Here is a 57,671-nt window from a genome sequence, read left to right on the forward strand (position 1 = left end):
ATTGCGACGCCGGGGATGCCCGAGCGTAAGGGTGTGGCGCGTCGTCAGGCCCGGGTGCGCGAGATCCTGCACACCCTGCCCCCGGCCGCGCAGGCCGCGATCCTCGACGATCTCGACGGCACTGCGACCGCGGCGATCACGCTGTGATGCGGGCGGTCAGGCCCTATCTGGTGGCGAATCCACCTCGTGCCGACCGTACCCGAAACCGTCCGATGACTCGGAGTGCGGTGATGAACAGAGCTGACGAGAACGAATTTGCTTGGGCTCTCATGGGATCGGCGAAGCCGTTCCTCGCGGACACGGTGAATTCATGGCTGTGCGTCAAGATCGGCGCGGGCGAGCAGAACGTCGCCATCAGAGAACTTCTCGAACGATTCGTGGGCAACGGCGCGACGCTGCCTCCCGCCCTCGTGGCGTCGTTGTGGGCGTGGATAAATGGATTCGTCGGCAGTGATGAGGAGACCGCACTGCGCGATCTTGCCGTGCGAATACGAGTGGCGCAGACAAGTCATTCGAGTCCGCCTGTGCACCAGGACGATCCGGAAGTGGCGCAGTTGGTTCCGCGACGAAGCGAGCGAGCTGAGCGAAAGCACGTGCAGTTCGCAGCGGCTGTCGACGAGCGCCGCTGAGGAACCTCCGAGCGGGTGGCCGGGCCGTTGTCAAGGGTCGGTGAGGTCGGCTTCGAGCAGGTCCCGGTCGGGTTGGCAAGGTGAAAAGGTCCACATCGAAAGTCGGCCCTAGCTGCGGAAATTCGGTACTACCGTGGAATGCATGACGATGGAGACGATGGACTGGGACGGCGCCTACCGCGAGGATGGTTTCTTCGATGGCCCGCCGCCGTGGAACATCGGCGAGCCCCAACCTGTGATCGCCGACCTGATCCGCGCGGGTGCATTCCGTGGCGACGTGCTCGACGCGGGCTGCGGCCACGGTGAGGTGTCCCTCGCCCTGGCGGAGGCCGGCCATACGGTGGTCGGTCTGGAGCTGTCCGGTACCGCCGTCGCATGGGCACAGCGCACGGCCGCTGAACGCGGTCTGACGAACGCGACCTTCGTGCAGACCGACATCACCGCATTCACCGGTTACGACGAGCGCTTTCTCAGCGTGGTGGACTGCACCCTGTTCCACGCGCTGCCGGTGGACAGGCGCGATGCCTACCTGAAAGCAGTCCATCGTTCCGCCGCCGGAGGCGCCGACTATTACATCCTGGTCTTCGCCAAGGGCGCCTACCCCGCAGAGATGGCGTCCAAGCCCAACGAGGTCGATGCCTACGAACTACATGCCGCGGTCGGACGCTATTTCGACATCGACTTCATCCGCCCGGCACCGATCCTGGCCAAAGTCGGTTCCTTGCCCGGACTTCCAGATCTCACACTGCCCTTCGACCGAGACTCGCTCGGGCGGCTGCAGTTTCCCGGATACCTGCTGCACGCCCACAAGGCTGAGTCGGCGACCGCCTGAACCGACGCGACAGCAGGTTGCCCGGCGCTCACGATCCGGCGGCCGTCAACCATTCGCTGTAGAAGAGCGCGATTCCGAGACCACAGGAGATGGCCGTGATCAGCCAGAATCGAATGGTCAGTGTGCTTTCCGGCCAGTCCATCAGCTCGAAGTGGTGGTGCAGGGGAGTGAGGCGAAAGACCCGGCGGCCGGTGGTGCGGAATGCGATGACCTGGATGACGACAGATGTCACCTCAGCCACGAACAGCGCGCCGAGGATGATGGCCAAGACCTCGGTGCGACTGGTGATCGACAGACCAGCGATGATGCCGCCCAGCGCCAGCGATCCGGTGTCGCCCATGATGATCCGAGCGGGTGCGGAGTTCCACCACAGGAATCCGATGCAGGCGCCGGCAGTTGCGGCGGCCAGCAGGGCCAGATCGTGGGGATCCCGGACCTGGTAGCAACCGGGCCCGGGATTGATGGTGCAGGCGTTTCGGAACTGCCAGAAGGTGATGAGGACGTAGGCGGCGCTCACCATTGCCATGGCACCTGCGGCGAGCCCGTCCAGGCCGTCGGTCAGGTTGACGGCGTTCGACCACGCGGAGACGACGATGATGCAGAACAGCACGAACACCGTGGGCGCCAAGGTGAGCGCGGCGATATCGCGGACGTAGGACAGCGCCGTGCTGCCCGGGGTGAGACCGTCGGCATTGTGGAACTGCAGCGCGAGCACACCGAAAAGGACTGCCGCAACCAGTTGGCCTGCGGACTTGGCCCTCTTGTTCAAGCCGAGATTGCGCGAGCGCCGTAACTTGACGTAGTCGTCGGTGAAGCCCACCGCACCGAGTGCGGTGGCGAGCCCGAGGACGAGCAGCCCGGATGCCGACGGGCCGGAACCGCCGAGACCGAGCCCCACGAGGTTGGTGCCCAGGTAGCTTGCCCACATCGCGGTGAGGATCGCCAGACCGCCCATGGTCGGCGTGCCTCGCTTGCGTTGGTGACTCCGGGGTGCGTCATCGCGGATCTCCTGACCGAAGCCCATGACGGTGAACGCACGGATCAACACGGGCGTGAGCAGAAGAGCGACGGCCAGCGCCATGCCGGCGGCGATGAGTATCAGAGCCATGAATGACGTACCCCCATGGGGTCAGTATGACTTCGACCGGTCGGGGGAGGTGAACGGCGCGAGCAGGAACTCGTCGACGAATCGGGCGAAGGTGTCGTCGACGAAGGCGGGGTCGGGTGCGGTGAAATACTCGATGATGAAGCCTTGGAACGCGGCCAGTGCTATGCGCGAACGGGTTTCGGCGACATGGTCGGGCATTCCGAGCGCTTGCAGGCGCGCCTTGGAATTGCGGGTGAGCAAGGACAGGGTGTCCCAGGTGTACTCACGATAGGGGCTGTCGAGTCCGCAGGAGGCGCCGAACACCTGCAGCACGACGCGCAGGCTGTTGCGCCGTTCTCCCTGCGTGCATTCGTACCAGTCGTCGAAGCACCATGCGCGATGAGCGGCAATCGAATCCGGGAGGTCCAGCTGCTCGGTCTCCGGTATTGCCGCGCGCTGTTGACGGGTCAGGACTTCCAGGATGAGTTGCTCTTTGCCGCCGAAGTAGTAGACCAGCATGCGGGCACTCGTGCCCATCTGGGCGGCAAGCTCGCGCAGCGATGTGTCGACCACCCCGGTGCGCGCCAAAATGGCCCCCGCAGTGGCCAATAGCTCTTCGCGCTTCGCGTGGTCGAACGGTCGCGGCACGCTTGACTGTAACAGTTGCTTCGGATACTGATGATGCGGTGGGGGAGAACACGGGGGCGGGGGATGCTCGGTGAGCCTGGTGCGCGACGACGCCGACTCGAAGGCGACCAGTGAGCCCGCTGAGCTGCGCATAGGAGAACCAGGTCGGCCGATGCGACTGACCAGGCTGGTCGCGGTCGTCGCGGGCCTGGTGGGATTCGTGGCGAGTCTGTTGGTTCCGGTGCTGCCGGTGGTGCAGACCACGGCGACGCTGCAGTGGCCCCAAGCCGGTCGGCTGGGCAGCGTGACCGCACCGCTGATCACGTTGACACCGGTCTCCTTGACGGCATCGGTGCCCTGCAACGTCATTCGGGACCTGCCCACCTCGGGCGGGCTGGTGTTGGGGACCGCCCCGGCGGCAGGCAAGCAGGCGATGCTCAACGGCCTGTTCGTCACGGCGACTCACCAGCGCGTCGATGTGATCGCTCGCAACGTGGTGATCCTCAGCGTGCCGCGCACCCTCATGGCCGGCTCGCAATGTCAACGGCTGGACGTGTCCTCCTCGGTGGAGGGCACGTTCGCTTCGGTTCGCGGAGTGTCCGATCCCGATACCGGTGCGGCACTGCGAGGTGGGTTCAGCGATCCGAACCTGCGACCCCAGATCGTCGGGGTATTCACCGACCTCACGGGACCCGCGCCGCCCGGACTGACGTTCGCGGCGACCATCGACACCCGCTACACCAGTTCCCCGTCACCGATGAAGACGGCGGCGATACTTGCCGGGATCTTCGGCGCGGTTGCCGGACTGCTGGCGCTGTGGCGACTGGATCGCCTCGATGCGCGCCGCAGTCGCCGGCTCGTCCCGACCCGCTGGCGCAACGTCACCGTGGTGGATGCGACGGTGATCGTCGCGTCGGTCTTCTGGTTCATCGCGGGTGCCGGATCTTCGGATGACGGCTACCAATTCGGGATGGCCAACACCTCCAGCCACGCCGGCTACATGGCCAACTACTTCCGCTGGTTCGGCAGTCCTGAGGACCCCTTCGGCTGGTATTACGACCTGATCGCCCTCATGACCCACGTGAGCCACGCCAGCCTGTGGCTGCGGCTGCCGGACCTGATCTGCGCGCTGCTGTGCTGGCTGCTGCTCTCCCGAGAGGTGCTGCCCCGGCTGGGCCCGGCCGTCGCGGCAAGCAACGCCGCGGTGTGGGCGGCGGCGTTGGTGTTCCTCGCCGCGTGGATGCCCTTCAACAACGGCCTGCGTCCGGAGGGACAGATCGCCACCGGCGCCCTGGTCACCTATGTGCTCGTCGAACGGGCCATCATCACCCGTCGCCCCACGTTGGTCGGACTGGCGATCGTCGTGGCGGCGTTCACTCTCGGTATCCAACCCACCGGGATCATCGCCGTGGCCGTGCTGCTGGCCGGTGGGCGTCCCATCGTGCGCATCATCGTCACCCGCGCCAAGAGGGTCGGAATCTGGCCGATCCTGCTGCCGCTGGCCGCAACCGGAGTCGTGGTGCTGACGGTGATCTTTGCCGACCAGACCCTGGCCACCGTGCGCGAAGCCACCGCGGTGCGCACGGCGATCGGCCCGGCTCAGCCCTGGTACACCGAGAACCTGCGTTACTACTACTTGTTCTTGCCGACCACCGATGGCGCGTTGTCGCGGCGGTTCGGGATCTTGATCACCATGACATGTCTGTTCGCGTCGATGCTGCTGTTGTTGCGCCGCAAGCGGATTCCCGGCATTGCGGTGGGCCCGGTGTGGCGACTGATGGGCGTCATCTTCGCCACGTTGTTCCTGCTCACCTTTGCCCCGACAAAGTGGATTCACCACTTCGGGCTGTTCGCCGCCGTCGGCGCGGCGATGGCGGCCGTGGCGACTGTGCTGTTCGGGCCGGCGGTGCTGCGGTCGGCGCGTAACCGAGTGGCGTTCCTTGCGGCCGTATTCCTGGTTCTTGCCCTGTGTTTCGCGTCGACCAACGGGTTTTGGTATGTCTCCAGCTATGGGGTGCCGTTCAACGACAGCAGTCCGCACTGGGGTCCTGTCACCGTGAGTGCGGTGTTCTTCGTACTGAGTGTGGCGGCCGCCGGTTACGCGGGGCGGCTGCACCTGGCCGGCGCCGCGAGTCGGCCCGAGGCGCGTCCGGTCGGCCTCCTGACGCGAGCGCCCGTGCCGGTGGCGGCGGGCGCCATGGTGGTGGTGTGCGCCGGATCGATGCTGGCCGGGGCCATCAAGGAGTACCCCAGCTACTCCAACGGATGGGCCAACCTTCGTGAGCTGGCCGGTGGGTGCGGCCTGGCCGATGACGTCCTCGTCGAACCCGAGGCCAACGACGGATTCCTGGCTCCACTGCCGGGCCGCTACGGCCCGCTGGGCCCGTTGGGCGGGGCCACCCCGGTCGGTTTCGATCCCAACGGGCTGCCGGAGCACACACTGGCCGAAGCGATCTGGCAGAGCCAAGCCAAATCCGGCACCGACTACGACTGGGAAGCCCCCACGGCATCGGATGCGGCCGGGATCAACGGATCCGGCGCGGTGTTGCCCTACGGCCTGGACCCCGCCAAGGTGCCGGTGGCCGGGAGCTTCACCGCCGGACCTCAACAGGTCAGCACGTTGACCTCGGCGTGGTATCGCCTCCCGGCCGCCGACGCGCAACATCCGCTCGTGGTGATCACCGCCGCCGGCACCATCACCGGTGACAGCGTCCTGTCCGGCCGCACCACAGCGCAGACCGTCGTCCTGGAGTACGGCACGGAGACCCCCGAAGGCACACTCGTGCCACGCGGGCGAGTCACCCCGTACGACATCGGTCCGCAGCCGGCATGGCGCAATCTGCGCTTCCCGCGCGCGGATATCGCCGCCGATGCGAGCTATATCCGTGTTGTCGCCGAAGACACTTCGCTCAATCCAGGTGACTGGGTCGCGGTCACCCCGCCGCGAGTGCCCGAGTTGCGGTCGGTGCAGGAGTACCTGGGCTCCACGCAGCCGATCCTGCTGGACTGGGCGGTGGGACTGGTGTTCCCCTGTCAGCAGCCCATGCTGCACGCCAATGGTGTCACCCAAGTCCCCACCTACCGGATCTCCCCGGACTATCCCGCCAAGATCGAAATGCCGGACACCTGGCAGTCCGGCGACAACGGCGGACCGTTGGGTATTACCGACTTACTGCTGAGGGCCCACGTCATGCCCACCTACCTGTCCCGGGACTGGGGCCGCGACTGGGGCTCGTTGCGCCGCTTCTATCCCGTCGTGGAAGCCCCCGAAGCGCACCTGAACCTCGCGACCGCCACCCGTAGCGGCCTCTGGAGTCCCGGGCCGGTGCGCATCGGCCCGTGAGTGCGCGATCGACCGTCCACATCGGCGTGCGCGAGCTCCAAGATTATTCCAAGGACCGCAACGACGATTACCGCCATGACAACAACACCTCAGCCCCAGCAAGACCCCACCTACGCACCCCAGCCGGCCTACGCCGGAGTGGACCCGCTGACCGGTCGACCCCTGTCCGACAAGAGCAAGGTGACCGCGGGTCTGTTGGGAATTCTCCTCGGCAGCTTCGGGCTCGGCCGCTTCTACCTCGGGTACACCAAGCTGGCCGTCGCGCAGATCGCGGTCACCTGGCTGACGCTGGGTATCGGCGGCATCTGGCCCTTCATCGATGGCATCCTGATTCTCCTCGGCAAGGTGCCCGACGTGGAGGGCCGCCCGCTGCGTAGTTGAGCGGTTGCTACGTCGCAGGCGTCACGTCCCTGCCGGAACCCTTGACCGAAGCTTTCGCGCGCTTCTCGGCGCGCACCTGCTTGCCGCCGCGGACGAACCCGGCGGGGGAGACCGACGCCGCCATCAACGCGTCCTCGCCGTTGACGAACGGGTGGAACGTGACGCCTGCGCCACCGCGCCCCTTCACCGGTATATCGGCGACTTCGGTGACTTTCCAACCCTTTTCGGAGATCGAAAGAATGGCCTCACCGTTCTCACAGGTGAGCGGCAGTGCGGCAATGACCTCGTCGCCGGGGTCACCGGCCGTCAGCTTCACCCCGGCCACACCATTGCCCGCCGCACCCTGCGGGTTCACGGCGGCGGGGTCGATGCGCAACACCTTTCCGCGCCGGGTCACCAGCGCCAGGTGATGCCCCGGTGTCAGCACACCTGAGCGCACCAGCCCGGTGATGTCCGGCGCGACGGGGATGTCGCGGATCTTGTAGGGCAGGCCGTTGCCGGTGGTGAACTTGACGCGCCCGTCGGTCCACACCGCCCACCCCAGACCTGAGGTGAGGAGGTCGCCATGGCTGTCGGAGAACACCCCGCGGTCATCAAGACGCCAGGAGGCATTGACCTTCCGCTCGCGCGCGCCGTCGTCATCGGAGCCCGCCACCGTCGGTGTGGCCTCGAAGTCCAGCACCGTGCGACGGTCGAACTCGGCCCCCTTGAACAGTTTCGCGGTCTCCACCAGTTCCTTGTCGATGACCGCGCGTCGGGCATCGGGGTTCGACACCAGTTCGGTCAGTTCGAGGAACTCGGCATCCAGCTTTTCGGCTTCGGCTTGCAGTTCGATGACGTCGAGTCGGGTCAACCGGCGAAGCTGCAGTCCCAGAACATAATCGGCCTGCTCGGCATCGATGGAGAAGCGCTCCTGCAAGCCCTGGCGAGCATCGTCGACGGTATCGGAACTGCGGATGACCGCCACCGCGGCATCGATATCGAGGTGGATGAGCATCAGGCCGGCCACGAGGTGACGACGGGCGGTGACCTTCTCCAGGCGATACTCGCTGCGGCGCACCACCACCGAGTCGCGCAGGTGTAGGAATGCCGAGATCAGTTCACGTACCGACCACCAGCGCGGTACCCGGTCCTCGTCGAGAGCGACGAGGCTGGCGGCGAAGGTGGACTCCAACGGTGTCAGTGCGAGCAACTGCTCACGGATCTGCTCGGCATCGTGACCACGTTTGGCGGTGACCACGATCCGCAGCCCGTTACGCCGGTCGGTCAGATCGGACATATCGGCCACACCGGCGAGTTCCCCGGACTCGACCAAGGCCCGGATCCGTTCCTGGACAGTGGAACTGGCGACACCGGGCGGAAGCTCGGTGATGATGACGTTCTTGCCCTCCACGGATACGGTGCCGCGCACGGTGAACGCGCCGCGTCCGGTGGTGAGGTATTCGCGCAACCCGGCGGTGCCGACCACGGTGGCGCCACAGCCCCAGTCGGGACCGGGAATGAGCTTGACCAACCTGTCGTCGGTCATCTTCGGCGTCGCCAGCAGCGCCCGGCAGGCGGCCATGATCTCGCGGGGGTTGTGCGCCGGCACCTTGGTGGCCCAGCCCTCGGCGATACCGACGGCGCCGTTGCACAGCAGCACCGGCCAGCGCGCCGGCAGCACCGTCGGCTCGATCCACTCTCCGTCGAACGTCGAGACCATCGGTACGGCGTGATCGTCGAGTTCGGCGGTCAGTGCCGCACCGGGCGCCGACAGCCGCATCTCGGTATAGCGGTCAGCCGCGGGAATGTCACCCTGAATACGCGGGAATGCGCCCTGCCCGTCAATGACTTTCACCCGTTGGAACTCGGCGGCCATCAGCGCCGCGGCGCCGTACATCGACGCGCCGCCGTGCGGGTGCAGATTGCCGGTGACGGCCGAGCAGACCTTGGACGATTTCTGCGGCTTGTTACCGGGCAGCAGCTTCGAATCGTGCATCTGATAGAGCAGGCGCCGTTGGCCGGGCTTGAGCCCGTCGAACGCGGACGGGATGGCGCGGTCGCTGACGCTGTAGAGCGCGAAGGTCAGCTGGTAGTGATTCCAATAGTCATCTGCGCTCTGGTCGAGCACCAGATCGGGGTTCTGCTCGGGAACGTCCAGGGTGGCGGTCACAATAAGTTCTCCTACGTCAGGTCAAGAGCAGAGGTGTCGACGCGGGAGGCGATATCGGCCATCCACGTACGCCTGCCTTCCGGCGGCCCGCCGAACAGAGTGTGGTGCAGCTTGGATTCGCCGTCATCGAGATGCACTCGAATGACGGTGCGCCGCTGCGGATCCAGCACGGTGTTCCAGAAGTCATCGGCATCCATCTCACCGAGACCCTTGTTTCGTTGCACTTCGACCTTGCGTTTGGAGGTGGCTTTCAGTTGGGCCACCGCGGCATCACGCTCGGATTCGTCCTGGCAGTAGATCCGTTGCGTGCCGTCCTTGACGACGAACAGCGGCGGCAGCGTCACGTAGACCATGCCCGCTTCGACGAGCGGGCGGTAGAAGTCCAGGAACATCGAGATGAGGCTGGAGTTGATATTGCCGCCGTCGGGGTCGGCGTCGGAGGCGAACAGGATGCGGTCGTAGCGGCACAGTTCCGGATCGCAGTGGTCACGCACGCCGCAGCCCAGGATGCGTTCGATGGAATCGAACTCGTCTTTGACCCGTGCCTTGCTCAGTGTGAACCCATAGACGTTGGGCGGCTTGCCTTTCAGGGGAAAGGCCGCCTGGAAGGTGGCGTCGCGCGCCGCCTTGATGGTGCCCAGGGCCGAATCGCCCTCGCACAAGAACAACTCGGCACCGGATCCGCGGCCGGTCTCCCTGCTGGGCAGCAGCTTCGGCGGCAGCGACAGGTTGGTGCCCAGTCCCTTGGCCTTCGATGCCGCGCGGGACCGGGCTTTGGCGCCTTCGGCGCTGCGCCGCGCCCGCGCCGACTCCAGCGCCAGTTTCGTCCACAACGACACGGTGTCGCTGTTGGCGGGGTTGGCCGCCCATACGGTGACGCTGCGCGCCACATCCGGGGCCATCGCCAGGTTCAGCGACCGCGAGGACACCGCCGTCTTGGCTTGGGAGTCCCATGCCACATCGGGGGCGCGGGTATCGACGGCCAGCGCGGTGACCGCCGCGAAATCCTGCGGCTCCGGACCGTCCTCGCCTTTGGCCAGGCCGAGGTCGCGGATCCGGGAAGCGCGATCGGCCAGGGCTTCGGACAGCCCCTTCACGGCGGCCGTCAGGTGGGACCCCCCACCCGGGGTGCGCACGGTATTGCAGAACGCGGCGACGGTGGCAGGTTCGGCCGGGCCCGCGGTCAGCGACCAGCGAAACGGGGTCGGTCCGCGGCCGGTGGTGTACTCACCGCGGCCCTCCACCACGGCGCGCACGCCGGGTACGGGAGTGCCGGCGGCGGTGCACATGAGGTCCAGCAGGGTGTCGGTGCCCCACGGGCCGGTGAAGGGCTCGATCAACTCGGGCCGGATCTCTCCGCCCGGCCACCCCTCGTCGACGACGGTGAGATGCACACCTGGCGACATCCGCGCCGCGGCGTGCGCCCGCAACAGCACCTCACCGACATCCACGCTGGAATCGGGCACCACGGCCGAGTCGAACAGGATGCGCACGGTGGTGCCGTGGGCATCCGGCTTGCGGTTACCCACGCCGCGCAGTTTCTGCGTGTCGGAGCGGGTGAACGGGGCGTTCGGGTCGAAGTCTTTACCTTCGAAGGTGCCGGGGTAGCCGCCGCCGAAACTCTGCAGGTAGGTCTTCCCGGCCCGGCGCACCGTCACGTCGGTGCGTGCGGAGATGAACACCGCCGCCGCGGCGCCGATCCCGTTGAGTCCGGCGCCGGTGCTGGTGGCATCGGAATGGGCGGAGAACTTGCCGCCGGCCCGCGCGGTGCCCAGGGTCTTGACGATGCCGTTCTTCCCGGTGACGGGGTCGGAGTCGACGGGCAGGCCACGGCCGTCATCGGCGACACTGACCGATCCGTCGGCGTGCAGGGTGATGGTGACGGTCGAGCCGCCGTGGCTGGGGTCTGCGACCTCTTCGACCGCGTTGTCCACCAGCTCGCGCAGGGCCGTGTTGAGAACATCCAGGCCGAGGTTCACCGCCGGCCGCAGGCGGGTGTGTTGGACATCGTCGAGCTCGGTGATGTCTGCGGCGTTGTAACTCACTGCTATCCCTTCCACCAGGGCCGATGCCGCGGCGCGGCCGGATCCCGTCGGTGCGTCACTGCCCAGCGAGCCTGCCCTCGCCGTGTCAGCCGCCCCCCGATCGGCGGGCGGCTTAAGCATTCTGCCTCGGGGAGGTGACACCACACCTCATCGCCAGGCCGAAGCAGTCTAAGAATTCGGTGATCGCGCACACATCGGCCGGCCGACTTGATGGCACCGCGGCCACGCCGGCCATGGCGACATCCTCTGTGAACAGATCGATCACACCGCATCGACCGGACTGGTCAGCAGACCACCAACCCTCTCGGTTGACAGTGGCAAATAACGCCCTCTCGGCCTTTGCCAGGTCGAGGCATTCTCGAGCAAAGCCACGGTGTTCGCCGGGGTGGGAAAGGGTTCGCCGATTGCCGCGGAAAGCTCACCCCGGTGCGCGCACCTTAGAAAATGGTGAGAAGATCCCTGCGTGACAGAAGATGCGGCGGTGAGCCAGGCGCGACAGCTACTGGCTGCTCTCTACGACCAAGTCGCCGACATCTCGCACAAACTGGAAATCGTCGATGCACGAAACCGCCGGGCACGTGCGCGTGGCAACGCGCGGGTCGATCCCCGCGCCGGCGATCTGCGGCGCGAGCTGTACGAGGCGCACCGGCTGATCGACGGGTTGCACCGGCGATTCCCCGAAACCTCGCCCCATAACCGCCCTTTCGCAGGCCGGCACGCCCGGCCCGGTCAACCCAGATTGGCCGCCAGGACCGAGAGCAGTTCGTAACCGACATGCGCTGCGGCGATGCCGGTGATCTCGGCATGGTCGTAGGCGGGTGCAACCTCGACGATGTCGGCCCCGACCACCTCCAGCCCGACCAGCCCACGCAACGTGTTCAGTAGTTCACGCGACGTCATGCCGCCAGCCTCGGGAGTACCCGTACCCGGCGCGTGCGCGGGGTCGAGCACGTCGATGTCGACCGAGACGTAGACCGGGCCGCCGGAGAGGCGCTTGCGCATCCGCTCGACGATCGATGCCACGCCGTCGAATTCGTAATCGTCGGAGCGGATCACCTGGAATCCGAGCACCGCGTCGTCCTCGAGGTCGTGCTTGCTGTAGAGCGGACCGCGAATGCCGATGTGCTGGGACCGTTCCATGTCGATCAGACCCTCCTCGCTGGCCCGGCGGAACGGCGTGCCGTGGGTGAACGGTGCCCCGAAGTAGGTGTCCCAGGTGTCCAGGTGGGCGTCGAAATGCAGCACGCCGATGGGGCCGTGGTCGCGGGCCAGGGACCGCAGGATGGGCAGGGCGATGGTGTGGTCGCCGCCGATGGTCAGCACCTTCGAGCCGTCCTTGCGCAGGTCGGTCACGGCGGCGTCGATGGTCTCGATCGCCTCGGCGATATCGAACGGATTCACCGCGATATCCCCGCAGTCGGCGACCTGCTGAACCGCGAACGGCTCGATCCCGACCGCGGGGTTGTACGGCCGCAACAGTTTCGACGAGGCGCGGACATGACCGGGTCCGAAGCGGGCCCCGGGCCGGTAGGACACCCCGCTGTCGAACGGGATACCCACGATGCTCACGTCGGCGCTGCCGACCTGGTCGATGCGCGGCAGTCGCGCAAAGGTGCCGGGTTCGGTGTAGCGGGGCTGGCGCGTGGCATCCACCGGACCGATCGGATCGGTCATTTCTCCTCCGTTTCAACGGTATTGGCGATCGCCACCGCATCGGCGGGATCGGCCAGGGATGGATCCTCGGCGATGAGGGCGAGCTCATGGGACAGGTTCAGCGACCGGGTCAGCGCGATGTACACCAGACCGGACACCGCCAGCCCGACGATGAAGGCGATATCGACATCGCCCATCGCGGCGGCGACCGGGCCGGTGTAGAACGGCAGTACCACGAACGGGATCTCTGCGGCGATGCCCGCGGCGAAGGCCACCAGCCCGCGCCAGGACCATGCGCCGTACACCCCCGCCGGGGTGAACAGGTCCGCGATGACGTAGTGCCCGCGGCGGACGAAGAAGAAGTCGGTGAGGTTCACCGCGGTCCACGGCACCAGCAGGTACAGCATGATCAGCAACGTGGTGTTCAGCGCCGCTGTCGCGTTGGACAACAGCAGGCTCATGGCCAGCCAGGCAACCGCGAGCACCACGATGGTGATCACCCGCAACTTCCGCGTGGGGCGTACCGAACGCACCGAATCCAACCCGGTGACCACCGTCAGCATCCCGCTGTAGGCGTTGAGGCCCATGGTCGCCACCAGCACGAGTGTCGCGACGACGGCCAGTACGCTGCCCAGCATCGGCACCGTGGCGTTGCCGGCGGTGTTGATTCCGGCCAGCGCGTCGGAGGCGCCCAAGTAGGTGGCCATCCAGGCGCCCAGCGGGATCAACCACACCGGGGATGCGGTGGCTCCCACGAACACCGACGCGATGATCGCCGACGGCCGGGTGCCCCGCGGTAGGTATCGGCTGTAGTCGGATACATAGGGTGCATAGGTGATGTTGTAGGACGCGGCCACCCCGAACTGGGCCAGGAACGCGACCCAAGTGAAAGAGCCTGTAGTCGAATCGGTTCCGTGTACCCCGCCGGACAGCACACCGTAGGTGAGCGCCAGCCACAACGGCAGGGATATCCAGAACAGCACGCGGAAAGCTCTGTGCAGCAAGTCATGTCCGAAGATGGCCAGACCGGCGGCCACCACGGTGATCACCACCGCCACCACGACCGAATTCCAGCCGAAGATCTCCTGGAGGCCGGATTTGAGGATGACGACATCGACGACGTTGAATCCGACGAAGGTGAACAACGTGCCGATCAGCGGCACCAGCACCCCGCGGAAGCCGAACTGTGCCCGCGACTGGATCATCTGGGGCAGCCCGAGCACGGGCCCCTGGGTGGCGTGGAAGGCCATGAACAGGGTGCCGAACGCGATGCCCGCGATTCCGGCGACCACCGTCCACCACAGCGAGAGGCCGAGGCTGGGGCCGACGAACCCGAGCGCGAGGGTGAACGGCTGAAAGTTGCCGACGAACCAGAACGGCCCCTGGTGGCCGACCTTGCCGTGCCGTTCGTCATCGGGCACGTAGTCGATGGAGCGGGTCTCGATCAACGTCGCCGTCCGGTCGGCGCTGGGCATGGCCATGTCTATCTCCCTGTGTGGCGGTGGTCATACTTTGGCCAAATCTGCTGTTGGACGCCATAGCGGTTTTGTTCAGTCTGACCATTACGATTGGACGATATGTACAAGACACCGGAGGGGCGATGATCACCGTCCGCGATGTCGCGACCGCTGCGTCACTGCAGCTGACAGTGGTGGCCGGCGCGGCGGGGCTGGAACGCGAGATCACCACCGCGCATGTCTCCGAACTCACCTCGCCCGGGGACTGGCTGCGCGGAGGCGAACTCCTGATGACCGTCGGCCTGCTGCTACCGATGAACGCCGCGGCGTGCCGCGCCTACGTCGCCGAATGCGCCGCGGCCGGTGTGGCCGCACTCGCGCTGGGGGTCGGCCACGGACTGCCCTACCGGGAATGTCCGGAACCGCTGCGGGCAGCCGCGGAGCAGGAGGGGATCGCCATGCTCGTGGTGCCCGACCAGACCCCGTTCATCGCCGTTACCAAATGGGTCTTCGAGACCATCGCACGGCAGGAACGTCGTGGACTTCAACAGGCCATGGAGAACAATCGGCGGCTCACCGCAGTGGCGACGAGCTCCGCACCGCTGCCGGCGCTGCTCGCGGCGTGGGCTTCGACGAGCGCCACCCCATGTGTGGTGTGTGACGGTGCCGGCGGTCTGGTAGCCGCCAGCCCGGGGACCCCGCAGGAGATCGTCGAACAGGCGCGCCGGGCCTGCGCCCAGATGGAGGGACGCAATTGGGCGGTGCTCAATGGGTTGGAGGTGCACACCATCGGCGCGCAGATACCCCTGGCGTTCGTGGCGTTCGGCGCCGATATGGACGCCACCGCCCGCGCCTCGTCGACCGTGCTGGTCTCGCTCATCGCCGTGGACCGCGAGCGGCGCGAACTCTCCGATGAGCCCGAGCGTCGGCGCAGGGAACAGGTATTCGGACAGCTTCTGCGCACCGGTATCAAACGCGAACGCGCCCAACAACTTGCGTCGAGCGTCGGCTTGACCGCCGAGCACTGCCACGTCGCAGTGGTGGACGAGGCGGGGGAGGAGCTCGCGTTCCGGCTGCGTTCCACCCTGGACGGAGCCTTGGTCCGGGTCCAGGGCCGCACAGTGGAGATCGCGCACTGGAATCTGAACGCACTCACCGAGACCCTGCAGTCGCATGCCGGCGGACTGCCCACCGGCATCGGCGCGGCGACCAGCCCTGAAACGCTGGGGGTTTCGGCCATGCAGGCGCGGTCCCTGGTCGCTGTCAGCCGACGACTCGGCCGCACCGTCAGCGCAGTCGAAGGCGAGACCGTGTCCTTGCTGCTGTCGCTGGGGGCGCCGGAGGCGGTCCGTGGATTCGCCGACGCGGTGCTGGCGCCACTGGAGGCGCTCGAACCGGGGGAACGGGCCGAGATGTTGCGGACGCTCGATCAATGGCTGCGGGTCAACGGTGCCTGGGATCCGGCAGCTGCCCGGTTGTCGGTGCACCGCAACACGGTTCGCAATCGCATCGACCGAATCGCGCAGCTCACCGGGCGCCGGCTCGATGACGGCGATGACCGGATGGAGCTGTGGCTGGCGCTCAAGGCCCGCACGGCGCTGCCGTGACTAGACTTCGCTGATGACCCGGATCGCGTGCGCACAGATCGCACCCCAGCTCGGAGCCCCCGACGCCAACAGCGGTGTGATCGTCGAGCAGATCCGAGCTGCGGTCATCGCCGGCGCCGATGTCCTCGTCCTTCCGGAGCTCGCCACCTCTGGGTACATGTTCGACGACGCTGACGAGGCCCGGGCGCACGCCCTGCCGGCCACCGCCACGTCGTTCGCGAGCTGGATCGCCGCGGCCGGTGACGCGATCGTCGTCGGCGGCTTCCCGGAGATCGGCTCAGACGGGCTGTTGTACAACAGCGCGGTCATGCTCGACGCCACCGGCGTGCTGGGGTTCTACCGCAAGTCACATCTGTGGGACCGGGAGAAACTGATCTTCACCCCGGGTGCCGCGGTCCCGCAGGTGCTGGCCACTCGGCACGGCGCCATCGCCGTGATGATCTGCTACGACCTGGAATTCCCCGAGCTGACCCGGCCGGTGGCCTTGGCCGGGGCCGAACTGATTGCCGCACCGGTCAACTGGCCGTTGTTTCCGCGACCCGAGGGTGAGCATCCGGGTGAGGTGATCAACGCCATGGCCACCGCGCGGGCCAGTAAGGTGGCCGTCGCCTGCTGTGACCGCACCGGCGTGGAACGTGGCCAGCCGTGGACCGAAGGCAGTGTGGTGGTCTCACCCGACGGGTGGGTACTCGACAGCGTGGGGTCCGGCGCGGGTATCGCCATCGCCGACGTCGATCTTTCGGTCACCCACGACAAATCGTTGACCGATCACGTCGATCTGTTCGGCGACCGGCGCCCCGAACTGTACTGAACCCGTCAGCGGGTGGACTTCACGATCTGCGCGAAGTTGAACTGCCAGCGCTCCACGATGTGGAACCCCATCCGTTCGGGCACCTGGTACGCCGGCGCCCGGCGCAACCGCGGGCCGGGATCCAGGCCCGCGCCGCTCTGGTGGTCCGGCACGGACCCGTCCCGTTGCGACACCGTCCACAGCACGGTGCACTTGCGGACCTGGTCGGCCACCCCCCAAATGCCCAGATGTGCGTCCCAGAGCCGGTTTCGGTCCGCGGCGCGCGTGCCACGGCCCGGGTCCACCAACGTGGCGTAGGCCGCAGGCCGGGCCGCGGTCAGGGGCCGGATCGGGCCTGGCAGCCAGGTGGTGGTGTTGTCCATGATCAGGCAGTCACCGGGTGCGGCGTGCGCGGTGACGATGTCGGCGACCTGGCTGAAATCCATCCCCTCCTTCGCGTACGGGCCGCGCTGGCCGACCAGGAAGTTCGGGGTGGCGGCGACGGCGAGCACTGCTACCGCGGCGGTGGCCCGCTCGCGGGTCCGCACGAGGGCCACGATGCACACACCGAGCAGCAGTGCCATGGCCGGGGCGGTGTAGGTCAGGTAGCGCGGGTAGTAGATCGGTTCGGCCACAGCGGAATACGCCAGCATGACGGCGGTCGGCAGTATCACCCACGCCAGCGCGAGCCGGATCAGGGCCTGTGCGCCGGGGTCGGTCGGCCGCAGTCGCCGGAACACCAGCGGGAGAGCCAGAATCGCTGCGGCGCACATGGCGAACGCCAGACTCTGATCGAAGTACTGCTTCTTGAGAATTTCGACGAATGTGCCGGCCGACAGCGGAGAGATCCAATGCACCTGCGCGATCTGGGTGCGGCAGAAGAACAAGAACGGCGCGACCGCGGTGACCGCTGCGCCGGTCGCGACCGCCCAGGCGACGGCCGGCCGGCGGGCTCTCAGCGTCGCCACATGGGCCGCGTGCACCAGCACCAGCAGCACCATGAAGACATTGAGCACGGTGGCCAGTGCCAGGCCGACGCCGTACCACGCCCATAAACCGGGACGCCGCCGGCGGGTGGATATGACCAGCAGCACCGTCAGCCACACGGCGACCGCGGCGGTCAGCGCGTAGGACCGCGCCTCGATCCCGGCCCAGGTCATCCTCGGCAGGATCGCGAACACCACACCCGCGGTGACCGCCGCGGTACGTCCGACGAATTGCCGGGCCAGCGCCACCACCCCGGCGGCGGCGATGCCGACGGCCAGGCAGCTGGAGAATCGGGTCCAGAACTCGGTGGCGGGGAACACCATGAACCACCCGTGCATCAGCAGGTAGTACGCGCCGTGCACCGCATCGATATTGCCCAGCAGACCCCACAGCTGGCCGACGGTGCGGGTCCCCGCGGAGATGGTGGCCGCCTCGTCGAACCACAGCGAGGGGCGGGCCGCGCCGGCCGCGCTCACGAATACGGCGAAGACCCCGACCAGGACACCGTCGAGTCCGCCGGTGCGCAACCGGGCAGCCGGATCACGCCGGCCCAGCGTGAGCTGTGACAGTTGCACCTGGCCGACCCCCGTTTTTCGCTGTAGGGCAGAACCGTAATACCCGGCCCGCGGTGCCGCTACCGCATGCCGGTGCGGGTCCGGTGTTCGTCGCCGCGACGGCACCGGCACACGTTCTCGGACAGTGTTTTTGCCGCCGACATGTCACCCCATGTCGGGCGGATGTCGATCCTCGACACGGCTGAGGTGCCAAACATCGGCGCAGTGAACGAAATTCGGTACCGTTGTGACCCTCGGCAGGGGCCGGACGGGCTTTGACGCACGTCACGTCCAGCCCATGTCCTGCATCACCAAAAGGCCTGATCCGGACGCCTGACCGATACCATCGGTATTCGAAAGGCGCCAACGGGACGGTGGTCGGCGCGCCGGGTGTCGCGAATCGCGCCCACGGCCGCCGAGCAAAGGGTTACTGTCTGCGTTGGCTTAGCTACTGACACTTGGAGGGCATGAATGAGCGCCTATCGGACCGTGGTCGTCGGCACGGACGGATCTGATTCGTCACTGCGTGCCGTGGAACGCGCCGGAGAGATCGCTGCTGGAGCGGGCGCGAAACTCATCGTCGCGACGGCATACTTCCCGCAGAGCGAAGACCACCACGCCGCCGACGTCCTGAAGGACGAGGGCTACAAGACGACCGGCAACGCCCCCATTTACGCGATCCTCAAGGAAGCGAGCGATCGCGCGAAGGTCGCGGGCGCGAAGGAGATCGAGGAGAAGGCCATCGTCGGGGCGCCCGTCGATGCCCTCGTCGACCTGGCCAATGATTCCGGAGCGGATCTGCTGGTGGTCGGCAACGTCGGTCTTTCGACCATCGCGGGCCGGCTCCTGGGCTCGGTGCCCGCGAACGTGGCACGTCGGTCGAAGGTCGACGTGCTCATCGTGCACACGTCCTGATATCACGTCCGAAGGCCCGGCACACTGCGGTGTGCCGGGCCTTTCGCATCTCCGGCCCTCGATGGACTTTACAAAATTGTGATGAAATGTCACGGTGTCCGAGTGGATGTGCCGTTATCCGATCAGAGCCGGGCGCTCCGGCGGGACCGTGAACCCGTGAGAATTCCGGCCGGGCAGGACATCTGGCTCTCCGGGCGGCCGGGTCCCTCGCCGACGTCGAGCGGAGTCCGATGAAATTCGCGTTCACGCACCCGATGCACAGCCATCCGTACAACCCCGAACTGGTCGGCGGGGCCGGGGTGGCGGCGGTGGCCGTGGCAGCGGAGAAGGCGGGTTTCGGTGGCTTCGGATTCACCGATCACCCGGCCCCCACCGAGAAATGGCTGCGGGCCGGCGGGCATGACGCCCTGGATCCCTTCGTGGCCATGGGGTTTGCCGCGGCGCACACCACGACCCTGCGGCTGATACCCAATGTGGTGGTGCTGCCGTACCGCAACCCCTTCGTGGTCGCCAAAGCCGGTGCGACGCTCGACCTGCTCTCGGGTGGGCGCTTCACCCTGGCTGTCGGCGTCGGTTACCTCAAGCGTGAATTCATGGCCCTGGGCGTCGATTTCGATGAGCGGGCAGGCCTGGTCGACGAGGCGCTGCAGGTGATCCGGGCCATCTGGACCACCGATGACTACAGCTTCGAAGGCAGGCATTTCACGGCCGCCGGGGTCACCGCTCATCCCCGCCCGGCTGCCGCGCCGCCCATCTGGGTCGGCGGTAACACCGGCGCCGCCAGGCGCCGCGCCGCGCTGTACGGCGACGGCTGGTGTCCGTTTCCCGCACCCGCGGTGCTGGCCCAGACCGCCCGGACGGCATCGCTGGAATCGCTGGCCGAACTCGAAGCGGGGATCGGCGATCTGCGGCGGCGTCTGGACGAGGCCGGCCGCGATCCGGCGACCGTCGACATCACCTTCAGCAACAACCAGGGCGGTGTACCCGGTGCGGACGGCTTCGACGCCGCCGCCTACCTGGACGGTGTCGCCGCGCTGGCCGACTGCGGTGTCACCTGGATCCAGGTGCAGGTGCCCGGTGACAGCCTGGCCCACGCTGTCGAGGCGGTCGAGCAGTTCGGCGAGCAGGTCATCGCCAAGCTCTGAAGACAAAATTGAGGTGACCCTGGCGTAGAAATTGCGGACAGACCACTTGTCGCGGTGCCACACTCGGCATTGACGGGAGGTCGACGATGACCGCAACACTGACCCATACCGGAATCCCACCCCGCAGGAACGGTGCCCCACCGCCCGACGTGCCGCTCGGCGATATCGACCTCGGCTCGCTGGCGTTCTGGGAATGGGACGACGACCTGCGCGACGGTGCTTTCGCCACCCTGCGCCGTGAATCGCCGATCACCTTCTTCGGGGTGCCGGAGTTCGCCGGGTTCCCGTCGGGGGCGGGGCACTGGGCGCTGACCACCTATGACGACGTGCGTCACGCCAGCCGGCACCCCGAGATCTTCAGTTCCAGCCCGACCAGCACCTCGCTGTCGGATGTGCCTGCCGAGATCTCCGAGTTCTTCGGCTCGATGATCACCCTCGACGATCCGCGCCACCTGCGGTTACGGGGCATCGTCAACCGGGCCTTCACCCCCAAGGTGGTGGCGCGCATCGAGGACAGTGTGCGCGAGCGGGCCCGCCGGCTGGTCGCGCAGATGGTCGAGCGGCACCCGGACGGCGAGGCGGAATTCGTGTCCGAGGTGGCCGGCCAACTGCCGCTGCAGATCATCTGCGATCTGATGGGCATCCCCGAGGAGGACGAGGCCGAGATCTTCCACTGGACGACGGTGCTGCTCGGCGCGGGCGATGACGAAGTGTCCGGCGATTACGACGAAATCCTAAAGGTGTCAACGAATCTCGCCAACTATGGGATGAATCTGGCCGAGCAACGGCGGGCCAAGCCGGCCGAGGACCTGACCACCAATCTGGTGCAGGCCGAGGTCGACGGCGAGCGGCTGAGCTCCGCGGAGATCGCCTCGTTCTTCATCCTGCTGTCGGCGGCGGGTAACGAGACGACACGCAACGCCATCAGCCACGGCATGGTGGCGCTGACCCGCTATCCCGAGCAGCGCGATATCTGGTGGCAGGATTTCGACCGGGTTGCTCCGACGGCGGTCGAGGAGATCGTCCGGTGGGGCTCACCGCTCATCTTCATGCGGCGCAACCTGACCGAAGACATCGAGATGCGCGGTATCCAGATGAAGGCCGGCGACAAGATCTCGATGTGGTACGCCTCGGCCAACCGCGACGAGCAGCGGTTCGCCGACCCCTACCGGTTCGACGTGACCCGCGACCCCAACCCGCAGATCGGCTACGGCGCCGGCGGCGCGCACTTCTGTCTGGGGGCCAACCTGGCCCGCCGCGAGGTCCGGGTGGTCTTCGACGAGCTGTACCGCCAGGTTCCCGACATCGTCGCGACCGGCGAGCCGGCGATCCTGCGGTCGGCCTTCATCCACGGGATCAAGCGGCTGCCCGTCGCATGGGACTGAGCCCGGCCCCGCGATTCACCAGCCCATCGATCCGGGGATGCCCTTGAAGGGACCGGTCACTCTTCCAGCGGGGCGGGGCCGGGCTTGTCGGGACGGGCCGGCTGCTCGTCGGGTCACCACCCGCGGGCGCGCCATTCGGCGAGATGGGGCCGCTCGGCACCGAGGGTCGTGTCATCGCCGTGGCCCGGATACACCACGGTCGAATCCGGATAGCGGTCGAACACCTTCGTGGCGACATCACCGAGCAGCCGCTCGAAGTCGCCGTCCTTCCACGTCTTACCGACCCCGCCGGGGAACAGGCAGTCCCCGGTGAACAGATGGGTGACGTCCCCCGCCCCGTCCCCGCCGCCGCGCAGCGCCAGGGCGACCGACCCCTCGGTGTGACCCTGCAGATGAATGACGTCGAAGGTGAGCTCGCCGATGCCGATGGTGTCACCGTCGGAGAGGATGCGGTACGGGGTGACGGGTAGCGGCTCGGCGTCCAGCGCGTGCGCGGCGGTTGGTGCACCCGTGGCCTCGGCCACAGCTTGCAGTGCCTGCCAATGGTCGAGATGCTGGTGGCTGGTGACGATGAGCGAGACCTCGGGGGCATACGTGTCGATCAGCTCGATGAGCCGGTCTGCGTCGTTGGCCGCGTCGATGAGCAGGGTTTTCCCGGTTGCGGAACAGGTGATCAGGTAGGCGTTGTTATCCATCGGGCCGACGGACGCCTTGATGATGGTGGCCGCGGGCAGCGTGCGCCGGGCCGCGGTTCCGGGGTCGACGTGACCGGTGTAGTCGTCGCTGACGAGGTTGTGTGGGCTGTTCACAATCCCACGCTAGCGGGCTTGTCGGTGCCGGCACCTAGCATGGGGCCTGGATTCTTGTGCCTTGCGCAGGAACGGAAAGGGTGGAGTGTGTCTGACCGTCTGATCGTCAAGGGTGCGCGCGAGCACAATCTGCGTGGCGTGGACCTTGACCTGCCCCGCGACGCGATGATCGTGTTCACCGGTTTGTCCGGGTCCGGCAAGTCGTCGCTGGCTTTCGACACGATCTTCGCCGAGGGACAGCGCCGCTACGTCGAGTCGTTGTCGGCCTACGCCCGGCAGTTCCTCGGGCAGATGGACAAGCCCGATGTCGACTTCATCGAAGGCCTCTCGCCGGCGGTGTCCATCGACCAGAAGTCCACGAACCGCAACCCGCGCTCGACCGTCGGCACCATCACCGAGGTGTACGACTACCTGCGTCTGCTGTACGCCCGGGCCGGCACGCCGCACTGCCCGGTGTGTGGGGAGCGCATCGCGCGGCAGACGCCGCAGCAGATCGTCGACCAGGTGCTGGCCATGGAGGACGGCACCAAGTTCCAGGTGCTCGCGCCGGTGGTGCGTACCCGCAAGGGCGAATTCGTGGATCTCTTCGACAAGCTGAACTCGCAGGGTTACAGCCGGGTGCGGGTAGACGGGGTGGTTCATCCACTGACCGATCCACCCAAGCTGAAGAAGCAGGAGAAGCACGATATCGAGGTGGTCGTCGACCGCCTCACCGTCAAGGCCAGCAGCAAACAGCGCCTGACCGACTCGGTCGAGACCGCGCTGGGCCTGGCCGACGGGATCGTCGTCCTCGATTTCGTCGACCGCGAAGACGACCACCCGCATCGCGAACAACGCTTCTCCGAGAAGCTGGCCTGCCCCAACGGGCATCCGCTGGCCGTCGACGACCTGGAACCGCGGTCGTTCTCGTTCAACTCGCCCTACGGCGCCTGCCCAGAATGCACCGGGTTGGGCATCAAGAAGGAGGTCGACCCGGAGCTCGTCGTCCCCGACCCGGAGTTGACCCTGGCGGAGGGAGCGGTGGCACCGTGGTCGATGGGCCACACCTCCGAGTACTTCACCCGGATGATGGCCGGCCTCGGCGAGGAGCTCGGCTTCGACGTCGACACCCCGTGGAAGCGGCTGCCGGCCAAGGCGCGTAAGGCGATTCTGGAGGGCTCCGACCACCAGGTTCACGTGCGGTACAAGAACCGCTACGGCCGCACCCGGTCCTACTACGCCGACTTCGAGGGCGTCCTCGCCTTCCTGCAGCGACGGATGGAACAGACCGAGTCCGAGCAGATGAAGGAACGCTACGAGGGTTTCATGCGCGACATTCCGTGCCCGGAATGCGCCGGGACCCGGCTCAAGCCCGAGATCCTCGCGGTGACCCTGGCGGCCGGGACCCACGGTGCCAAGTCCATCGCCGAGGTCGCCGAACTGTCCATCGCCGACTGCGCGGCCTTCCTCAACGCACTCACCCTGGGCACACGTGAGCAGGCGATCGCCGGGCAGGTGCTCAAGGAGATCCAGTCCCGGCTGGGCTTCCTGCTCGACGTCGGCCTGGAATACCTGTCGCTGTCGCGGGCCGCGGCGACGCTGTCCGGTGGCGAGGCGCAGCGGATCCGGCTGGCCACCCAGATCGGTTCCGGACTGGTGGGCGTGCTGTATGTGCTCGACGAGCCGTCCATCGGTCTGCACCAGCGGGACAACCGCAAGCTGATCGACACCCTGATGCGGTTGCGCAATCTGGGCAATACGTTGATCGTCGTCGAGCATGATCTGGACACCATCGCGCACGCCGACTGGGTGGTCGACATCGGCCCGTATGCCGGTGAGCACGGCGGGCGGATCGTGCACAGTGGGTCGTACGCGGACCTGCTGAAGAACCCGGAATCCCTTACCGGGGCCTATCTTTCGGGTAAGGAGAGCATCGAGGTCCCGGCCATTCGCCGGCCCGTGGACCGCAAACGTCAGCTCACCGTGGTGGGTGCGCGCGAGCACAACCTCAAAGAGGTCGACGTGGCCTTCCCCCTGGGGGTGCTGACCTCGGTCACCGGGGTGTCGGGGTCGGGGAAGTCCACCCTGGTCAACGACATCCTGGCGACGGTGCTGGCGAACAAGCTCAACGGCGCGCGTCAGGTCCCGGGCCGGCACACCCGGATCAACGGGATCGACCAGCTGGACAAGCTGGTCCGCGTCGACCAGTCGCCGATCGGTCGCACCCCGCGGTCCAACCCGGCCACCTACACCGGGGTGTTCGACAAGATCCGCACCCTGTTCGCCGCGACCACCGAGGCCAAGGTGCGCGGGTACCAGCCAGGCCGGTTCTCGTTCAACGTCAAAGGCGGCCGCTGCGAAGCATGTTCGGGCGACGGCACGCTGAAGATCGAGATGAACTTCCTGCCCGATGTGTATGTGCCGTGCGAGGTGTGCCACGGCGCCCGGTACAACCGGGAGACCCTCGAGGTGCACTACAAGGGCAAGACCATCTCCGAGGTGCTGGACATGCCGATCGAGGAGGCCACCGAGTTCTTCGAGCCGATCTCCTCGATCCACCGCTACCTCAAGACGCTGGTGGATGTCGGGCTCGGCTATGTGCGGCTGGGACAGCCGGCGCCCACGCTGTCCGGTGGTGAGGCGCAAAGGGTGAAGCTGGCGGCCGAATTGCAGAAGCGGTCCACCGGCCGCACCGTCTACATCCTCGACGAGCCCACCACCGGTCTGCATTTCGAGGACATCCGCAAGCTGCTCAAGGTGATCAACGGTCTTGTCGACAAGGGCAATTCGGTCATCGTGATCGAGCACAACCTGGATGTCATCAAGACCTCGGACTGGATCGTCGACATGGGCCCCGAAGGGGGCGCGGGTGGCGGCACCGTCGTCGCGCAGGGCACCCCTGAGGATGTGGCGGCCACGCCGGAGAGCTACACCGGGCAGTTCCTCGCGGAGATGCTCGGTATGCCCGTGCCGGTATCCGCGCCTGCCCCGAGCCGGAAGCGGCGCAAGGTCAGCGCGTAGCGGATTTCGTCAGCGGGGAGGGGAACCGCGGTTTCACCCGCACCCCGTCCAGCCAGGCGGTCAGCTCGTCGGCCTTGTGCTGCAGAGCTTTCCGTGCGCTCGTGGTGACATCTGCCGTCAACTGCAGGTGCACCCGGCCGTCCTCGTCGTGCACCCAGCCGCCCACCACGCGGCCATCCACCCAAGTGGTCGGCCCGGCATTGCCGTAGCGGTCGAACACCTGCTCGCGGTGACCGTCCAGGTACCAGTCTCGGTCGAACCAGCCCATGGTGGTGACATCCAGGCCGGGCAGCAACGCGCACCACGGTTCGACCGCAGGCTCGGGCTTCAGGTCATCGGGCAACACCACACCGGGGGTGCCGTGCAGATCCACCTGCACCGCACCAACCTCGGCCAGGGCGCGCCGCGTCCACGTCAGGGTGTGGCCGAACCACCACGCGATATCTGCGACGGTTGCCGGCCCGAAGGCGCGCAGCCAGGTGCGGACCAGCTCGGTTCCGGCCGAATCGGCGTCGGCGGACGCACCGTCACCCAGCCAGGCCGTCCGCGACGCCCACAGCGGCCGCGATGTCGTCCACGCGCCGGTGTTCGGGCCACGGACGATATCGCCGCGCACCGACAGCACCGTCAGCACCCGGGGTGACACCGGCGTCGCTCCGCCCCAGGGTTTTCCGGGTGCGGGGTCGTAGCTGCCCGCGAGCTCGGGCAGAGTAGTGCGCAGCTGGGCCGCACCGGTCGGTCCGTGTGTGTCCAGATATGCCAGCACCGCCGCGCACGCGGTGTCCAGCCACGCCGCGCCGTCCGCGGCGATCCCGCCCTTCTCGATATCGGCGATCAGCTTGCGTCGTTCGTTGGCCGCCACCCGGTCGCTGGCCGCCGCCTGCACCGCGGCCAGACTCTCGGAGCCGACCACCCACAGGGTGCGGCGCATCGCGAGATGTTTGACCAGGGACCGCCGCTCGTACAACGCACTGTCGAGATCGGCGACGGTGAATTCCGGCATCCGCGCCCACAACGACAGATAAGGGGTCGCCGGATCGCTGGAGTGCAGGCCGACCAGTGCCGAGGAGACGCTCTCCGCGCTGCCGCCGCGCGAGGCCAGGAAGTGCCGTCGGGCCAGCCGGGCGCGCCGCTCCTCGACCGTGAAGGATCTAATCGTCACCACCGGCACGGGGTTTCTCGGGCTGATCCATCGACTCCCGGATCTGGCGCAGGCGTTCGGCAGCGGCTTCCTGACGCTTCTCGTACTGCTCGGCCACCGAGCGGCCCTCGGGGGTCGCCTCGGCCAGTTCGGTGGCTCCGATCGCGGTGCCGAACCTGTTCTCGATCTTCTCCCGGACCGACTCGAAGGTCGGTACACCGCTGGGGTCGTACCCGGGATCCGGCGGGGTGGCGGGCAGCACCGGTGCCGGTGGCACGGGTTCCGACGGGACGGAAGACTGCTGCTCATCGGCCATATCGCCACGATACCCACCGCGAAGTTTGGGATCGGTAGCAATGACGCCCGGATGTACTTCTCCCACGCCGCGCCACCGGGGCGCCGGGCGAAACGAAGGGACTCTCACGAAATGACGAAGAATCGCGTTCTGGTTGCAGGCATCGGAATGGTCGCGGCCGCCGCGGTACTGGTCGGCTGCTCCGACGACAGCTCATCCAAGGGCAGCACGCCGTCGGCCAACAACGGCAGCACCCAGGTCAGCTCGGGTGGTAGCACCGAGGTCAAGGTCGAGGGCCAGGACCTGTCCGGCCTGGACGTCAAGACGGTGACCTGCGTCAAGCAGGGCGGCAAGATCAACATCGCCAGCGGTGCCATCGGCGGCCAGCAGGGCCTGGGCGTCGTGATGACCGACGAGGCAACTCCGAAGGTCGAGTCGCTGGGCCTGGTGGTGGACGGGAACGCCCTCGCCGTGGCCTCCATGGGCGGTGCGAACACCGGTTCGGCAGATGTGAAGGTGGACGGCAGCACCTACACCATCACCGGTGAGGCCGCCGGCGCCGACCTGAAGAACCCCATGGCCGGGATGATCAGCAAGAAGTTCGAGATCAAGGTCACCTGCAACTGATCGTCCACCGTCGGGGCGACCCGAAGATCCCCGGTGGCGGCGGGCGCGCCTGGCGCGCCCGCCGTCTTCGGTGGCCCACTTATGATGGCCCGATGTCGATACCCGACGATCTGGAGCGGGCCCGACGGCTGGCCTTCGCCTCCGATGAACTCGGGGCCAAAGAGCTGTTGCTCTCGCTGATGGCGCCGATCGAGGCGGCCGACCGGGACGACCTGATGCTGGAGGTTCTCGCTCAACTCGGCGAGATCTACCTGGTGCGGACGGCTTATGACGGAGTCACCGAAGCCATGAAACGTATCGACGACTGCCTGCAGACCTATCGCGGCATCCGGGCGGGTACGCGGCCCGAGGACGCAGCGCAGATCACCATGACCGCGGCCGAAATCGACCACATGATCTGCCGTTACACCCGGCGCGCCCGGTTTCTGCAGACTGGTTTGGCCGCCGCCCACGGTGAGCACGAGGCGGCCGCGGCCGCACTACACCAGCTGGCCGAGGATCCCGGCAGGTTCGACGACCTGACCGCCGAGCATGCGTACCTGGTGACCCATGCCCGCATCCTGTGCGCGGCCGCCCTGTGTGATGACGATCTTCACGTCCAGTCACTTCCCTTGTGGGAGAAAGTGTTCGATGCCCTGGACGGCCCGGGGGACGACACCGAATTCGACGATACCCTGCGTGTCCTGGCCGGCACCGGCTACGGACGTTTCTGTGTCGAGACGGGCCGCCTGACCGAGGCCGAACCCTGGCTGCGCCGGGCCGGGGCCCGCGCCCTTGCACGTGGGTGGGATCTCGCCACGGCCAGAACCGAATTGGAGCGCGCCACCGCGGCGTGGGCGGCGGGGGACCGGGCTCGCGCCCAAGATCTGGTGCACGGCGCCTATCCGGTCATCGCCGAACACGCCCGCGCCCACGATGTCTCGCGCAGCTGGCTGTACTTCGGCCTGATCAGCATCTCGGTGGGAGCCCTCGACGACGCCGACGAGCGTCTCAGCCATGCCGAACGGCACTGGCGTGAGATCGAAAAGCCACTTCACATCCACCGAATCCTGTTGCAGCGCAGCTGGGTCGACATCCTGCGCGGTGACTTCGCCGCCGCCGGCGATCGTGTCGCGGAGGCGCGTGAGCTACTCGACAGCTGGCCCAGGAGCAGCTGGCTGCAGTACGCGCGGCTCGACGACCATCTCGGATCGATCCTGCGTGCGGAGGCGCTCGCGGACACGGAGACCGCCGAGGAGAAGTTCGCGCGGGCCGCCGATCTCAAGGTACCGGCCGCGCTGGCCGTCGACACGGTGCGGCACACCATTGCCGACGCCGACGCCCGGATGAGATGGGCCACCCATGTCTCGGGCCGCCTGCTGGCCGGGGCATTCGCCGTCGCGTGGGAATGGGGTAACACCGGCCTGGTCAGCGAGCTCATCGAATACCATTGCGCGCGAGGCGCATTCAGCGTTCCGCAATCACCACTGACGATGGGTTGGGCGGACACCGCGACCGCGGCGGTGCCCGTCGACGACGCCGACGAATACGCGTTGGTCGCGTCCGGGCCGGGATCGACGGCCGGGGGAGCGCTCACCAGGCTCGGCCCGCTACCGCCGTTGCGGATGGACCCGGCCACGGGGCCGGTGCTGGCGCACTACCGCGAACTCGCGCAACAGCGGTACGGCAAGACCGTCACCTCTGCCGAAGCCGAGTGGTCCACCTGGCCATGAGCGAAACCACCCTGGTACTGCGCTACGCCGACGTCGGCGTGGCCACCTACGGCAGCCTTCGCGTCGTCGGGCAACCGGACCGAACCGTCACCTGGGTGCTCGACGAGCCCGCCCTCGGTGCGGTGCGCGACCGGCTCGGCGAGGCGCTGCCCGACCCGCGTCCGGGCGAGACGATCCGGACAGCGCTCGAACGTGCCCTCACCGCCGGGGCGTTCGCGGCGCCGACGGCCGAGCAGGAGATGGCCGAACTCCTCGGCGCGGGGCTGATCCCGGCCGCCGGCTGGGAGTTGATCGTCGCCGCCGCGGGGGACGTGCCGGCCACGCTCTTCGTCGCGCCGACCGCGGGGCTGGCTCAGGTGCCGTGGGTGGCGCTGGCGATGCCGGACGCACCGGGGCGACGGCTGATCGAACTCGCCGACATCCTGTTGGCCGCGCCGCCCAACATCGCCAACGCCCCGCGAAAGCCGGCGAGCTGGGCACAGCGGTGCGATAACGCGGCACTGCTGATCCTCGACCCGCGCGTGCCCGGCCAGCGACCGGACTCCGCGCTCGGCTCGGTGCTCGGCCGGCCCGACCCCACCGGTCCGCTGACCCGCCACTTCGCGCAGCGCCGGGCCCACCGCGACGTGCTACCCCAGGTGGAGTCGACGGTCGAGCTGTTCCGCAGCACGCAAGCCGACCGCAGGTGGTTCGCCGGTCAGCTCGCGGCGGCGCCGAGCCGATTGTTGTTCGTCGGCCATGCCACCGCCGCCGACGGTGAGGTCGGCCATGCCGACCGCGCAGCGGTGCATCTGGCCGACGCCAGTCCGCTGTCGGCCGCGGACCTGATGACCGCGCAGTTGCCGATCCCGCCGCGGGCGGCGCTGCTGGCCTGCTCCTCGGGTGGCGACTACCGGTTCGACGAGGCGACCGGACTGGTCGCGGCACTCATCCTCGGCGGTGCCGTGCTCGTCACGGCCACGCTGTGGTCATTGCCCACCGCCGCCGGCTACCGCCAGTTCAGTGGCACCGCAACGGAATCCATCGATCCGATGGCCGAAGTCGTCATCGCCGTCGACTCCGCGCACGAAGCGGACGACGCGGGCCGGGCGGTCAACGCATGGCAACGCGCCCAGCTGATCCGCTGGCGCGACGGTGACGGCGCCGCGAGCCCGCTGTACTGGGCCGCCCTCGCCACCTTCGCGGTGGACGGTGCGCGATGAGCCCTCAACGCGGGTCCGGGGCGGCGACCGCGACCGACGACTCGTCGCCGGGACGGTAGTAGGTGTCGACGATGCTGCCAGGAGTGAAGCTCGCCAACGACGCTTCGGGAATCATCGTCGTCTCGCGGGCCGCGAACTGTCCGCCGTCGGGACGGGTGACCATGATGTCGAGTTCGACCTCGTGGCAGTCCGCGCAGAAGTCGCCGGTGAGGCGCAACCCGACGATCACGCCGCGGGATCGCACCATGGCGGTCGTCGGGACCAGCAGGACCGCGGCCGTTCCGCCGAACAGGAAGCTGAAGAACACCAGGGTTGGCAGGCTGAGCATGCGTTCACCCTGGACGACCTGCACGGCTACCGAACCCAACTTCTATCCTGTTGCGATGAGCGCAGCCCCCGATACGCCGGTGGCCGTGCGGCAACCCCGCCGCGCGGTGATCGAACAGGCGTGGCGCGCCATCGGTGCCGGCGTCGAGGTGCTCAGCGCCGATGACGGCGGACCGTTGAGCCGGACGGTCAAACGGATCATCGATCCGTTGGTGCTGCGTCTGCGCTCCAACACCAGGTATTCGGCGCCGTTCGTGACACCGGACGTCGCCGCCGAGATCCACGACGCGATCGTCGGCCACGCCGATACGCTGCGCGCCACCGCACGGTGGTTCGACACGCTCAAGCGAGAGCGCCGCAGACAGCGCATCACCACGGGCAACGCCCAGGAACTCTATTTCCCGCTGTGTTTCGAACTCGCGGTCACCAAGGGTGCACCGTCGGACGAGGACCTCGTGGGCGCGGGAATTCTGCTGCGCGACATCCACTCCGACCGCGATCGCACGGCGATCGAGGTACTCAACCGCCACATCGGGGACGATGCCGTGGTCGCGGCGTTGACGGCCCAGCTGGCCCGCAGCTGGCGCGATGTCCGGGCGGGCAACGAGATCACCGGCCCCTTCCTGGCCGGGCTGGGCACCGTGCTCGGCAGTGTCGACGGGCACAACGCCGCGGTGGCCCGCCAGCGGGTGTGGTCGGCCTTGGTGGCCGACGCGACCCCGTACAACCTCGGGGCCGCGGCACATTCGGCCGGCGCCGAACTGCCCTGGTCGATCGTCGATCTGGGGCTGAGTTCCGCTGCACCGCAACAATGTCCGACCATCGCCGGCGGTGAGGGGGAACGCCCGCTGGACCGCAGCGTCGTCGACCGCGTGCGGGCGACGCTACGCCGGGCCCTGGCCCGCGACGAACTGCCCGATGTGCCGTTACTGTGCGCCGAAGAGGTCGATCGCGCCTGTTCACCGTGGGGCCTACTGGGCGAGGACAAGCAGGCGACGCTGATCGCCGGTATCGACATCGCCGTCGATCTTGCGCCGCTCGACGAGACGGCGCAGGCCCGTCATGACCTGTCGCGCCAGATCCAGGCCAGGCTCCGCAAAGAGGCGTATGTGCTGCACGCGCGGCGCTACCTGGCCGGCGACGCCCCGATCCATCCGCGCCAGCAGCTGATCGTCGACGAACTCGCCGCATTCTGCCGGCCGTATCTGAATCGGTTGTGGGCCCGCCTGCACGGCCGCGACGTCTGGCAGGAGTCGTGCTCCGACGTCGATGACGTCCGCGAGCTGCTGGAGGGCGTATCGCGTTCGGTCAGCCTGGATCACCGTCAGCGGATCAAAGCCATGCTCGAAGCGCAGGACCTGTCATGAGGTTCGTCGAGGAATCCGGATTGTGGTCCACCGGACCGGCACCCGCGCCGGTGCCGCTGACGGCCGTGCTGGAGGTCGCGGGCGCCGTGTTGTCCTGGCCGGTGGACCGCCCAGCCGCCGACGTGCACCTCGCCTTCACGGATCCGGCGCGCGCCGACTGGCTCTGGCGGGTGGTCGGCGAGCGTGGGCACGATGCGATCGCCCGCGCGCTCGAGGCGGCCGCCGGAGATCCCGTCGACATCGGGGACGTGACTTTCTACGCTGCGGCACTGGAACCGTTGCGGCGCTTGGCGCTGGGACACTGGCTGCGCCGATGGTGGCCGGCCAGCAGCCGCGACGGTATCGCCGAACTCGATCCGGCGATCCTCGCCGGTGAACTGGCGCTTCTGACGACGGCCGCCGAGGCGTATTTCGCCGACGACACCTTCGACTCGGACGTGGCCGAGCTGTTGCGCCCGCATGTTGCCGTGCTCGATGCGCAGGCAGCGCTCGGTGACCCGCGCATCGGCGAGATCGCCCGCGCCTGCGCTGAACTGGCCGAGGATATCGGGGCAGCCGGGGTGGTCCCGGTCGCCCCGGTGCGGGTGGGTCGCCGAGACGACTACGCGCTGGTCGCCGGCGCAGACCGAACCGGCCCTGCGGCGTCGGGTATCGCCGCAGGCGTGACGTCGGTGAGCTGGGCGGCCGTCCCGGCCGGCATCTTCGATGCGGCCGAGGACACGGTGGACTGGCGACTGGTATCCGACGGCGGCGTCGTCAGCGTGGTGGTGCGGGCGGAACTAGGCGGGCCGCACTCGCCCGCGGGTATCGCGGTCGGGGTGACGGCGGGCGAGATCGGTGGCTCGGGATCGCTGGACGGAACCGGCGCCGCGACGATTCCCTTGTTCGACAGCCTCGGCGTTCCGGTGTCCGAACCGGTCGCCTGGAACCGTGATTGGCGAGACACCACCGTGACGGTCGGGGGCGGCGCCACCGAGACGGCGCAGGAACGCGAAAGGGTCCGGGCCATGGTGCGCGACCGGCTGCGCCGGCCGGGTCCCGACGCCTTCCTGGCGGAGATCCTGGCTGCTGAAGCCGACTACTGAACCACGGCGGCCCGCGCATCGTGTATCCGGGAAGCAATTGTCGGCAGGCGCAGAAATCCTGTCGGTTTCTGTCAGAATGAGAGCCCCGGTGCAGGACAACGCGTGAATATGCGGGGCATGGGCGGCGCAACGCCGCCTCAGGAGGGAAGGCAAAAGCCGAGGATGGCTGGAGATGGCGTGGGTGGTCCACCCTCGGCGCAGTCGAGAATCGTCGCCGAGCTGACCGATGCCGGATTCGCTGACGCAGTGGAGGTCGGTCGCGGCGGCGCAGGCGTGGTCTACCGCTGTTTCCAGACGTCGCTGCGCCGAAGCGTGGCCGTCAAGGTGCTGGCGTCCGATCTCAACGAGGACAACCAGGAACGCTTCCTGCGCGAGGGCTATGCGATGGGCGGCCTGTCCGGGCATCCGAACATCATGAACATCCTCCAGGTCGGGGTGACCGAGAGCAGCAGACCCTACATCGTCATGCCGTACTACTCGGGCGGGTCCTTCGCCGAGCGGCTGCGACGGTCCGGGCGCATCGGATGGCCCGACGCCCTGCGCGTCGGGGTGAAATTGGCCGGGGCACTGGAAACCGCGCACCGGGCGTCCACGTTGCACCGAGATATCAAGCCCGGCAACGTGCTCGTCAACGAATACGGCGAACCCCAATTGAGCGACTTCGGGATCGCGCGGATCGCGGGTGGTTACGAAACCTCGACGGGATTCTTCACCGGCACCATCGCGTTCACCGCGCCCGAGGTGCTCGCGGGCGCACCGCCGACCGTGCAGTCCGACGTCTACTCGCTCGGGGCCACGCTGTACGCGCTCATCGCCGGCACCGCCGCCCACGAACGCAAACAGGGCGAAGAGGTGGTCGCCCATTTCCTGCGGATCAGTTCGACGCCGGTCCCGGACTTACGGCTGCAAGGTATTCCGGCTGCCGTGTGCGCCGCGATCGAGAAGGCGATGTCCCTCGAAGCCGCCGACCGGTACGCGTCGGCCGCGGAATTGGGCCAGGCACTGCAGGCGGTCCAACACCAGAACGGGTTGATCGCCGATTCGATGGCGCTGAACGAGACCCACGATGAGCCGGCACCGCCCACCGACGAGACCGCAGCGACGCCGCTGCGCGCGGGATTCACCGACTCGGTCCCTCCCATCTCGTTGCCGGCGGTCTCCCCGCCTGTGTTTCTCCCGCCCAGTACCCCACCCGTGTCTCTCCCGCCCCTCACCCCACCCGTGCCGCCCCCGGGATCCGAGGACCCGACCCGCAACATCGGTGCGCGCGGCAACCGCAAGGGGCTGCTGCTCGCGGCCGCGGCGATTCTCGGGATCGTCGTGCTCGTCGCCGGCGGGATCTTCTTGATCGGCGCTCGGGACAAGGGCAGCGCCACCGGCACCGGCACCACGAGCCCGGCCCGGCCGACCCCCCAAGCGCAGGGCGGCTGGGAACAGCTGACCAACGCCCGGGTCGCGCGCGCCGCGGCCGCCACCACCGAGGCCGACGGCACCATCTGGATCTTCGGCGGCGTCGGGGCCGACAACCGCGTCACCGGACGGCACGAGGGCTATGACCCCATCATCGACGGCTGGAAGGGCAGCGACGACCTACCGGTTCCCGTGCAGCACGCGATGGCCGTCACCTGGCAGGGCACACCGGTGGTCCTCGGGGGCTACCGGACCGAAGGCGCGGACACCGCGATCGCGACCAACCGGGTGTGGCGGGTGGTCAACGGCCGGTGGGTGGAGCTGCCGCCCCTGCTACAGCCGCGTGCGGCGGGCGCCGCCGCCGTGGTCGGCGACCGCATCGTGGTGACGGGCGGGGTCGACGCTGCGGGCCGATTGATCACCGGCACAGAGGTTTTCGACGGGACGGCCTGGACCCGGGCCGCTCCGATGCCGACGTCACGGCAATTGTTGAGTGCCGCGTCGGATGACTCGGTGGTGTATGCCGTCGGCGGCACCGACGGCACCGCCGACCTCGCGACGGTCGAGGCATTCGACCCGGCCGCCAATACATGGACCGCGTTGCCGCCACTCCCGCAGCCCCGCAGCGACCTGGGCGTCACTGTCGCCGACGCACGGCTGGTGGCGGTCGGTGGTACGTCCGGCGGGCAGGTTCTCGACAGCGTCGCCGCGCTGGATCTCACCACGCAGACGTGGGCGGGGTTGCCGGGGATGGGCACCGCTCGGCACGGCATGGCCGTCGCCGCGATCGGTGACAAGGTGTACGCGATCGGCGGTTCGACAGGTCCGGGTGACACCGAGGTGACGTCCTCCGCGGAGGCGCTGACCCTGATGGCCCGGCAAACCCAACCGAAACTGTGGCGGACGCTGCCAGATGCGCCGTCGGCGAGGTTGATGATGGCGTCGACGGTGCTCGACGGAAAGGTCTGGATCATCGGGGGCATCCGGCACGGCGCCACCCTGGACACCGTGGAAACCTATGATCCGCAGACCGGCCAGTGGCAGACCCAGCCGTCGCTGCCGATACCCCTGCACCATGCGACCGCGGCCACCTACCGCGGTCAGGTGGTCGTGATCGGGGGCGCCAGTGACGAGATCGGGCACGCATCCAACCGGGTGTTCGCGTTCACCGGGGGAAGCTGGTCGGAGCTCCCGGCACTTCAGCACGCGCGGGCCGGCGCGGCCGCCGCCGTCGTCGGTGAGCGGCTCGTGGTGGTCGGCGGCCAGAGCGCAAAGCAGCTCGTCCCCGCGACGGAGGTGTACGACGGGCAGTCCTGGAGCCAGGCCGCCGACCTGCCGACGCCGCGCGAACACCTCGCCGCGGTGTCCGACGGGACCTACGTCTACACCGTCGGCGGGAGGTTCCTGTCCGCCGACAAGAATTCGGCCGCGTTCGAGCGGTTCGACCCGGCGTCCGGGGATTGGGTTCGCCTGGTGGATATGCCGACGCCGCGGGGAAGCTACGGCGCCGTCTACCTGGACGGCCGGATCGTCGTCGTAGGCGGGGAGGAGCCCACGCAGGTGCTGGGCACCGTCGAGATGTACGACACCGCCGACGGGAAATGGAGCACCGTCAAACCCATGCCGACACCGCGGCACGCCCAGGCCGTGGTCGCGGTGGGCGAGACCGTGTACTGCATCGGTGGCGCGAACCGCCCGGCCCACGAAGGTGCCGTCGCGACGATCGAGGCCCTCGACTTCGCTTAGACCTGGCCGCGGAGCATGGCGAGGGTGACCGCGCCACGCCGCAACGCCTCATTGGCCAACCGGACGCGACGGTCACCATCGGCGGGGACCGCGAACTTGTCGTAGAGGTTCTGCAGGTGCTGCTTGACGGCCGCCTCGGTGACCACGAGCTCGGTGGCCAGCCGGCGGACCGAGGCGGGCTCCGGGAACGGGTCACCGGACACCAGCGGCCGGCACAACGCGAGCACGACGTCGAGTTCGCGCGGCGTCAGGCGGGGCGCCTGCGCAACCGGCTCGGCGGACACCGTCGCATCGGCGAGTGCGGTGTCACCCGTACTTCTGCTGTCCCAGAACACCAATCGGGAGTTGCCGACCCGGACCTCGTCGCCCGAGCGCAGCACGCGTTCGTGGCCGATCTTCTCACCGTTGACGAACGTCCCGTTCCGGCTGCCGACATCGCGCAGCGACCAGGCCGATCCGAGATTCTCCAGCACCGCGTGCAACCGCGAGACCGTCTGGTCGTGGGCGAGCGCCACCAGATTCGTCGGGGCCTTGCCGATTGTCACCCGTTCGTCGGCCAACGGGATCAGCTCCCGTCCGGACGGTGTCCAGACCTCCAGGTGCGACGACATGCCGGAATCCTATGCAGAACGGCCGTCGACCCGGCAAAACCGTCCCCAGCGGCGTCGGCGTGCCTCCTTGTCTGTAGACGGACCACGAGGGTCCGCTCACCGAAAGGACACCAATCCATGGATGACGAGCACCGCGATCTGGAGCTGCGCCGCCACAGCATCCGCACCCTGACCACCACCGAACTGAGCCTCGTCAACGGCGGCAGAGGCAACCAGGGCAGCAGCCCCACCTCTGGTCCGACCGACCGGACCCACCCGACCATGACGAGATGAGCGCCCCGTCACCGACACCTGTCGGCGACGGGGCGTTCGGCGTGAAAAGCGTCACCAACCGTCGCCTTCACCGCTCGTACAGGCAGCCAAGTCGATGAGCACGGAGGTGGGGACATGGCCGGTGTAGGTGACGGCGGTGACGAAGCGGTCCAGCACGAGTCGGTATTCCGGGCGCAATGGCGGGAGCGCCATTGCGAATCGGGCCGTCCCGGTGACCTGATCGCGCAGCCCGGGTGGATCGACAGCGGGTTGTGGACCCTGGGCCTGCTTGTCGCGGCGGGCGTTCTTGCGGCGGCGAGTGGGACGGTCGCCCGGACGGCGACGTTGCCCGCCGTCGCCCACGGCACCTGGGTGTCGGCCATCCGGTCCGGCGAGCCCGCCCCCCGGGTGGGCGACACCGCACAGTTCCGGGATTCGTCGGGCGGCACGCGAACCGCGGTCGTGGTCGAGGTGACCGCGACCGAGGTGCGTGCCGACCTGAACCGATCCGTCGACGCCGACGTATCGCCGGGCCGGCTCGAGATGCCGGCCGGCCGGCAACCGCTGATCACCGTGCTGCTGCCGAGGTTCTGGTGAAACGGCGCGGACGGGCGATCCCGTTCATCGCGCAGGCCGAGATGGCCGACTGCGGCGCCGCGGCGCTGGCGATGGCTCTGGGCTATCACGGTCGGCACGTCTCGCTGACCGAGATGCATGAGGCCACCGGCACCGGCCGTGACGGTATCGACGCATTGCGGCTGGCCGAGGCGGCATCCTCGTATGGGCTGCGCGCCCGCGGGGTGGCCACCGAGCTCGACGATCTGAAGTTCCTGCCACGGGGCACGATACTGCATTGGGGTGCAGCACATTTCGTTGTCCTGCACTCGGCGACGCGGCGCGGGGTGACCATCGTCGATCCCGCGGCCGGCCGCTACCGGCTGACCTGGTCGGCCGTCGGCGGTCTGTACAGCGGCGTCGCGGTCATGCTGGAGCCCACCACCGACTTCAGCGCGGGTGGACGCGCCGCGGCCGGGGCATGGCATCATGCGCGGCGGCTGCTGGGCCGCTCCAGTGGGATCGGGCGGGTGCTGGCCACCTCGGTGGTGGTGCGGGTGATGGCGCTGGCCGTGCCGATCCTGACCGGTGTGGTGGTCGATCAGGTGGTGCCCGGCGACGACGGGCATCTGCTGAAGGTGCTCGCGGCGGTGATGGCCGCCCTGATCGGCTATTCGGTGCTGGCCACCTACCTGCGCGCACATCTGTTGCTGCGACTGCGCAGCCGGCTCGACGTGTCGATGACGCTCGACTTCCTGGAACACCTCGTTGACCTGCCTTACGGGTTCTTCCTGAAACGTTCGTCGGGTGATCTGATGATGCGGCTGCGCAGCAACGCGACCGTCCGCGAGATCCTGACGACCGGCACCATCGCCGCACTTCTGGACGGCACGCTGGCCACCCTCTATCTCGCGGTGATCTTCGTGTTGTCGCCAGCGCTCGGCGTGCTGGTCACCGTGCTGGGGGCCGCCCAGGTAGCCGTGCTGCTCGCGGCCCGGCGCCGCAACCAGCACCTCATGGGTGAGGCACTGGCCACCGAAGCCCGGTCGCAGTCCTATGCCTACGAGATGTTCTCGGCGGTCGAGACCCTCAAGGCCGCCGGGGCGGAACGGCGCGCCGTGTCGCACTGGACCAACCACTTCGTCGACGAACTGAACGTGTCATTGCGGCGCGGCCGGCTGGAAGCTGCGGTGCAGACCGCGATCCACGGGCTGGCGCTACTGTCGCCGATCGCGGTGCTGCTGGTCGGTGCGCACCTGGTGGGCGCCGGTGCCCTGACACTCGGCTCGATGCTCGCGCTGGCCGCGCTGGCCACGGGTTTCCTTGAGCCACTGGGCATTCTGGTGGCGACCGCCTTGCAGGTGCAGCTGCTCGGAAGCTACCTGGCCCGCCTCGACGACGTCTTCGACACCCCGACCGAGACCCAGGGGCGCGAACTGCGGCACGCCCCGGCCCTCGTCGGTGCGGTGCGCGCCGAAGGACTCACCTTCCGGTATCACCCCCAGGGCCCGCCCATCGTGGACAGCGTCCACCTCGCCGTCGCGCCGGGCCAGGTGCTGGCCATCGTCGGACGGTCCGGTTCGGGCAAGTCGACACTGGGCAGGCTGCTTCTCGGGCTGTATCAACCCTCCGGCGGCAGAGTGGTCCTCGACGGTCTGGACCTGGACACCCTGCACCCGCGCAGCGTGCGCTCGCAGGTCGGAGTGGTGACCCAGGACCCGTACATCTTCGGGTTGTCGATCCGCGAGAACCTGGTGCTCGGAGATCCGAGCCTGACGCTGGACAGGCTGGAGCTCGCCGCCGAGTTGGCCGGGATCGCCGACGACATCCGCGCGATGCCGATGGGATGGGACACCCCGCTGGTCGACGCCGGTGCGTCGCTGTCCGGCGGCCAACGACAGCGCCTCGCGCTGGCACGAGCACTGGCCCCACAGCCGCGCATCCTGCTGCTCGACGAGGCCACCAGCAGTCTCGACACCGTCACCGAGGCGACCGTGCACGCCAACATCGCGCGGATGGGCTGCACCGTCATCGTCATCGCCCACCGCCTCGCCACCGTCATCGATGCCGACCAGATCGTCGTGATGGATTCCGGCCGGATCGTCGAATCGGGCGACCACCACAGCCTCATGGCCACTGACGGCCACTACGCACATCTCGTCGCCGGTCAATTGGTCTGCGACGCCTAGGAGTTGATCGACATGACCCGCACAGCAACCACGGCAGCCCTTCGCCCGAGCGGCTTCTTCGTGATGCGCGCACCCCTGCTGCCACTGGAGGAGTTGGACCGGCTGCGCACCGAACCCGGCTACTGGCGCACGCTGATCGAGCGCCCCGAGGTGCGCGAGGCACTGCATCTGGCCTCACCGGGACTCATGCGCCGGGTGGCCGACGGTGATCCCGATGACCGGGTGATCGCCTCCGTGACCGCCTATCTCGCGCGCATGTGCACCCGGTCGACCCCCTTCGGACTGTTCGCCGGATGTGCGCTGGGCACCGTCGGCGACGCGACGTCACTGGCGGTCGACGGTCCCGACGGCATCACCCGGCACACTCGCCCGGACACCGAGGTGTTGGCGACCCTGGTCGAACGGCTCCTCGCGGACCCGGCGACCCAGCAGGCGATGACCGTGGAACCCAACTCCAGCCGCTACCACGCCGCGGGGTCGCTGCGCCTGATCGAGAGCCGGGTGCGCGACGGCCGGCGGGCCCACCACCTGGTCGCCATCGAGGATGATGCGCCGTTGCGCTGCGCTCTGGAGGTCGCCACGGGAGGTGCCCGGGTGGCCGCGGTGGTCGACGCCGTCGCCGCACATACCGGAGCCGCACCGGCGCAGGCCCGCGATTACGTCGCGGCGCTCATCGACGCCAAGGTGCTGACACCGGTGGCCGAGCCGGCCGTGACCGGAGCCGAGCCGCTCGGACACGTGCTGTCCTGGCTCGGCGATGCTGATTTCGCGCCGACCGCCGATGCGCTGCATCGGGTGTCCGATGAGCTGGCCCGTCTCGACGCCGCAGGTATCGGGAACGCGCCCGAGGAGTACGCGGTGGTGACCGCCGAGCTGTTGCGGCTGGCCGGAGACGGCGACGAGGCCCGGGTGGTGCAGGTCGATCTGCACCGCAACGGCGCGGGATTGACGCTGGGGCCCGAGGTGATTCGGCTGCTCACCGACGGGGTGGCGCTGTTGCACCGGGTGTCCGCCGGCGGTGAGCATCCGGCGATGGCGCGGTTCAAGACCGAGTTCGCGGCGCGCTATGAGGACCGTGAGGTGCCACTGATGGAGGCGCTCGACGAGGAGATGGGAATCGGGTTCGACCGGTCGATGCACCCGGCGGCCGACGACTCGCCGCTGCTGAGGGGGATGGACCTCGGCGGCGTGGCCGTCGACGGGGTGTTCACGGCGCGCGACGCCGCACTGCTCGACCTGCTGATGCGCAGCCGCGAGAGTGGTTCGGCCAGTCTGGAACTCGACGCCGCTGCGGTCGAGCGCCTGGCCGGCGGCGTGCCCCTGCCGCTGCCGGACGCGCTGGCGGTCAACGCTCGTGTGCTCGAGGACGGCGTCGAGATCGACTGTGCTTACGGACCTTCCGGCGCCGAGCTGCTCGGCCGGTTCTGCCACGGCGACCCCCGCCTGCACGGGGCGGTGCGCGCCCATCTGCGCGCCGAGGAGGGCCACTCGCCCGGTGTGGTGTTCGCCGAGATCATCCACCTGCCGGAAGGGCGGGTCGGCAATGTGCTGGCCCGCCCCGTGCTGCGTGACCACGAGCTGATCCTGCTGGGCCGCTCGGGTGCACCCGCCGATCATCAACTCACCGTCGACGAGCTCACGGTGCGGCTGGAGGCAGGTCGGGTCGTGCTGCACAGCCCGCGTCTGCAGGCCGAGGTCCGGCCGCGGCTGACCACCGCCCACAACCCCGCCTGGCGCGGGTTCGGGGTGTACCGGTTCCTCGCGGCGCTCGCCGGAGATGGTGTGGCCGGTCACCTGGCGTGGGAGTGGGGTGCGCTGTCCGGCTCGCCGGCACTGCCGAGGGTCACATCCGGGCGGCTGGTACTGGCCCGGGCCCGATGGCGGTTTTCGGCCGACGAGATCGCCCGGGTGACGGGGCGGGACGCGGCATCCGGATGGGCGGACCTGAGCCGCCGGCGTGGGCTGCCTCGTGAGCTTCTCATCGTCGACGGCGACAACCGCCTCTACGTCGACACCGCCAGTGCCGCCCTGGTGGCGGCAGCCGCAAAGGTGTTGAAGGGGCGCGACACCGCGGTGATCGAGGAGGTCCTCGGTACCGATGGGCGGGTCGCGGCCGGGCCTGCGGGACGCTTCGCTCACGAGGTGATCGTGCCGTTCCTCCGGGCCGGCGCAGCCGATCCTGGGCCGTCGGCCACGCAGTCGGGGCGGAAGGCGCCCACGGTGCAGCGCACGTTCGCGCCGGGAAGCCAGTGGCTTTATCTCAAGGCATATACCGGGACCGCCTCCGCGGACCGGATCCTCACCGGCACGGTGGGTCCGGTGCTGCGCGGACTGCGGCAGGCCGGCACCGTCGACAGCTGGTTCTTCCTCCGCTACGCCGACCCCGAACACCACCTGCGCCTGCGCCTGCACGGCGATCCCGTCGCCTTGCGGGATCATGCGCTGCCCGCGCTGACCGACGCCTTGGCGCCCCGCCTCGGTGACGGCACGGTGTGGAAGGTGGTGCTGGATACCTATCACCGCGAAACCGAGCGCTACGGCGGCGATCACGGTATCGAACTGGCCGAGCGGATCCACGCCGCCGACAGCGAGGCGGTGGTGCGTGCGCTGGGACTGCTCGACGGGGTATCGGGTGAGGAGGCCGCTGATATCGGGTGGAAGCTGTGCCTGTACGCCACCGACCGGCTGCTCACCGACGCCGGCTTCGACCTGCCGCAGCGGCGCGACTGGGCCAGGGCCGGCGCGGCCGGCTACCGACCCGAGTACCCGAACGCGCCCTACCTCGACCCGGGCATCGGATCACGTTGGCGTACAGAACGTTCCGATCTCGCACGGCTGCTCGACGACGGATCCGACCATCCTTACGAGGCGGCCCGCCGGATCTTCCGTGAGCGGTCCTTGGCGCTCGTGCCGTTGTTCGCCGAGCTTCGGCATCGCGCCGACTGCGGTGCACTCACGACACCGTTCGAGGATGTCGTGCACAGTGTCAGCCACCTCAACGCCGTCCGGTTGTTGCGGTCGGCGGCGCGCACCCACGAGTTGGTCTTGCTGAACTTCCTGGATCGGCATTACGCCAGCCGAATCGCGATGCAGCGCAACGAAAAAAGTGTCTCCCCGAGAGCCGCTACGCCCTCTTACATGTGAGCGAGGCCCACGGGGGCCACGACATCGAGAAACAACAAGGAGAGAACATGAGCATCAACACCGACAAGCTCGCCCTGCGTCGCCAGAGCATCCGCGCCCTGACCGCGGCCGAGCTGCGCATCGCCCAGGGCGGCCGCGGGAACGGCACCGGCACCGGCAACGGCACCGGGACGGGCACCGGCAACGGAACGGGCACCGGTACCCACACCAAGTAGCACCGCGCACCCCACCGCCCCCGCCCCATGACTCCGGTCATGGGGCGGGGGTCGTTTCTGCCCACCACCGCCCTTGCCTGACGGCTAGGAAAACCTTCCCGATGTGCAGGGGAGTCTGGCTTCGCGGCGATTCAGAAGCCTCGACGAAAACCAGACGATATGAGCCATGACAACGAACACCGCACCCCCGCAGCGCAGCGTCATCGGTGACGCCGAACTCGCCATCGCGGCAGCCAACGGCGACCAGGCCGCCCTGACGGCCATCTACCACCGCTACGCCCGACGGCTCCAGGATTACTGTGCCGGCATGGTCCGCGACCACCATGCCGCCGCGGACTGCGTGCAGGATGTCTTCTGCACGGTGGCCGTCGAACTGCCCAAGCTGCGGGAACCCGACAAGCTGCGGCCCTGGCTGTACGCGATCGCCCGCCGCGCCGCGCTGCGTGCCCTGCGTGAACGCCGCCGCGAGTCGGCCGTCGGCGAGGTTCCCGACAGTGCGGCGACGGGCCCGGGACCGTTCACCACGACCGCCCGCAACGAGCTTGCCGAGCTGATCACCCAGGTGTCCGACGGCCTGTGCGAGCGCGACCGCCGCGTGCTGGACCTCGCGTACCGGCAGGGTTTGAGTGGTCCGGACCTCGCCCAGGCCCTCGGCGTGACCAACGAGTCGGCCAAGAAACTGCTGCAGCGGCTGCGCGACACCGTCGAGCGCTCGCTGGGTGCCCTGCTGGTGGCCCGGCACGCGGACCAGCACGGCTGCCCGCAGCTGTCGCAGACGCTGGCCGGAACCGGCGGCCAGTTCACCGTGCTGGTGCGCAAACGCATTGCGCGCCATATCGAGTCGTGCGAGAGCTGCGGTGCCTACCGCCACAGCATCGTCAACTCCGCGGCGATCCTGCGCGGCGCCATCCTCGACAAGCGCTGACCGATCGGCGGGCTGCTACTGACCGGCGGCCTGTAGGGTCGGTGGCCCCGAGCGGGGGAGCGGGACGCGTGGCACCCCCGGCGTGCCGATCTGGCCGGCCAGCCAGGGCAGGGCAGTCTCGAAGGCGCGCGCGGCGAACGGCCAGTCGTGCTTGCCCGGCTGGATGATCACCGCGCAGTCGATTCCGTTGGTGGACCCCAGCCCGCACAACGACTGGGCGGCCAGCGCCTGGTCGCTGGGGCGCGACGCCTGGTTGCCGGGGGGCGAGCCCGCGTCGTTGACGGCGAACCAGCCGGCGATACCGGAGTACCGGCCGTGCCGGTTCATCACCGCGCTGGGGTCGAAGGACGCGTACTGCGCGATGTTTCCACCGAACAGCCGGTCGATGGTCTGCGCCTTGGTGCCCGAATTAGGGCTGATATCACCGGCGATGTCCTCGAACACCGAGAACATGTCCGGATGCATCACCGTCAGGTCGACGGCGCAGGTGCCGCCCATCGACCAGCCCACCGAACCCCAATTGGCCGGGCTCGCGCTCACCCCGAACTTCGCGAGCATGGCAGGCACCACATCTTTGGTGAGATGGTCGGCGGCCTTGCCGCGGCGCCCGTTCACACATTCGGTGTCGTTGTTGAAGGCACCGCCGGAGTCGACGAACACGAGCACCGGCGCGTTGCCGTCGTGCGCGGCGGCGAACCGGTCGACCACCCGGATGGCGTCGCCGGCGCGCAGCCAGTCCGCCGGCGTGTTGAACTCGCCGCCGATCATCATCAGGGTGGGCAACTTCGGCGGCGGGTTGGACGCGTACCAGGCCGGCGGCAGGTAGACGAGTTCGCCGCGATGCTTGAACCCCGAGCCGGCGTCGCCGGTGTCGATCGGCACCACGGTGCCGTTGGCGGGGATGACGCGATCGTGCTGCATCGCGGTGACCGTCGCCATATCGGTCTGGTCCGGCAGTGGGCCCTCGGTCAGTTGACTCCAGGCCGTCTGCATCGTCGGGAAATAGCCGACCCACAAGTTCAGCGACAGGGCCGCGCACAGGGCGCACAGGGGGAGGGCCAGCGCGGTGGTGCCCCGACGCCACCAACTGGTGCGCCGCCAGCCGGTCACCAGGACGGCGGCGACGAAACCGATCAGGCCCACCCAGATCCACAAGGCGTGCGGGGCGGGGTCACCGGCCAGCCCCTGGCTGCCGATGTACCAGTGCACGACGGTAGCCAACGCGATCCCGACCACCAGTGACACCGGTAGTCCCAGCCGATGCCAGCGACTGCTGCGCCAGCCCACGGCGGCGATGACGACGACCGCCGCGAGTAGTTGGGCTAGCACCGGAAGCCAGCCGTGCATCAGCGAAATACGGTGCAGGATCGAATCATTCGCATCGGCCAGAAGATGTGCGGCGGCCAGCGGAGTTCCGGTCGTCGAAGGTGTCACGCCTCCATCGTGGACGGAGATCCTGGGTGATGGCTGTGAGTCTCCGCCCGTGCTCGGTTCAGCGCGGTTTTGCCAGCGGGAAGGGCAGCGTCTCGCGGATGCTGCGCCCGGTGATCAGCATGACCACCCGATCCACACCCATTCCGAGCCCGCCTGTGGGCGGCATGGCGTACTCCATCGCTTGCAGGAAGTCCTCGTCCAGTTCCATGGCCTCGGGGTCACCCCCGGCGGCCAACATCGACTGTTCCTGCAGTCGGCGGCGCTGCTCGACGGGATCGGTGAGCTCGCTGTAGGCGGTGCCCAACTCCACACCCCAGGCCACCAGATCCCAGCGTTCGGCCACGCCGGCGATGCTGCGATGCGGACGCGTCAGCGGGGAAACCGAGGTGGGGAAGTCCTTGTAGAAGGTGGGCTGCTCGGTCTGGCCCTCGACGAGACGTTCATAGAGCTCGAGCACCACCGCGCCCGCATCCCAGTGCTTCAGATACGGCACGCCCTCGCCGTCGCACAACTCGCGCAGCCGGGGCAGGCCGGTGTCCGGCCCGATCTGTTCGCCGAGCGCCTCGGACACGGCGCCGTGCACCGTCTTCACCGGCCATTCACCGGAGATGTCGACCGGCTCCAGCCGGCCGTCCGGACCGGGCCGCATCACCACCTGGGCGCCGTTGGCTGCCTGTGCCGCATTCTGGATGAGCTCCCGGCAGCCGTCGATCCAGACGTTGTAGTCCGCATGCGCCTGGTAGGCCTCCAGCAGCGTGAATTCCGGGTTGTGGCTGAAGTCCACGCCCTCGTTGCGGAAGGCGCGGCCCAACTCGAAGACCCGCTCGACACCGCCGACGCAGAGCTTCTTGAGATACAGCTCCGGAGCGATCCGTAGGTAGAGGTCGAGGTCGTAGGCGTTGATATGGGTCTGGAACGGGCGGGCGTTGGCGCCGCCGTGGATCTGCTGCAGGATCGGGGTCTCGACTTCCAGGAAGCCCTTGCCGACCAGGGTTTCGCGGATGGCGTGCAGGATCGCGCTGCGCGCGGTGATCAGGTCGCGGGCGTCGGTGTTGATCGCCAGGTCGACGTAGCGGCTGCGCACCCGGGCCTCCGGGTCGGTGAGGCCCTTCCACTTGTCGGGCAGTGGCCGCAGGCATTTGCCGATCAGCCGCCAGTCGGTGACCAGCAGCGACTGGGTGCCGTTGCGGCTGCGCCCCATGGTGCCGGTTACCTCGACGAGATCGCCGAGGTCGATCGACGCGTCGAAGTCCAGGCCGTTCTGTGTCAGCTGCGCCCCGTCGAGCAACAACTGAACCTCGCCGGACCAGTCCCGCAGCACCGCGAACAGCACCCCGCCGTAGTCGCGGATCCGCAGGATGCGGCCGGCAACGGTGACGGTGGCGGCGGGGTCGGTGATCTCGAGCGCGGCCGCGACGGTGTGGCTCGGCGGTTGCCCCACCGGATAGGCATCCACACCGTGGTCCCGCAGGGTCTTCAGCTTGGCCATCCGGACCCGTACCTGGTCGGGCAACCGGTGCTCGTCCTCGGCGGCGGGCAGGTCGGCGCGCAGCCCGCTGACGTCCGGGGTGGTGCCGTCCTGATGCAGGAGTCCGCTGTCCAGCAGCCGTTGCGGGGCGGCGATGTGCTCACCGGTATGGGGCTTGCGCCGGGAGAACGGCAGCACCAGGAAGCCCTCGGCGATCACCGAGGCGACGCCGACGCGGGGGATCAGGCGGGCATCTTCGTAGCAGGCGAACCGGGGCACCCACTCGGGCTGGTACTTCATGTTGGAGCGGTACAGCGTCTCCAGCTGCCACCAGCGGGAGAAGAACACCAGCAGGGCGCGCCACAGCCGGGCGATCGGGCCGGCACCGAGCTGGGCGCCTTGTTCGAACGCGGATCGGAACATCGCGAAGTTCAGCGAAATCCGGCTGATACCAAGATCTTCGGCCTGCAGGCAGAGCTCGCTGACCATCAGTTCGATGGTGCCGTTGGGGGACTGCGGCGAGCGGCGCATCACGTCCAACGAGACGCCGTTGCTGCCCCACGGAACCAGGGACAGCAGCGCGACCACCTCGTCGTCGGCGCTGACTGCCTCGACCAGCAGACAGTCGTTGTCGGCCGGGTCGCCGAGGCGGCCCAGCGCCATCGAGAAGCCGCGCTCGGTCTCGGTGTCGCGCCACTGATCGGCGCGCTTGATGACCTGGGCCATCTCCTCGACCGACAGATCGCGGTGGCGACGGATCCGGACCGTCAGACCGGCCCGGCGGGCCCGGGTGACCGCCTGGCGCACCGGCTTCATATCGGGACCGGACAGCTTGAACCCGTCGGGGTAGAGGATCGCCTCGTCGCCGAGCTCCAGTGCGTTCAGGCCGGCTTCCCGGAAGGCCTGTGCACCTGCGGCGCTGGCACCCATGACCCCGGGCGCCCAACCGTAGGTCTCGCACAGGTGCAGCCACGCCTCGATGGCGGCCGGCCAGGCCCGCGGGTCGCCGACCGGGTCACCGCTGGCCAGGCATACGCCCACCTCTACCCGGTAGGTGATCGCGGCCCGTCCGTTGGGGGCGAACACCACGGACTTGTCGCGGCGGGTGGCGAAATAGCCCAGCGAGTCGTTCTTGCCGAACAGTTCGAGCAGCCCGCGGATCGCGGATTCGTCCTCACCGGTCAGTGCGTTGGTGGCGCGCTGGGATGCGAACAGCACGATCGCGGCGACCACCAGCGCCACCGCGCCGAACAAACCGAGCAGAGCGTTGACCAGGCCGTGCGGGTGGCCGGTGAAGGCGTCGGCGTCCGCGCCCGCGAACGCACTCACCCGGTTGAGTGCGTACCAGGGGCGATCGGCCTGGGCCAGGGAACCGGGGAAAAACTCCAACAGCCCCCAGCCGATGAGGGTGCCCACGGCCATCCCGGCGACCAGCGTCGCGGCCGCCTTCAGCAGCGCCCCGCGGCGGACCTTCGCCCAGAACTGCGGGCGCGCCAGCACCAGTGCCCCGATGGCGGCCAGGTGGAACACCAGGCCGATGATCTCGCCGAGTTCTTCGGCGACCGACTCCTCGCCGCTGGCGAGATCGCCGAGGTTCCAGCCGACCGCGGCGACCATGTAGAGCACCAGGATCCACCAGGCGATCCGTTTGCGGGCAGCCAGCGCGGCGGCCAGCAGTGCCAGCACGACGGCCCAGGCGAAGCTGGTGTCGGGGAAGTTGAAGATGTAGTCGTTGACGAACTCCCGCGGCACCCGGATCAACAATCGCACCAGCGGCGAGACACTGGCGAGCAGTGACAGCGTGGCGATGATGCCGACGATCCAGCCCGCGACGGCGGGCACCCACGTAAATCTGGACCGACGGCCGGTTCTCGACGGCTGCCGGGCGATTGTCGAGGTCATAGGCGGCGAGGATATTCCTTTGAACAATGAATTTCGTGTGAGTGGCTACCAGACCGGGCCGGTATATTTTTCGCCAGGCCCTTTACCGGGTTCTTCGGGATCCACGCTGGCTTCCCGGAAGGCCAACTGGAGGCTCTTCAATCCGTCGCGCAACGGGCCGGCGTGCAGTCCGAGATACTCCGCGGAGGCGGTCACCAGACCGGCGAGAGCGGTGATCAGACGGCGGGCTTCGTCCAGGTCGCGGTGCGGGCTGTCGTCGGGATCCGGGTCGGCCAGACCCAGCTTCTCGGCGGCCGCGCTCATCAGCATCACGGCGGAGCGGGTGATGACCTCGACAGCGGGGATCTCGGCGAGCTCACGCACAGACGACTCCGCGGGGGCGTCGCTGCTGGGTGGTATCTGATCATCCGTCATGCCTGATAGACTGTCACGATCGACCGTCCCGGCGAACGCCAGGGACAGCAAGTGGAGTCCCGCTCCCACCGCAGACCTTAACGGTCCCGCGGTCCGGTCGCAGGCATCTGCGGATGCCCTGTACTGCGTTTTGCGCAGGCGGCGTAAGCCGTGATCGGTCGGCATCGGGCCCTGCTATATGCAGGGCCTTTCTGTTCGCCAGAGCAGAAATGCCGATGGTGTGGTGCCCCCTGCTGGCCCGTCGTTTCCCTACGGTCGTGGACTAGCAGACAACGTAGGAGGCCCCATCAGCACTGAGACCCGCATCAACGAGCGCATCCGCGTACCTGAAGTCCGCCTGATCGGACCGGGTGGAGAGCAGGTAGGCATCGTGCGCATCGAAGATGCGCTCCGCGTCGCCGTCGACGCCGATCTCGACCTTGTCGAAGTAGCTCCTGACGCCAAACCCCCGGTTTGCAAGATCATGGACTACGGCAAGTTCAAGTATGAGACGGCACTCAAGGAGCGCGAGTCTCGCAAGAACCAGCAGCAGACCGTCGTCAAGGAACAGAAGCTGCGGCCGAAGATCGACGATCACGACTACCAGACGAAGAAGGGCCACGTGGTCCGCTTCCTGGAAGCCGGCTCCAAGGTCAAGGTCACGATCATGTTCCGCGGCCGCGAGCAGTCCCGTCCCGAACTGGGTTACCGACTGCTGCAGCGCCTGGGCGCCGACGTCGCCGACTACGGCTTCGTCGAGACCTCGGCCAAGCAGGATGGCCGCAACATGACGATGGTGCTGGCGCCGCACCGCGGCGCGAAGACTCGCGCCAAGGCGGCCCATGACGCAGATGCGCCACCTGCTCAGCGAGGCAACGCAGCCGCCGCCGCCGAGCCGCCCGTCGAGAACCAAGAACCACCGACCACCTGATCCACGAGAAAACCAGAGGACACCAATGCCCAAGGCCAAGACCCACAGCGGCGCTTCCAAGCGTTTCCGTAAGACCGGGACCGGCAAGATCGTGCGCCAGAAGGCCGGCAAGCGCCACCTGCTGGAGCACAAGGCCAGCAAGCGCACCCGTCGTCTCGACGGCCGTGCAGTGGTCGCCCCCGCCGATGCGAGCCGTATCAACAAGCTGCTGAACGGCTAACAGCCGCTTCACTTTTCGACTTCCCCCCGCAAGAATAGGAACACTCACATGGCACGCGTGAAGCGCGCACTCAATGCCCAGAAGAAGCGGCGCACAGTTCTCAAGGCGTCGAAGGGTTACCGCGGCCAGCGTTCGCGGCTCTACCGCAAGGCCAAGGAACAGCAGCTGCACTCCTTGACCTATGCCTACCGCGACCGTCGCGCCCGCAAGGGTGAGTTCCGCAAGCTGTGGATCTCGCGTATCAACGCCGCGGCCCGCGCCAACGGCATCACCTACAACCGCCTGATCCAGGGCCTCAAGGCCGCTGGTGTCGAGGTGGACCGCAAGAACCTCGCCGAGATCGCCGTCAGCGACGCGGCCGCGTTCACCGCCCTGGTCGAGGTCGCCAAGGCCGCACTGCCCGAGGATGTCAACGCACCCTCCGGCGAAGCCGCCTGAGGCTTCGCTGAATGAGTGGCGCAGCCACGCCGCTCACCGAACGCTCCAACCGGGTGGCTGCAGCGATCAAGCTGCAGCGTCCCGCGGGACGTCGCCACGCCGCACGTTTCCTCGCCGAGGGGTCCAACCTCGTCGAGGCCGCGTTGCGGCGTGGTCTCGTTGAGGAGGTTTTCGCCACCGCGGATGCCCTCGCCCGATTCAGCGATCTGCTTGCCGGGGCGCCCGTCTTCGAGGTCACCGATCGCGCCGCGAAAGCCTTGTCGGACACCGTCACCCCGGTGGGGCTGGTCGCGGTGTGCCGGCTGCCCGACACGACGCTCGTGCAGGTGCTCTCCGGTGCGCCGCGTCTGGTGGCGGTAGCCGTCGAGACCTCCGAGCCCGGCAATGCCGGCACCCTGATCCGGTTGGCCGATGCGATGGGCGCCGACGCGGTGATCCTGGCCGGCAACTCGGTGGACCCCTACAACGGGAAGTGCCTGCGGTCTTCCGCGGGCAGTATCTTCGGGGTGCCGGTGGTGCAGGCTCCCGATACGGGGGCGCTCATCACCGCGCTTCGGGATGCGGGCCTGCAGGTGCTCGCGACCACGTTGGATGGTGAAACACCCTTGCCCGCAGCTGAATTGACCACTCCTACAGCGTGGCTGTTCGGTTCCGAGGCGCACGGGCTGGCTCCCGAGGTCGCCGCCGCGGCGGATCATCGGGTGACGATCCCGATGCAGGGCAGCGCCGAGAGCCTCAACATCGCGGCGGCCGCGGCGATCTGTCTGTATCAGAGTTCGCAAGCGCGCTAGCTGTTGCGGGACTTGACGTTGGTCGCGAGGTGCTGCGGTCGGCGCGGCGATTGTGAGAGCGTCTGGTAATGGACGCTGAGGGGAACGGAGTGGCTCCCTGGTCAGGCGTGTTGGCAGTCGCCGACGGCGCCTTGTGCTACGTCGGTGCGCTGTCAGATGCCCACGGTCATCATCACGTCGCGACCCAATTCGTGCGCGCTTGGGCGGGTAGCTTCGAATTGGCCGATGGCCACAACAACCGGGTGGTGACATCGGCCGCGATCATTCCGTCCGGGTGCGACCATTCCATCCGCATTCTGAAGCCGGTCGTGAGTGGAGTCCTGGTCTTCGTCGACCCGGCAAGTCCGGTCGCGTCTCACGTGGCAAAACTCGTTCGCAGTAGCGACGACGCGGGGCAGTGGGCCGAGGCGGGGCAGGCGCTCAGTTGGGTGGAACCGTTGATGCTTGACCCGGCGTCGATTCTTCGGGGGATCACCGATGCGCAGCGCCAGGACGACCGACCAGGACGGGAGGCTTGGCACCCAAGCGTGCGCAAGGCAGTCGAGCTGGTGCCGGAACTTCTGCCTGAACGTGTCGATCTGTCCACGATCGCCCGCGCCGTCGCGCTCTCGCCGAGTCGACTGAGTCGTTTGTTCAACGACCAAGTGGGTCAGTCTTTTCCCACATATGTGCGATGGGTACGGCTGCGGCTTGCCGTAGAAGCATTACAGCGGGGCCTGTCGCTGACCGATGCCGCCCACGCGGCCGGCTTCACCGACAGTGCCCACGCCAACCGGGTCTGTCATGAGATGTTCGGGTTGTCTCCGACTCAAGCGAGCCGCAACCTGGTGTGGGCCTAGCGTCGGCGACTTGATGATGACGACGAATCTGTACAAGCCACGAAGCGCCGGTGTGCGCGACGGTGGTCGGCATGGTGAAGAACGTGATCCGATACGGCTATGTGCCGTTCATGTTGGTCGGGATCGACGGCGCCGCGGTCTATTTGGCTGCCCACGGCGTCTCAGAGCTGTGGCTGATCAGCCTGATCTTGACAGCAGTTGCCTGCTCGTTCGCAGCCGAGCGAATCTTGCCCTATCGCGATGAATGGAATATCGGGCTCGATGACGCGGGTCGCGACGCCGCCCACGCTATCGTCAATGAAACGTCCATCTTGGCCAGCGTCGCCGTCATTCCCCTGCTGTCCGCGATTACGCCCTTCCACCGGTGGTGGCCCGGCTCGTTGCCGTTCGTCATACAGGTGCTCCTGGCCGTCATGGTTGCCGATTTCGGCATTACCACCATCCACCTGGCCAGCCACAAGGTCGGATGGTTGTGGCGATTGCACGCCGTGCACCACAGCATTCGTCGGTTCTACGGCCTCAATGGCCTGATGAAGCATCCGCTGCACCAGGCGGTCGAGATGATGGGCGGGGTTCTACCGCTGATCATCTTGGGGATCCCCGTACACGTTGCCGCGGTGCTCGCGGTCTGCGTTGCCGTGCAACTGCTCCTTCAGCATGCCAACGTCGACTACCGCGTCGGAACACTCCGCTCAGTACTGGCCCTCAACGAAGGCCACCGGTTTCACCATCTCAAGTGGGCCGGTGTCGGCGACGTCAACTTCGGACTGTTCACCCTGGTCTGGGACCACCTCTACCGAACGTATTCGTATGACCCGCAGCGCCGGTTCACCACCGACGATCTCGGCATGGCTGCCAAGCCCCACTATCCGACCGCCTATGTGCGACAACTCGTCGAACCGTTCACCACTCGCGGCGCGTGCAATTTCGTCGACACCGATACCGGTGGTCTTCACGCCGAACCCAAGCTCGCCAGAGATAATTGACCGACCGTGACGGGCTAGCTGTCGCGCAGCAGCCCCTTGGCCACATGCGTGATCTGTACCTCGTTGCTCCCGGCGTAGATCATCAGCGATTTCGCGTCACGGGCCAGCTGCTCGACGCGGTACTCGGTCATGTAGCCGTTACCGCCGAACAGCTGCACGGCCTCCATCGCGACATCGGTGGCGGCCTGCGAGCAGTACCACTTGATGGCCGACGCCTCGGACAGAGAGATCGGGGAACCCTTTTGGGCCGACTCGATCACCCGGAACAGCATGTTGCGCACATTCATCCGCGCAACTTCCATATTCGCCAGCTTCAACTGGATCAGCTGGAACTGGGAGATCTCCTTGCCCCACAGCACCCGGTTCTTGGCGTAGTCCACCGACAGTCGCAGACACTCCTCGATGATGCCCAGTGACATCGCGGCCACCCCGATGCGTTCGGCCGAGAAACTGGACCGTGCGCTGTCCCGGCCCTGATCGGTGCCGTCGCCGCTTCCCTCCGTCTCGCCCAACAGGCGGTCCCGGCCCAGCCGGACGTTGTTGAAGAACAGCTCGCCGGTGCGGGAGCTGTGAATTCCCATCTTGCGGAACGGCTTCGACTGCACGAAGCCGTCCATGCCGCGATCCAGCACGAAGGTGAGCACCTTGCGGTCACGCTTGGAGATACCAGGCTCGTCCAGCTTGGCGTACACCACCACGACATCGGCGTCAGGTCCGTTGGTGATGAAGGTCTTCTGCCCGTTGAGCACATACCCGTCACCGTCACGGGTCACATAGGACTTCATGCCGCCGAACGCATCCGAGCCGGAATCGGGTTCGGTGATGGCCCACGCGCCGATCTTCTCGTAGGTCACCAGGCCCGGCAGCCACCGTTCCTGTTGAGCCAGCGTGCCCCGACTCTGGATGGTGGGCACGGTCAGTCCCAGGCTGACACCCATTCCGGTCACCAGACCCATGGACACCCGGCACAATTCGCTGATCAGGACGAACCCCATGCCGGCCTGTTCGGGCCCGCCGCCGAACATGCCACCCGAGGACTTGGTTTCCCGGGCAGGGGAGCCGTCCCGCAACCGCGACAGCCTGCGCTCCAGGGCCTCCCTGGCCATCGTGTCGATTCCGAAGGTGGCGAACAGCTTCCGGACGATGGGGTAGGGCTCCAGCTCGCCGTCTTCGAGGGCGTCGATATGAGGCCGGATCTCCTTGTCGACGAACTCGCGCACCGCATCGCGCACAGCGATATCGACGTCAGACCATTCCAGCATCGTGTCAGGCAACCTTTCGTCGGGAGCCCGCGGGCTTCCTGGGTGAGCGAAGTGAGGGGAGACGGCTGAGTCCCGTCAGTGAGAAGGTGGCGTGGACCAGCGATCCGGCACGGTCGAGCAGCGACGTGTGCGGCGGCTGGTAGTGCATGGGCAGGCCGCGACGGTCCCGGGGCGGTGCCATGAACGCCGGTGCCTCCACCAGCGGAGCGTCGTCGGGCACCTTGCCCGAGGCGCGGCGGTAGGCGGCCAGCGCCCGGGGATGCAGCCGGATCTCGTCGGGCACCGCAACGAAGGCCAACTCGACCATCTTGCCCAGCAGGCGCAGCACCACCTCGTCACCCGGTGTCCAGCGCATGCCGGCCTTCTCCCGCAGTGCCGGGTCGAACAGCCCGGCCGCGACCCAGCGTTGGGCACCGACCATCGGTTTGAACAACTGGTCCCAGACCGGCGTGGGCATCAGGACGAACCACGGCTTGGGAATGCGGATGGTGAAGATGTCCAGCGTGGCGCGGTTGATCTCCAGTTCCTCACGGCACTTGTGATCCCAGTACGCGCAGAAGTCCTCCCAGGTGGCCGGGACGGGCCGCATGCTCATCCCGTACATCCGGTACCACTGCACGTGCTCATCGAAGAGCTGGTGCTTCTCCGCCTCGGTCAGCCCACCGCAGAAATACTCCGCGGTCTTGACGATGAGCATGAAGAAGGTGGCGTGGGCCCAATAGAAGGTCTCCGGGTTCAGCGCGTGATAGCGCCGGCCGTTGGCGTCCACGCCTTTGATGTCGTGGTGGAAGCTCTTGATCTGCTCGCCGGTCTGCGCGGCGCGGTCGCCGTCGTAGACCACGCCCATGATCGGATACACCGACCGCGCCACCCGCTGCAGGGGCTCGCGCAGCAGAATCGAGTGGTCTTCCACGCCCGCGCCGAGTTCGGGATACATGTTCTGGATGGAGCCGATCCACACCCCGAGCAGCCCGGTGCGCAGATCGCCGAAGTACTTCCAGGTCAGTGAATCGGGGCCCAGCGGCACGGTGGCCGTAGGAGCTGGATCCTCCGTGCCGGCATGAGACTGTGCTGTGGTCATGGCGTCCTCGCTGACGAAACCCCACCGTTGTCCCGCCACCATAATCTTGACAACGGGTGTTGTCTATGTGCCGGACGGTGTGGTGCGCGGCCGTGACGTGATGGCGATCTTGCTGCCATGAAGCCGTGACCTGGTGCTTTCCGTGTGTGAGCAAGGTCGTGTCGCAGCATGATTGCCGCTACCGGCGGTGCCACCTATCGTGGCGCTGTGGATGCTGAACCGTTGGACGGACCGTCCGGCGGCATCGAAGCGGTCGATTTTCCGACACCGGTGGGCGCGCTGGGCGGCCCGCTGGAATGGCTCAAGGGCACCAACCACCACCCTGGTGTGATCGCGCTGATCAAGCGGATGCGCCGGGCGCTGCCCGGCGATCCCGATTTCGGTGATCCGCTCTCGGCTGCCGGTGTCGGCGGCCCGCGAGCCGCGGCCCGGGCCGCGGACCGTCTGCTGGAGCGCGACGCCGCCTCCCGGGAGGTCAGCCTCGGCGCGCTGCAGGTGTGGCAGGCACTCACCGAACGTGTCTCGGGGCGGCCCGCCTATCGCGAGGTCACGCTGGTCTTCACCGACCTCGTCGGCTTCTCGGACTGGTCGCTGCGTGCCGGTGACGATGCCACGCTGCGGCTGCTGCGCCGCGTCACCTCCGTGGTGGAGCCCCCGCTGCTGGCTGCAGGCGGGCATATCGTGAAACGGATGGGCGACGGCGCCATGGTGGTGTTCCGGAACCCGGTGCCCGCGGTGCGGGCCGTGTTGACCGCCCTGGATGCGGCCGGCAGCGTCGAGGTGGACGGGTACACGCCGACGATGCGGGCCGGTATCCACACCGGCCGCCCGCAGCGCATCGGCTCGGACTGGCTGGGGGTGGACGTCAACATCGCCTCCCGGGTGATGGAGCGGGCCACCAAGGGCGGGCTGGTGGTGTCCCAGTCGACCCTGGACGGCATCTCCGACGAGGACTTCGAAGCCATGCGGCTGTCTGCCAAGCGCGTGCGCAAGCCACTGTTCGCCGCGAGGCCGAGCGGGGTGCCGGAGGATTTGCAGATGTACTGGGTGCGGTCCCGCGCCGCAGGCCCGGGCGAGGACTCCGAAGACGATGCCGCGGCGGGCGGGTAGCCCATGCCGGTGAAATGGGTGTCGGGACTGCGGGTGACCATCGGCTACGCCGCCGCGCTGGTGGCCATCGCCGCGGTGCTCGCGGCGGCGGGGCCCGCCGTCCACGACCGGGTGATCCAGCACGCGAGTACCAATCTGCACAACCTGGCACACGGCCGCATCGGGACGCTGCTCGGCAGCGCCTTCGTCGTCGACAACGGCGGAATGGCTTTGTGGCTGCCCGGTCTGGTGTGCCTGCTCGCGGTGGCCGAGCTGCTCTGGCGCAGCCGCACGCTCGTGCTGACCTTCCTGGTCGCGCATATCGGTGCCACCCTGGTGATCGCGGCGGCGCTGGCTCTGGCCGTGCGCGAGGACTGGGTTGCGCATTCGATCACCCGGGTCTCCGACGTCGGCATGAGTTACGGCGCCATGGGTGTGCTGGGCATGCTGACGGCGGCGATCCCGTCACGCCACCGCCCGGCGTGGGTGTGCTGGTGGCTCACACTCGGCGCCGTCGTCGTCCTCGGCACCCACGACTTCACCGACGCCGGGCATGTGGTGGCCCTCACCCTCGGCATGCTGGTGTCGTCACGCTTCGGCGCCCCGGGTCGATGGACCGGGCCCCGGCTGGCGCTG

Annotated in this window: 47 protein-coding genes and 2 pseudogenes (1 of these 49 running past the window's edge); 31 read left to right on the plus strand and 18 right to left on the minus strand. The window is 68.0% G+C overall.

What is annotated here, in order from left to right; translation table 11 throughout:
* From H7J86_RS00775 to H7J86_RS00785, 3 genes and pseudogenes are all read left to right on the plus strand, one after another.
* A pseudogene (locus H7J86_RS00775) lies at positions 1–147 on the plus strand (ABC transporter ATP-binding protein); the annotation flags it as partial.
* Positions 148–230: 83 nt separating this feature from the next.
* Positions 231–629 carry a hypothetical protein gene (locus H7J86_RS00780; protein WP_267288754.1) on the plus strand — a complete coding sequence of 133 codons (399 nt, stop codon included), beginning with the start codon at positions 231–233 and terminating at the stop codon, positions 627–629.
* A gap of 142 nt (positions 630–771) precedes the next feature.
* A complete protein-coding gene (locus H7J86_RS00785; RefSeq protein ID WP_267288756.1) occupies positions 772–1,461 on the plus strand; it encodes a class I SAM-dependent methyltransferase in 690 nt (229 codons plus the stop codon).
* A gap of 28 nt (positions 1,462–1,489) precedes the next feature.
* Here the strand turns inward: H7J86_RS00785 and mraY are convergent, their stop codons facing one another.
* Positions 1,490–2,569 (minus strand): phospho-N-acetylmuramoyl-pentapeptide-transferase, encoded by a 1,080-nt coding sequence (gene mraY, locus H7J86_RS00790; RefSeq protein WP_187095925.1) that lies wholly within the window; start codon positions 2,567–2,569, stop codon positions 1,490–1,492.
* Between the two features lie 21 nt (positions 2,570–2,590).
* Positions 2,591–3,196: a TetR/AcrR family transcriptional regulator gene (locus H7J86_RS00795; protein ID WP_187095924.1), complete on the minus strand. Its 606-nt coding sequence runs from the start codon at positions 3,194–3,196 to the stop codon at positions 2,591–2,593.
* A 151-nt stretch (positions 3,197–3,347) separates the two neighbouring features.
* Between H7J86_RS00795 and H7J86_RS00800 the strand changes: the two genes are divergently transcribed.
* Both H7J86_RS00800 and H7J86_RS00805 read left to right on the plus strand, forming a co-directional pair.
* Positions 3,348–6,518, plus strand: coding sequence for an arabinosyltransferase domain-containing protein (locus H7J86_RS00800; protein WP_267288758.1), 3,171 nt, complete (start codon positions 3,348–3,350; stop codon positions 6,516–6,518).
* Positions 6,519–6,623: 105 nt separating this feature from the next.
* Positions 6,624–6,899, plus strand: a pseudogene (locus H7J86_RS00805) (TM2 domain-containing protein); the annotation flags it as partial.
* Positions 6,900–6,906: 7 nt separating this feature from the next.
* Here the strand turns inward: H7J86_RS00805 and H7J86_RS00810 are convergent.
* From H7J86_RS00810 to H7J86_RS00830, 5 genes are all read right to left on the minus strand, one after another.
* Positions 6,907–9,051, minus strand: coding sequence for a DNA gyrase subunit A (locus H7J86_RS00810; protein ID WP_267288760.1), 2,145 nt, complete (start codon positions 9,049–9,051; stop codon positions 6,907–6,909).
* An 11-nt stretch (positions 9,052–9,062) separates the two neighbouring features.
* Complete coding sequence (locus tag H7J86_RS00815; protein WP_090364305.1) at positions 9,063–11,096, minus strand: toprim domain-containing protein; 2,034 nt, start codon at positions 11,094–11,096, stop codon at positions 9,063–9,065.
* A gap of 499 nt (positions 11,097–11,595) precedes the next feature.
* On the minus strand, positions 11,596–11,763 hold the full coding sequence (locus H7J86_RS00820) for a hypothetical protein (protein WP_170847509.1): 168 nt from the start codon (positions 11,761–11,763) through the stop codon (positions 11,596–11,598).
* A 62-nt stretch (positions 11,764–11,825) separates the two neighbouring features.
* Positions 11,826–12,770, minus strand: coding sequence for an agmatinase (gene speB, locus H7J86_RS00825; protein ID WP_267288762.1), 945 nt, complete (start codon positions 12,768–12,770; stop codon positions 11,826–11,828).
* Positions 12,767–14,230, minus strand: a complete 1,464-nt coding sequence (locus tag H7J86_RS00830) for a purine-cytosine permease family protein (protein ID WP_187095920.1) — start codon at positions 14,228–14,230, stop codon at positions 12,767–12,769. Before H7J86_RS00830 ends, speB begins: the two co-directional genes overlap by 4 nt.
* Before the next feature lie 119 nt (positions 14,231–14,349).
* Here H7J86_RS00830 and H7J86_RS00835 point away from each other — a divergent pair, with 119 nt between their 5' ends.
* Positions 14,350–15,813: a PucR family transcriptional regulator gene (locus tag H7J86_RS00835; protein ID WP_267288764.1), complete on the plus strand. Its 1,464-nt coding sequence runs from the start codon at positions 14,350–14,352 to the stop codon at positions 15,811–15,813.
* A gap of 13 nt (positions 15,814–15,826) precedes the next feature.
* Positions 15,827–16,624 (plus strand): nitrilase-related carbon-nitrogen hydrolase, encoded by a 798-nt coding sequence (locus tag H7J86_RS00840; RefSeq protein ID WP_267288766.1) that lies wholly within the window; start codon positions 15,827–15,829, stop codon positions 16,622–16,624.
* Positions 16,625–16,629: 5 nt separating this feature from the next.
* Here the strand turns inward: H7J86_RS00840 and H7J86_RS00845 are convergent, their stop codons facing one another.
* On the minus strand, positions 16,630–18,165 hold the full coding sequence (locus H7J86_RS00845; RefSeq protein ID WP_267288768.1) for a glycosyltransferase family 39 protein: 1,536 nt from the start codon (positions 18,163–18,165) through the stop codon (positions 16,630–16,632).
* Between the two features lie 450 nt (positions 18,166–18,615).
* Here H7J86_RS00845 and H7J86_RS00850 point away from each other — a divergent pair, with 450 nt between their 5' ends.
* The 3 genes from H7J86_RS00850 (at position 18,616) to H7J86_RS00860 (ending at position 21,589) form a co-directional block, all read left to right on the plus strand.
* Entirely contained in the window at positions 18,616–19,059 is a 444-nt protein-coding gene (locus tag H7J86_RS00850) for a universal stress protein (protein ID WP_090364295.1), read from the plus strand.
* A gap of 230 nt (positions 19,060–19,289) precedes the next feature.
* On the plus strand, positions 19,290–20,204 hold the full coding sequence (locus H7J86_RS00855) for an LLM class F420-dependent oxidoreductase (RefSeq protein ID WP_187095916.1): 915 nt from the start codon (positions 19,290–19,292) through the stop codon (positions 20,202–20,204).
* A gap of 86 nt (positions 20,205–20,290) precedes the next feature.
* On the plus strand, positions 20,291–21,589 hold the full coding sequence (locus tag H7J86_RS00860; RefSeq protein ID WP_267288770.1) for a cytochrome P450: 1,299 nt from the start codon (positions 20,291–20,293) through the stop codon (positions 21,587–21,589).
* Between the two features lie 113 nt (positions 21,590–21,702).
* Here H7J86_RS00860 and H7J86_RS00865 read toward each other — a convergent pair whose 3' ends face one another.
* Positions 21,703–22,398 (minus strand): MBL fold metallo-hydrolase, encoded by a 696-nt coding sequence (locus tag H7J86_RS00865; RefSeq protein WP_267288772.1) that lies wholly within the window; start codon positions 22,396–22,398, stop codon positions 21,703–21,705.
* Positions 22,399–22,485: 87 nt separating this feature from the next.
* On the opposite strand from H7J86_RS00865, the gene uvrA reads away from it, so the two are divergent.
* Positions 22,486–25,398, plus strand: coding sequence for an excinuclease ABC subunit UvrA (gene uvrA, locus H7J86_RS00870; RefSeq protein WP_267288774.1), 2,913 nt, complete (start codon positions 22,486–22,488; stop codon positions 25,396–25,398).
* Here the strand turns inward: uvrA and H7J86_RS00875 are convergent.
* Both H7J86_RS00875 and H7J86_RS00880 read right to left on the minus strand, forming a co-directional pair.
* On the minus strand, positions 25,388–26,554 hold the full coding sequence (locus H7J86_RS00875) for a winged helix DNA-binding domain-containing protein (protein ID WP_267288831.1): 1,167 nt from the start codon (positions 26,552–26,554) through the stop codon (positions 25,388–25,390). The genes uvrA and H7J86_RS00875 overlap by 11 nt on opposite strands.
* A complete protein-coding gene (locus tag H7J86_RS00880) occupies positions 26,550–26,855 on the minus strand; it encodes a hypothetical protein (protein ID WP_090364286.1) in 306 nt (101 codons plus the stop codon). Before H7J86_RS00880 ends, H7J86_RS00875 begins: the two co-directional genes overlap by 5 nt.
* Before the next feature lie 111 nt (positions 26,856–26,966).
* Between H7J86_RS00880 and H7J86_RS00885 the strand changes: the two genes are divergently transcribed.
* The 3 genes from H7J86_RS00885 to H7J86_RS00895 all read left to right on the plus strand — a co-directional run bounded on the left by H7J86_RS00885 (position 26,967) and on the right by H7J86_RS00895 (position 30,375).
* Positions 26,967–27,461: a lipoprotein LpqH gene (locus tag H7J86_RS00885; RefSeq protein WP_090364285.1), complete on the plus strand. Its 495-nt coding sequence runs from the start codon at positions 26,967–26,969 to the stop codon at positions 27,459–27,461.
* Positions 27,462–27,553: 92 nt separating this feature from the next.
* Positions 27,554–29,173 (plus strand): hypothetical protein, encoded by a 1,620-nt coding sequence (locus tag H7J86_RS00890; protein ID WP_267288776.1) that lies wholly within the window; start codon positions 27,554–27,556, stop codon positions 29,171–29,173.
* Entirely contained in the window at positions 29,155–30,375 is a 1,221-nt protein-coding gene (locus tag H7J86_RS00895; RefSeq protein ID WP_267288778.1) for a CHAT domain-containing protein, read from the plus strand. Before H7J86_RS00890 ends, H7J86_RS00895 begins: the two co-directional genes overlap by 19 nt.
* 4 nt (positions 30,376–30,379) lie before the next feature.
* Here H7J86_RS00895 and H7J86_RS00900 read toward each other — a convergent pair whose 3' ends face one another.
* Positions 30,380–30,703 (minus strand): hypothetical protein, encoded by a 324-nt coding sequence (locus tag H7J86_RS00900; protein ID WP_139170281.1) that lies wholly within the window; start codon positions 30,701–30,703, stop codon positions 30,380–30,382.
* 55 nt (positions 30,704–30,758) lie between these two features.
* On the opposite strand from H7J86_RS00900, the gene H7J86_RS00905 reads away from it, so the two are divergent.
* The 3 genes from H7J86_RS00905 to H7J86_RS00915 all read left to right on the plus strand — a co-directional run bounded on the left by H7J86_RS00905 (position 30,759) and on the right by H7J86_RS00915 (position 36,310).
* Complete coding sequence (locus H7J86_RS00905) at positions 30,759–32,069, plus strand: hypothetical protein (RefSeq protein ID WP_267288780.1); 1,311 nt, start codon at positions 30,759–30,761, stop codon at positions 32,067–32,069.
* The gene (locus tag H7J86_RS00910; protein WP_267288782.1) at positions 32,066–33,154 is read left to right on the plus strand and encodes a hypothetical protein; all 1,089 of its coding nucleotides are present in this window, start codon (positions 32,066–32,068) and stop codon (positions 33,152–33,154) included. The genes H7J86_RS00905 and H7J86_RS00910 overlap by 4 nt, the downstream gene beginning before the upstream one ends.
* 162 nt (positions 33,155–33,316) lie before the next feature.
* A complete protein-coding gene (locus H7J86_RS00915) occupies positions 33,317–36,310 on the plus strand; it encodes a serine/threonine-protein kinase (RefSeq protein ID WP_267288784.1) in 2,994 nt (997 codons plus the stop codon).
* Here H7J86_RS00915 and H7J86_RS00920 read toward each other — a convergent pair.
* Positions 36,307–36,921: an FHA domain-containing protein gene (locus H7J86_RS00920; RefSeq protein ID WP_267288786.1), complete on the minus strand. Its 615-nt coding sequence runs from the start codon at positions 36,919–36,921 to the stop codon at positions 36,307–36,309. The two genes, H7J86_RS00915 and H7J86_RS00920, sit on opposite strands and share 4 nt — an antisense overlap.
* A 117-nt stretch (positions 36,922–37,038) precedes the next feature.
* On the opposite strand from H7J86_RS00920, the gene H7J86_RS00925 reads away from it, so the two are divergent.
* From H7J86_RS00925 to H7J86_RS00950, 6 genes are all read left to right on the plus strand, one after another.
* Entirely contained in the window at positions 37,039–37,194 is a 156-nt protein-coding gene (locus H7J86_RS00925) for a hypothetical protein (RefSeq protein ID WP_187095908.1), read from the plus strand.
* Positions 37,195–37,308: 114 nt separating this feature from the next.
* Positions 37,309–37,770, plus strand: coding sequence for a hypothetical protein (locus H7J86_RS00930; protein WP_090364274.1), 462 nt, complete (start codon positions 37,309–37,311; stop codon positions 37,768–37,770).
* Positions 37,767–39,917, plus strand: coding sequence for a peptidase domain-containing ABC transporter (locus tag H7J86_RS00935; protein ID WP_267288788.1), 2,151 nt, complete (start codon positions 37,767–37,769; stop codon positions 39,915–39,917). The genes H7J86_RS00930 and H7J86_RS00935 overlap by 4 nt, the downstream gene beginning before the upstream one ends.
* A 12-nt stretch (positions 39,918–39,929) precedes the next feature.
* On the plus strand, positions 39,930–43,061 hold the full coding sequence (locus H7J86_RS00940; RefSeq protein ID WP_267288789.1) for a lantibiotic dehydratase: 3,132 nt from the start codon (positions 39,930–39,932) through the stop codon (positions 43,059–43,061).
* A gap of 47 nt (positions 43,062–43,108) precedes the next feature.
* The gene (locus tag H7J86_RS00945; protein ID WP_170847506.1) at positions 43,109–43,276 is read left to right on the plus strand and encodes a hypothetical protein; all 168 of its coding nucleotides are present in this window, start codon (positions 43,109–43,111) and stop codon (positions 43,274–43,276) included.
* A gap of 166 nt (positions 43,277–43,442) precedes the next feature.
* Positions 43,443–44,201 (plus strand): RNA polymerase sigma factor, encoded by a 759-nt coding sequence (locus H7J86_RS00950; protein ID WP_090364269.1) that lies wholly within the window; start codon positions 43,443–43,445, stop codon positions 44,199–44,201.
* Between the two features lie 15 nt (positions 44,202–44,216).
* Here H7J86_RS00950 and H7J86_RS00955 read toward each other — a convergent pair whose 3' ends face one another.
* From H7J86_RS00955 to H7J86_RS00965, 3 genes are read right to left on the minus strand one after another with little or no spacing between them, the layout of a single operon-like run.
* Positions 44,217–45,635 carry an alpha/beta hydrolase gene (locus H7J86_RS00955; RefSeq protein ID WP_372517199.1) on the minus strand — a complete coding sequence of 473 codons (1,419 nt, stop codon included), beginning with the start codon at positions 45,633–45,635 and terminating at the stop codon, positions 44,217–44,219.
* 58 nt (positions 45,636–45,693) lie between these two features.
* A complete protein-coding gene (gene lysX, locus H7J86_RS00960; RefSeq protein WP_267288791.1) occupies positions 45,694–49,005 on the minus strand; it encodes a bifunctional lysylphosphatidylglycerol synthetase/lysine--tRNA ligase LysX in 3,312 nt (1,103 codons plus the stop codon).
* A gap of 45 nt (positions 49,006–49,050) precedes the next feature.
* Positions 49,051–49,419, minus strand: coding sequence for a DUF1844 domain-containing protein (locus H7J86_RS00965; RefSeq protein ID WP_090364266.1), 369 nt, complete (start codon positions 49,417–49,419; stop codon positions 49,051–49,053).
* A gap of 286 nt (positions 49,420–49,705) precedes the next feature.
* Here H7J86_RS00965 and infC point away from each other — a divergent pair, with 286 nt between their 5' ends.
* The 6 genes from infC (at position 49,706) to H7J86_RS00995 (ending at position 53,603) form a co-directional block, all read left to right on the plus strand.
* A complete protein-coding gene (infC, locus tag H7J86_RS00970; RefSeq protein ID WP_090364339.1) occupies positions 49,706–50,329 on the plus strand; it encodes a translation initiation factor IF-3 in 624 nt (207 codons plus the stop codon).
* 25 nt (positions 50,330–50,354) lie between these two features.
* Positions 50,355–50,549, plus strand: a complete 195-nt coding sequence (gene rpmI / locus H7J86_RS00975) for a 50S ribosomal protein L35 (RefSeq protein WP_090364265.1) — start codon at positions 50,355–50,357, stop codon at positions 50,547–50,549.
* A 48-nt stretch (positions 50,550–50,597) separates the two neighbouring features.
* Entirely contained in the window at positions 50,598–50,987 is a 390-nt protein-coding gene (gene rplT, locus H7J86_RS00980; protein WP_090364263.1) for a 50S ribosomal protein L20, read from the plus strand.
* 11 nt (positions 50,988–50,998) lie between these two features.
* Positions 50,999–51,778, plus strand: a complete 780-nt coding sequence (locus tag H7J86_RS00985) for a TrmH family RNA methyltransferase (RefSeq protein ID WP_170847505.1) — start codon at positions 50,999–51,001, stop codon at positions 51,776–51,778.
* Between the two features lie 107 nt (positions 51,779–51,885).
* The gene (locus H7J86_RS00990) at positions 51,886–52,617 is read left to right on the plus strand and encodes an AraC family transcriptional regulator (protein WP_267288793.1); all 732 of its coding nucleotides are present in this window, start codon (positions 51,886–51,888) and stop codon (positions 52,615–52,617) included.
* A gap of 71 nt (positions 52,618–52,688) precedes the next feature.
* Positions 52,689–53,603: a sterol desaturase family protein gene (locus tag H7J86_RS00995; protein ID WP_170847504.1), complete on the plus strand. Its 915-nt coding sequence runs from the start codon at positions 52,689–52,691 to the stop codon at positions 53,601–53,603.
* A gap of 14 nt (positions 53,604–53,617) precedes the next feature.
* Here the strand turns inward: H7J86_RS00995 and H7J86_RS01000 are convergent, their stop codons facing one another.
* Both H7J86_RS01000 and H7J86_RS01005 read right to left on the minus strand, forming a co-directional pair.
* Positions 53,618–54,865: an acyl-CoA dehydrogenase family protein gene (locus H7J86_RS01000; RefSeq protein WP_267288795.1), complete on the minus strand. Its 1,248-nt coding sequence runs from the start codon at positions 54,863–54,865 to the stop codon at positions 53,618–53,620.
* Positions 54,866–54,869: 4 nt separating this feature from the next.
* Entirely contained in the window at positions 54,870–55,946 is a 1,077-nt protein-coding gene (locus tag H7J86_RS01005) for an oxygenase MpaB family protein (protein WP_267288797.1), read from the minus strand.
* Positions 55,947–56,153: 207 nt separating this feature from the next.
* Here H7J86_RS01005 and H7J86_RS01010 point away from each other — a divergent pair, with 207 nt between their 5' ends.
* A complete protein-coding gene (locus H7J86_RS01010) occupies positions 56,154–57,056 on the plus strand; it encodes an adenylate/guanylate cyclase domain-containing protein (protein WP_372517200.1) in 903 nt (300 codons plus the stop codon).
* 9 nt (positions 57,057–57,065) lie between these two features.
* Positions 57,066–57,671, plus strand: partial view of a rhomboid-like protein gene (locus H7J86_RS01015; protein WP_267288801.1) — the 5' portion only. 195 nt of this gene lie beyond the right edge of the window; the window shows 606 of its 801 coding nt (coding positions 1–606); it begins with the start codon at positions 57,066–57,068; its stop codon lies off the right edge, out of view.

The organism is Mycobacterium hackensackense (assembly GCF_025822555.1).
GTDB classification, from domain to species: Bacteria; Actinomycetota; Actinomycetes; order Mycobacteriales; family Mycobacteriaceae; genus Mycobacterium; species Mycobacterium fluoranthenivorans.

Bases quoted from the DNA above. Each gene is read 5' to 3' on its own strand.
- H7J86_RS00835 (WP_267288764.1), top strand. From the start codon at position 14,350: ATGATCACCGTCCGCGATGTCGCGACCGCTGCGTCACTGCAGCTGACA.
- H7J86_RS01000 (WP_267288795.1), bottom strand. From the start codon at position 54,865: ATGCTGGAATGGTCTGACGTCGATATCGCTGTGCGCGATGCGGTGCGC.
- H7J86_RS00855 (WP_187095916.1), top strand. From the start codon at position 19,290: ATGAAATTCGCGTTCACGCACCCGATGCACAGCCATCCGTACAACCCC.
- mraY (WP_187095925.1), bottom strand. From the start codon at position 2,569: ATGGCTCTGATACTCATCGCCGCCGGCATGGCGCTGGCCGTCGCTCTT.
- H7J86_RS00880 (WP_090364286.1), bottom strand. From the start codon at position 26,855: ATGGCCGATGAGCAGCAGTCTTCCGTCCCGTCGGAACCCGTGCCACCG.
- H7J86_RS00780 (WP_267288754.1), top strand. From the start codon at position 231: ATGAACAGAGCTGACGAGAACGAATTTGCTTGGGCTCTCATGGGATCG.
- H7J86_RS00920 (WP_267288786.1), bottom strand. From the start codon at position 36,921: ATGTCGTCGCACCTGGAGGTCTGGACACCGTCCGGACGGGAGCTGATC.
- H7J86_RS00930 (WP_090364274.1), top strand. From the start codon at position 37,309: ATGGCCGGTGTAGGTGACGGCGGTGACGAAGCGGTCCAGCACGAGTCG.
- H7J86_RS01005 (WP_267288797.1), bottom strand. From the start codon at position 55,946: ATGACCACAGCACAGTCTCATGCCGGCACGGAGGATCCAGCTCCTACG.
- H7J86_RS00905 (WP_267288780.1), top strand. From the start codon at position 30,759: ATGAGCGCAGCCCCCGATACGCCGGTGGCCGTGCGGCAACCCCGCCGC.
- H7J86_RS00910 (WP_267288782.1), top strand. From the start codon at position 32,066: ATGAGGTTCGTCGAGGAATCCGGATTGTGGTCCACCGGACCGGCACCC.
- H7J86_RS00940 (WP_267288789.1), top strand. From the start codon at position 39,930: ATGACCCGCACAGCAACCACGGCAGCCCTTCGCCCGAGCGGCTTCTTC.
- H7J86_RS00890 (WP_267288776.1), top strand. From the start codon at position 27,554: ATGTCGATACCCGACGATCTGGAGCGGGCCCGACGGCTGGCCTTCGCC.
- H7J86_RS00850 (WP_090364295.1), top strand. From the start codon at position 18,616: ATGAGCGCCTATCGGACCGTGGTCGTCGGCACGGACGGATCTGATTCG.
- H7J86_RS00985 (WP_170847505.1), top strand. From the start codon at position 50,999: ATGAGTGGCGCAGCCACGCCGCTCACCGAACGCTCCAACCGGGTGGCT.
- H7J86_RS00860 (WP_267288770.1), top strand. From the start codon at position 20,291: ATGACCGCAACACTGACCCATACCGGAATCCCACCCCGCAGGAACGGT.
- H7J86_RS00900 (WP_139170281.1), bottom strand. From the start codon at position 30,703: ATGCTCAGCCTGCCAACCCTGGTGTTCTTCAGCTTCCTGTTCGGCGGA.
- H7J86_RS00995 (WP_170847504.1), top strand. From the start codon at position 52,689: ATGGTGAAGAACGTGATCCGATACGGCTATGTGCCGTTCATGTTGGTC.
- H7J86_RS00785 (WP_267288756.1), top strand. From the start codon at position 772: ATGACGATGGAGACGATGGACTGGGACGGCGCCTACCGCGAGGATGGT.
- speB (WP_267288762.1), bottom strand. From the start codon at position 12,770: ATGACCGATCCGATCGGTCCGGTGGATGCCACGCGCCAGCCCCGCTAC.
- H7J86_RS00945 (WP_170847506.1), top strand. From the start codon at position 43,109: ATGAGCATCAACACCGACAAGCTCGCCCTGCGTCGCCAGAGCATCCGC.
- H7J86_RS00915 (WP_267288784.1), top strand. From the start codon at position 33,317: ATGGCTGGAGATGGCGTGGGTGGTCCACCCTCGGCGCAGTCGAGAATC.
- H7J86_RS00965 (WP_090364266.1), bottom strand. From the start codon at position 49,419: ATGACGGATGATCAGATACCACCCAGCAGCGACGCCCCCGCGGAGTCG.
- H7J86_RS00830 (WP_187095920.1), bottom strand. From the start codon at position 14,230: ATGGCCATGCCCAGCGCCGACCGGACGGCGACGTTGATCGAGACCCGC.
- lysX (WP_267288791.1), bottom strand. From the start codon at position 49,005: ATGACCTCGACAATCGCCCGGCAGCCGTCGAGAACCGGCCGTCGGTCC.
- H7J86_RS00800 (WP_267288758.1), top strand. From the start codon at position 3,348: ATGCGACTGACCAGGCTGGTCGCGGTCGTCGCGGGCCTGGTGGGATTC.
- H7J86_RS00885 (WP_090364285.1), top strand. From the start codon at position 26,967: ATGACGAAGAATCGCGTTCTGGTTGCAGGCATCGGAATGGTCGCGGCC.
- H7J86_RS00840 (WP_267288766.1), top strand. From the start codon at position 15,827: ATGACCCGGATCGCGTGCGCACAGATCGCACCCCAGCTCGGAGCCCCC.
- rpmI (WP_090364265.1), top strand. From the start codon at position 50,355: ATGCCCAAGGCCAAGACCCACAGCGGCGCTTCCAAGCGTTTCCGTAAG.
- H7J86_RS00950 (WP_090364269.1), top strand. From the start codon at position 43,443: ATGACAACGAACACCGCACCCCCGCAGCGCAGCGTCATCGGTGACGCC.
- rplT (WP_090364263.1), top strand. From the start codon at position 50,598: ATGGCACGCGTGAAGCGCGCACTCAATGCCCAGAAGAAGCGGCGCACA.
- H7J86_RS00925 (WP_187095908.1), top strand. From the start codon at position 37,039: ATGGATGACGAGCACCGCGATCTGGAGCTGCGCCGCCACAGCATCCGC.